The sequence below is a fragment of the Sutcliffiella horikoshii genome (genome assembly GCF_008180725.1).
In the GTDB taxonomy this organism is placed as follows: Bacteria; Bacillota; Bacilli; order Bacillales; family Bacillaceae_I; genus Sutcliffiella_A; species Sutcliffiella_A horikoshii_B.
In genome coordinates this window covers 287,096-344,766 of record NZ_VTEV01000004.1, presented here as the reverse complement: position 1 = coordinate 344,766, position 57,671 = coordinate 287,096, and the positions used below count along the sequence as shown (strand labels likewise).

The 57,671-nt window shown below is 39.8% G+C and carries 61 protein-coding genes, 1 pseudogene and 2 riboswitches (1 of these 64 cut by a window edge); of the genes and pseudogenes, 5 read left to right on the top strand and 57 right to left on the bottom strand.

The features are described 5' to 3' along the window. Positions 1–34: 34 nt before the first annotated feature. From mtrB to FZC76_RS11670, 11 genes are all read right to left on the bottom strand, one after another. Entirely contained in the window at positions 35–256 is a 222-nt protein-coding gene (gene mtrB, locus FZC76_RS11720; RefSeq protein WP_010193648.1) for a trp RNA-binding attenuation protein MtrB, read from the bottom strand. Between the two features lie 31 nt (positions 257–287). Next, on the bottom strand, positions 288–854 hold the full coding sequence (gene folE / locus FZC76_RS11715) for a GTP cyclohydrolase I FolE (protein ID WP_060663968.1): 567 nt from the start codon (positions 852–854) through the stop codon (positions 288–290). A gap of 137 nt (positions 855–991) precedes the next feature. Further along, a complete protein-coding gene (hbs, locus tag FZC76_RS11710) occupies positions 992–1,264 on the bottom strand; it encodes a non-specific DNA-binding protein Hbs (protein WP_010193643.1) in 273 nt (90 codons plus the stop codon). 560 nt (positions 1,265–1,824) lie between these two features. Next, positions 1,825–3,303: a stage IV sporulation protein A gene (gene spoIVA, locus FZC76_RS11705; protein ID WP_148988355.1), complete on the bottom strand. Its 1,479-nt coding sequence runs from the start codon at positions 3,301–3,303 to the stop codon at positions 1,825–1,827. A gap of 247 nt (positions 3,304–3,550) precedes the next feature. After that, positions 3,551–4,282 carry a hypothetical protein gene (locus FZC76_RS11700; protein WP_148988354.1) on the bottom strand — a complete coding sequence of 244 codons (732 nt, stop codon included), beginning with the start codon at positions 4,280–4,282 and terminating at the stop codon, positions 3,551–3,553. Positions 4,283–4,303: 21 nt separating this feature from the next. Next, positions 4,304–4,510 carry a DUF2768 domain-containing protein gene (locus FZC76_RS11695; RefSeq protein ID WP_148988353.1) on the bottom strand — a complete coding sequence of 69 codons (207 nt, stop codon included), beginning with the start codon at positions 4,508–4,510 and terminating at the stop codon, positions 4,304–4,306. Positions 4,511–5,306: 796 nt separating this feature from the next. Beyond that, positions 5,307–6,344 (bottom strand): NAD(P)H-dependent glycerol-3-phosphate dehydrogenase, encoded by a 1,038-nt coding sequence (locus FZC76_RS11690; RefSeq protein WP_148988352.1) that lies wholly within the window; start codon positions 6,342–6,344, stop codon positions 5,307–5,309. A 17-nt stretch (positions 6,345–6,361) separates the two neighbouring features. Beyond that, on the bottom strand, positions 6,362–7,672 hold the full coding sequence (gene der / locus FZC76_RS11685; RefSeq protein WP_148988351.1) for a ribosome biogenesis GTPase Der: 1,311 nt from the start codon (positions 7,670–7,672) through the stop codon (positions 6,362–6,364). A 205-nt stretch (positions 7,673–7,877) separates the two neighbouring features. Beyond that, positions 7,878–8,063: a capping complex subunit for YIEGIA gene (locus FZC76_RS11680; protein ID WP_148988350.1), complete on the bottom strand. Its 186-nt coding sequence runs from the start codon at positions 8,061–8,063 to the stop codon at positions 7,878–7,880. Between the two features lies 1 nt (position 8,064). Then, positions 8,065–8,952 (bottom strand): YIEGIA family protein, encoded by an 888-nt coding sequence (locus FZC76_RS11675; RefSeq protein WP_148988349.1) that lies wholly within the window; start codon positions 8,950–8,952, stop codon positions 8,065–8,067. Then, positions 8,949–9,554, bottom strand: coding sequence for a YphA family membrane protein (locus tag FZC76_RS11670; RefSeq protein WP_148988348.1), 606 nt, complete (start codon positions 9,552–9,554; stop codon positions 8,949–8,951). Before FZC76_RS11670 ends, FZC76_RS11675 begins: the two co-directional genes overlap by 4 nt. A gap of 124 nt (positions 9,555–9,678) precedes the next feature. Here FZC76_RS11670 and FZC76_RS11665 point away from each other — a divergent pair, with 124 nt between their 5' ends. Beyond that, complete coding sequence (locus FZC76_RS11665; RefSeq protein WP_148988347.1) at positions 9,679–9,810, top strand: YpzI family protein; 132 nt, start codon at positions 9,679–9,681, stop codon at positions 9,808–9,810. Positions 9,811–10,245: 435 nt separating this feature from the next. Here the strand turns inward: FZC76_RS11665 and fni are convergent, their stop codons facing one another. From fni to prsW, 9 genes are all read right to left on the bottom strand, one after another. Next, on the bottom strand, positions 10,246–11,307 hold the full coding sequence (fni, locus tag FZC76_RS11660) for a type 2 isopentenyl-diphosphate Delta-isomerase (RefSeq protein WP_148988346.1): 1,062 nt from the start codon (positions 11,305–11,307) through the stop codon (positions 10,246–10,248). A 38-nt stretch (positions 11,308–11,345) separates the two neighbouring features. Beyond that, positions 11,346–12,488: a 30S ribosomal protein S1 gene (gene rpsA, locus FZC76_RS11655; protein ID WP_148988483.1), complete on the bottom strand. Its 1,143-nt coding sequence runs from the start codon at positions 12,486–12,488 to the stop codon at positions 11,346–11,348. Positions 12,489–12,782: 294 nt separating this feature from the next. Then, positions 12,783–13,364, bottom strand: a complete 582-nt coding sequence (locus tag FZC76_RS11650; protein WP_148988345.1) for a lysophospholipid acyltransferase family protein — start codon at positions 13,362–13,364, stop codon at positions 12,783–12,785. Positions 13,365–13,366: 2 nt separating this feature from the next. Next, entirely contained in the window at positions 13,367–14,050 is a 684-nt protein-coding gene (gene cmk / locus FZC76_RS11645; RefSeq protein ID WP_148988344.1) for a (d)CMP kinase, read from the bottom strand. Between the two features lie 97 nt (positions 14,051–14,147). After that, positions 14,148–14,330, bottom strand: a complete 183-nt coding sequence (locus FZC76_RS11640; protein ID WP_148988343.1) for a YpfB family protein — start codon at positions 14,328–14,330, stop codon at positions 14,148–14,150. Positions 14,331–14,397: 67 nt separating this feature from the next. Continuing rightward, a complete protein-coding gene (locus FZC76_RS11635; protein ID WP_148988342.1) occupies positions 14,398–15,060 on the bottom strand; it encodes a flagellar brake protein in 663 nt (220 codons plus the stop codon). A gap of 97 nt (positions 15,061–15,157) precedes the next feature. Further along, on the bottom strand, positions 15,158–16,498 hold the full coding sequence (gene ypeB / locus FZC76_RS11630; protein WP_148988341.1) for a germination protein YpeB: 1,341 nt from the start codon (positions 16,496–16,498) through the stop codon (positions 15,158–15,160). 18 nt (positions 16,499–16,516) lie between these two features. Next, positions 16,517–17,545 carry a cell wall hydrolase gene (locus FZC76_RS11625; protein ID WP_262372573.1) on the bottom strand — a complete coding sequence of 343 codons (1,029 nt, stop codon included), beginning with the start codon at positions 17,543–17,545 and terminating at the stop codon, positions 16,517–16,519. 195 nt (positions 17,546–17,740) lie between these two features. Next, entirely contained in the window at positions 17,741–18,391 is a 651-nt protein-coding gene (gene prsW / locus FZC76_RS11620; protein ID WP_148988339.1) for a glutamic-type intramembrane protease PrsW, read from the bottom strand. 148 nt (positions 18,392–18,539) lie between these two features. Here prsW and FZC76_RS11615 point away from each other — a divergent pair, with 148 nt between their 5' ends. Further along, positions 18,540–19,514: an asparaginase gene (locus FZC76_RS11615; RefSeq protein ID WP_148988338.1), complete on the top strand. Its 975-nt coding sequence runs from the start codon at positions 18,540–18,542 to the stop codon at positions 19,512–19,514. Between the two features lie 328 nt (positions 19,515–19,842). Here FZC76_RS11615 and FZC76_RS11610 read toward each other — a convergent pair whose 3' ends face one another. From FZC76_RS11610 to FZC76_RS11560, 10 genes are all read right to left on the bottom strand, one after another. Next, on the bottom strand, positions 19,843–20,820 hold the full coding sequence (locus FZC76_RS11610) for a YpdA family putative bacillithiol disulfide reductase (RefSeq protein WP_148988337.1): 978 nt from the start codon (positions 20,818–20,820) through the stop codon (positions 19,843–19,845). A 286-nt stretch (positions 20,821–21,106) separates the two neighbouring features. Then, positions 21,107–22,387: a Glu/Leu/Phe/Val family dehydrogenase gene (locus tag FZC76_RS11600; protein ID WP_148988335.1), complete on the bottom strand. Its 1,281-nt coding sequence runs from the start codon at positions 22,385–22,387 to the stop codon at positions 21,107–21,109. A gap of 201 nt (positions 22,388–22,588) precedes the next feature. Continuing rightward, the gene (locus tag FZC76_RS11595; RefSeq protein ID WP_148988334.1) at positions 22,589–23,179 is read right to left on the bottom strand and encodes a genetic competence negative regulator; all 591 of its coding nucleotides are present in this window, start codon (positions 23,177–23,179) and stop codon (positions 22,589–22,591) included. Between the two features lie 99 nt (positions 23,180–23,278). Continuing rightward, positions 23,279–24,193 carry a MerR family transcriptional regulator gene (locus FZC76_RS11590; protein WP_148988333.1) on the bottom strand — a complete coding sequence of 305 codons (915 nt, stop codon included), beginning with the start codon at positions 24,191–24,193 and terminating at the stop codon, positions 23,279–23,281. A 117-nt stretch (positions 24,194–24,310) separates the two neighbouring features. Further along, positions 24,311–25,087, bottom strand: a complete 777-nt coding sequence (locus tag FZC76_RS11585) for a metallophosphoesterase (RefSeq protein WP_148988332.1) — start codon at positions 25,085–25,087, stop codon at positions 24,311–24,313. Between the two features lie 68 nt (positions 25,088–25,155). Then, a complete protein-coding gene (locus FZC76_RS11580) occupies positions 25,156–25,611 on the bottom strand; it encodes a DUF2663 family protein (protein WP_187442047.1) in 456 nt (151 codons plus the stop codon). 579 nt (positions 25,612–26,190) lie between these two features. Continuing rightward, on the bottom strand, positions 26,191–26,892 hold the full coding sequence (locus FZC76_RS11575) for a LysM peptidoglycan-binding domain-containing protein (protein ID WP_148988330.1): 702 nt from the start codon (positions 26,890–26,892) through the stop codon (positions 26,191–26,193). Beyond that, on the bottom strand, positions 26,882–27,502 hold the full coding sequence (locus FZC76_RS11570; RefSeq protein WP_148988329.1) for a CPBP family intramembrane glutamic endopeptidase: 621 nt from the start codon (positions 27,500–27,502) through the stop codon (positions 26,882–26,884). Before FZC76_RS11570 ends, FZC76_RS11575 begins: the two co-directional genes overlap by 11 nt. Next, positions 27,499–29,031, bottom strand: a complete 1,533-nt coding sequence (locus FZC76_RS11565) for a RecQ family ATP-dependent DNA helicase (protein ID WP_148988328.1) — start codon at positions 29,029–29,031, stop codon at positions 27,499–27,501. Before FZC76_RS11565 ends, FZC76_RS11570 begins: the two co-directional genes overlap by 4 nt. Further along, on the bottom strand, positions 29,003–30,094 hold the full coding sequence (locus tag FZC76_RS11560) for a helix-turn-helix domain-containing protein (protein WP_187442046.1): 1,092 nt from the start codon (positions 30,092–30,094) through the stop codon (positions 29,003–29,005). The genes FZC76_RS11565 and FZC76_RS11560 overlap by 29 nt, the downstream gene beginning before the upstream one ends. Positions 30,095–30,345: 251 nt before the next feature. Between FZC76_RS11560 and FZC76_RS11555 the strand changes: the two genes are divergently transcribed. After that, positions 30,346–30,594, top strand: coding sequence for a ferredoxin (locus FZC76_RS11555; protein WP_010194489.1), 249 nt, complete (start codon positions 30,346–30,348; stop codon positions 30,592–30,594). 59 nt (positions 30,595–30,653) lie between these two features. Here the strand turns inward: FZC76_RS11555 and FZC76_RS11550 are convergent, their stop codons facing one another. Then, entirely contained in the window at positions 30,654–31,238 is a 585-nt protein-coding gene (locus FZC76_RS11550) for an ECF transporter S component (protein WP_148988326.1), read from the bottom strand. 178 nt (positions 31,239–31,416) lie between these two features. Continuing rightward, positions 31,417–31,552, bottom strand: a riboswitch (FMN riboswitch). 196 nt (positions 31,553–31,748) lie between these two features. On the opposite strand from FZC76_RS11550, the gene serA reads away from it, so the two are divergent. Further along, the gene (gene serA, locus FZC76_RS11545) at positions 31,749–33,323 is read left to right on the top strand and encodes a phosphoglycerate dehydrogenase (RefSeq protein ID WP_148988325.1); all 1,575 of its coding nucleotides are present in this window, start codon (positions 31,749–31,751) and stop codon (positions 33,321–33,323) included. A 61-nt stretch (positions 33,324–33,384) separates the two neighbouring features. On the opposite strand, the gene FZC76_RS11540 is transcribed toward serA, so the two are convergent. The 21 genes and pseudogenes from FZC76_RS11540 to FZC76_RS11445 all read right to left on the bottom strand — a co-directional run bounded on the left by FZC76_RS11540 (position 33,385) and on the right by FZC76_RS11445 (position 52,792). Next, positions 33,385–34,197 carry a histidinol-phosphatase gene (locus FZC76_RS11540; protein ID WP_148988324.1) on the bottom strand — a complete coding sequence of 271 codons (813 nt, stop codon included), beginning with the start codon at positions 34,195–34,197 and terminating at the stop codon, positions 33,385–33,387. 96 nt (positions 34,198–34,293) lie between these two features. After that, complete coding sequence (locus FZC76_RS23035) at positions 34,294–34,461, bottom strand: hypothetical protein (protein WP_187442045.1); 168 nt, start codon at positions 34,459–34,461, stop codon at positions 34,294–34,296. A gap of 17 nt (positions 34,462–34,478) precedes the next feature. Continuing rightward, positions 34,479–35,093: pseudogene (locus tag FZC76_RS11535) on the bottom strand (3-hydroxybutyrate dehydrogenase); the annotation flags it as partial. Between the two features lie 99 nt (positions 35,094–35,192). After that, on the bottom strand, positions 35,193–36,458 hold the full coding sequence (locus FZC76_RS11530) for a hypothetical protein (RefSeq protein ID WP_148988322.1): 1,266 nt from the start codon (positions 36,456–36,458) through the stop codon (positions 35,193–35,195). Continuing rightward, the gene (gene sigX, locus FZC76_RS11525; RefSeq protein ID WP_148988321.1) at positions 36,448–36,984 is read right to left on the bottom strand and encodes an RNA polymerase sigma factor SigX; all 537 of its coding nucleotides are present in this window, start codon (positions 36,982–36,984) and stop codon (positions 36,448–36,450) included. The genes FZC76_RS11530 and sigX overlap by 11 nt, the downstream gene beginning before the upstream one ends. A 309-nt stretch (positions 36,985–37,293) precedes the next feature. After that, positions 37,294–37,848: an ECF transporter S component gene (locus FZC76_RS11520; protein WP_262372556.1), complete on the bottom strand. Its 555-nt coding sequence runs from the start codon at positions 37,846–37,848 to the stop codon at positions 37,294–37,296. Continuing rightward, positions 37,848–38,270 (bottom strand): DUF4430 domain-containing protein, encoded by a 423-nt coding sequence (locus FZC76_RS11515; protein WP_148988320.1) that lies wholly within the window; start codon positions 38,268–38,270, stop codon positions 37,848–37,850. The genes FZC76_RS11520 and FZC76_RS11515 overlap by 1 nt, the downstream gene beginning before the upstream one ends. A 218-nt stretch (positions 38,271–38,488) precedes the next feature. Next, positions 38,489–38,689, bottom strand: a riboswitch (cobalamin riboswitch). A gap of 78 nt (positions 38,690–38,767) precedes the next feature. Continuing rightward, a complete protein-coding gene (locus FZC76_RS11510; RefSeq protein ID WP_148988319.1) occupies positions 38,768–40,552 on the bottom strand; it encodes an ATP-binding protein in 1,785 nt (594 codons plus the stop codon). Beyond that, entirely contained in the window at positions 40,549–41,268 is a 720-nt protein-coding gene (locus tag FZC76_RS11505) for a response regulator transcription factor (RefSeq protein ID WP_148988318.1), read from the bottom strand. The genes FZC76_RS11510 and FZC76_RS11505 overlap by 4 nt, the downstream gene beginning before the upstream one ends. A 69-nt stretch (positions 41,269–41,337) precedes the next feature. Continuing rightward, on the bottom strand, positions 41,338–42,501 hold the full coding sequence (gene ccsB / locus FZC76_RS11500) for a c-type cytochrome biogenesis protein CcsB (RefSeq protein ID WP_148988317.1): 1,164 nt from the start codon (positions 42,499–42,501) through the stop codon (positions 41,338–41,340). Between the two features lie 2 nt (positions 42,502–42,503). Beyond that, positions 42,504–44,165: a cytochrome c biogenesis protein ResB gene (gene resB / locus FZC76_RS11495; protein ID WP_148988316.1), complete on the bottom strand. Its 1,662-nt coding sequence runs from the start codon at positions 44,163–44,165 to the stop codon at positions 42,504–42,506. A gap of 15 nt (positions 44,166–44,180) precedes the next feature. Then, on the bottom strand, positions 44,181–44,708 hold the full coding sequence (gene resA, locus FZC76_RS11490) for a thiol-disulfide oxidoreductase ResA (protein ID WP_148988315.1): 528 nt from the start codon (positions 44,706–44,708) through the stop codon (positions 44,181–44,183). A gap of 186 nt (positions 44,709–44,894) precedes the next feature. Beyond that, positions 44,895–45,623 carry a pseudouridine synthase gene (locus FZC76_RS11485; protein ID WP_060667008.1) on the bottom strand — a complete coding sequence of 243 codons (729 nt, stop codon included), beginning with the start codon at positions 45,621–45,623 and terminating at the stop codon, positions 44,895–44,897. 535 nt (positions 45,624–46,158) lie between these two features. Next, complete coding sequence (locus FZC76_RS11480; protein WP_148988314.1) at positions 46,159–46,692, bottom strand: spore maturation protein; 534 nt, start codon at positions 46,690–46,692, stop codon at positions 46,159–46,161. A 3-nt stretch (positions 46,693–46,695) separates the two neighbouring features. Further along, entirely contained in the window at positions 46,696–47,286 is a 591-nt protein-coding gene (locus FZC76_RS11475) for a nucleoside recognition domain-containing protein (protein ID WP_148988313.1), read from the bottom strand. Beyond that, positions 47,280–48,434: a D-alanyl-D-alanine carboxypeptidase family protein gene (locus FZC76_RS11470; RefSeq protein WP_148988312.1), complete on the bottom strand. Its 1,155-nt coding sequence runs from the start codon at positions 48,432–48,434 to the stop codon at positions 47,280–47,282. Before FZC76_RS11470 ends, FZC76_RS11475 begins: the two co-directional genes overlap by 7 nt. A gap of 872 nt (positions 48,435–49,306) precedes the next feature. After that, positions 49,307–50,197: a superoxide dismutase gene (locus FZC76_RS11465; protein ID WP_148988311.1), complete on the bottom strand. Its 891-nt coding sequence runs from the start codon at positions 50,195–50,197 to the stop codon at positions 49,307–49,309. A 119-nt stretch (positions 50,198–50,316) separates the two neighbouring features. Then, positions 50,317–50,805 carry a YpuI family protein gene (locus tag FZC76_RS11460; RefSeq protein WP_148988310.1) on the bottom strand — a complete coding sequence of 163 codons (489 nt, stop codon included), beginning with the start codon at positions 50,803–50,805 and terminating at the stop codon, positions 50,317–50,319. 116 nt (positions 50,806–50,921) lie between these two features. Beyond that, a complete protein-coding gene (locus FZC76_RS11455; RefSeq protein WP_148988309.1) occupies positions 50,922–51,353 on the bottom strand; it encodes a hypothetical protein in 432 nt (143 codons plus the stop codon). Positions 51,354–51,444: 91 nt separating this feature from the next. Continuing rightward, positions 51,445–52,023: an SMC-Scp complex subunit ScpB gene (scpB, locus tag FZC76_RS11450; protein WP_148988308.1), complete on the bottom strand. Its 579-nt coding sequence runs from the start codon at positions 52,021–52,023 to the stop codon at positions 51,445–51,447. Further along, on the bottom strand, positions 52,010–52,792 hold the full coding sequence (locus tag FZC76_RS11445) for a segregation/condensation protein A (RefSeq protein ID WP_148988307.1): 783 nt from the start codon (positions 52,790–52,792) through the stop codon (positions 52,010–52,012). The genes scpB and FZC76_RS11445 overlap by 14 nt, the downstream gene beginning before the upstream one ends. A 119-nt stretch (positions 52,793–52,911) precedes the next feature. Here FZC76_RS11445 and FZC76_RS11440 point away from each other — a divergent pair, with 119 nt between their 5' ends. Further along, a complete protein-coding gene (locus tag FZC76_RS11440; protein WP_148988306.1) occupies positions 52,912–53,430 on the top strand; it encodes a DUF309 domain-containing protein in 519 nt (172 codons plus the stop codon). A gap of 280 nt (positions 53,431–53,710) precedes the next feature. On the opposite strand, the gene FZC76_RS11435 is transcribed toward FZC76_RS11440, so the two are convergent. From FZC76_RS11435 to ribD, 5 genes are all read right to left on the bottom strand, one after another. Then, positions 53,711–54,073 (bottom strand): GNAT family N-acetyltransferase, encoded by a 363-nt coding sequence (locus FZC76_RS11435; protein WP_148988305.1) that lies wholly within the window; start codon positions 54,071–54,073, stop codon positions 53,711–53,713. A gap of 156 nt (positions 54,074–54,229) precedes the next feature. Beyond that, positions 54,230–54,694, bottom strand: a complete 465-nt coding sequence (ribH, locus tag FZC76_RS11430) for a 6,7-dimethyl-8-ribityllumazine synthase (RefSeq protein WP_060667020.1) — start codon at positions 54,692–54,694, stop codon at positions 54,230–54,232. Positions 54,695–54,727: 33 nt separating this feature from the next. Next, positions 54,728–55,930, bottom strand: a complete 1,203-nt coding sequence (locus FZC76_RS11425; protein ID WP_148988304.1) for a bifunctional 3,4-dihydroxy-2-butanone-4-phosphate synthase/GTP cyclohydrolase II — start codon at positions 55,928–55,930, stop codon at positions 54,728–54,730. A gap of 14 nt (positions 55,931–55,944) precedes the next feature. Further along, entirely contained in the window at positions 55,945–56,598 is a 654-nt protein-coding gene (gene ribE, locus FZC76_RS11420) for a riboflavin synthase (protein WP_148988303.1), read from the bottom strand. Positions 56,599–56,602: 4 nt separating this feature from the next. Beyond that, positions 56,603–57,671: the 3' portion of a bifunctional diaminohydroxyphosphoribosylaminopyrimidine deaminase/5-amino-6-(5-phosphoribosylamino)uracil reductase RibD gene (gene ribD, locus FZC76_RS11415; RefSeq protein ID WP_187442043.1), read on the bottom strand. The gene runs 35 nt beyond the window's last position; only the last 1,069 of its 1,104 coding nucleotides appear in the window; its start codon lies off the right edge, out of view; the stop codon is at positions 56,603–56,605.

Here is a 57,671-nt window from a genome sequence, read left to right as displayed (position 1 = left end):
TTCTTACTCAGGATATATGATATTTATTTTTGCGTCAGTCTGTTTCCATTTCTCCATGTGAAGATTGGATGAGCGCTTTGCCTCTTATCTTGATCGCGGAGGTGTGCTCTGTAAACTGAGCTATCATCACTTCTCCTCTGTCAAGCTTTTCCGAATGATGAAAGCGAGTGTCTGTACCACGTGTAAGTCCAATGACACTTACGCCATCTTCCTTCGCTTTAATAACAATAAAGTCATTCGTGTTAGATTGACTCATGACAATCCTCCTTCTAGTTTACAATATTGGATTACCCTTTTATTAAAGATAAAACTTCCGCTCTTGCTGCAGGATCATTTTCCAGCACACCACGGACAGCAGAAGTAATAGTTAATGCTCCCGGCTTCTTAACACCGCGCATCGTCATGCACATGTGCTCAGCTTCCACCACTACCATTACACCATGTGGATCAAGAGATTCTACAATGGATTCTGCTATGGTAGAAGTAATTCTTTCTTGAAGTTGTGGTCTTTTTGCAACCGCCTCCACCGCACGGGCAAGTTTACTTAGCCCCGTAACTTTTCCACCTTTAGGTATGTATGCTACATGAGCTTTCCCAAAGAAAGGTACCAAATGATGTTCACACATAGAAAAGAACGAGATATCTTTGACAAGCACCAATTCTTCATGTGCTTCCCCAAACACTGTCTTAAAATGTTCTTTAGGATCTTCATTTAAACCAGCAAATACTTCTGTGTACATTTTAGCTACACGTTTTGGAGTATCGAGTAGTCCTTCTCGATTAGGATCTTCTCCGATTGCTTCCAAAATCATTCTTACCGCTTCTTCTATCTGAGCCTTATTAACTTCTGTCATTTATTTATCCTCCTACATTACCGTTAAAAATAGCTGTAATGTGATTCTAGCATAAGTTTTTTTATAAAAGCAAAAATAAAGAGGCGCAAACTATGCGCCTCTTTAAGATGACATTCATTTGACTATGTAGCTGTCAATTATTTCACAGCATCCTTAAGTGCTTTACCAGGTTTGAAAGCTGGTACTTTGCTTGCAGCGATTTCGATCTCTTCCCCAGTTTGTGGGTTACGACCTTTACGCGCAGCACGTTCACGTACTTCAAAGTTACCAAAACCGATTAATTGTACTTTGTCACCGTTTTTAAGTGCGTCAAGAATTGTATCGAAAACAGCATCAACTGCTTTAGTAGCATCTTTTTTAGAAAGTTCACTAGCTTCAGCAACTGCATTGATTAAATCTGTCTTGTTCATGCCATTCACCTCCTCCCAAAGGAGTTATCGCTATTCTAAACCAAAATAGTATTTTAGTCTAGCAAAAGCCTTTAGTACTAACATTTGTTCACAATTTTGATTGATTCTATACATGGTAGAATCGCTTAATCTTGCAACTAGGCTTATATTAACCCATTAAACACTAGATTTCAACAAATTTCTCACAAAAAAGTGCTTCTAGAGGAATATTTCGCCAATTAAGAGAAGATTTTCTGTTTGTAGATTATCATAAGAACGCCTATATATCAAGCATTTCTCTGTATTAATACACAAAAAAGAACTTCCCATCTGTGTTATTTCCACAGTCGGGAAGCTCTTAAACATATTCGACAGATTATTTTAATCTCCGCTGTTGATTTCCGCAAATGGCTTCGCTTTCCTAGGGGCTGGCGAGAGCCTCCTTGGCAAGCCTGCAGGGTCTCCATCTAGCGCTATCTCCCTCAGGACAAGGAAGGCTTCGACAGTGAAACATCGCACGAAGAAAATGCGTAGCATTTTCGAGGAGTCTTCGCCTTTTCTCCAATTAACAGCTAGAAGTTTTATAGAATTATCGCGATTAGGCCGCCGGAGCCTTCGTTGATGATTCGCTCTAGCGTTTCTTTTAGCTTGTATCTGGCGTTTTCAGGCATTAGTGATATTTTGGCATGAATTCCTTCTCTAACGATGGAACTCAAGGAGCGTCCGAAGATATCGGAATTCCAGATAGATAGTGGATCATCCTCAAAGTCTTGCATCAAGTAGCGGACAAGCTCCTCGCTTTGTTTTTCTGTACCAATAATCGGTGCGAACTCACTTTCCACATCTACTTTGATCATATGAATGGATGGTGCCACTGCCTTTAATCTGACCCCGAAGCGCGATCCTTGACGGATAATCTCTGGTTCTTCTAGACTCATATCTGTCAGAGCAGGAGAAGCAATTCCATATCCTGTCTGTTTCACCATTTTTAACGCGTCGGAGACTTGGTCGTACTCAGCTTTTGCATAAGCAAAATCTTGCATTAATTGCAGCAAGTGGTCCTTGCCTCTAATCTCTACTCCTACTACTTCTTTCAAAATGTGATCATAAAGATCATCTGGAGCATATAAGTCAATTTCCGCAATCCCTTGCCCCATTTCTATTCCCGCAAGTCCAGCCCTGTCAATGAATTCGTACTCGCTGAACTGACCTACCACACGGTCCACGTCACGAAGGCGCTTAATATCCTTCACAGTGTCCTTTACAGCTTCCTGGTAGCTTTCACGCAGCCAGTGGTTATCTTTGAGAACCATTACCCAGCTTGGAAGATTAACATTCACTTCTAGTACCGGGAATTCAAATAGTGCTTCTCTTAATACATTGTAGACATCAGATTCTCTCATGCTTTCTACACTCATCGCAATAACTGGGATATCATATTTCTCACATAACTCTCTCTTTAACGACTCGGTTTCCGGGTGATGTGGCTGTACAGTGTTGATTACCATGATGAATGGTTTCCCAACTTCTTTTAATTCCTCCACAACCCTTTCCTCTGCTTCAATGTAATCTCTGCGAGGAATTTCACCAATGGAGCCATCTGTTGCTATGACTACGCCAATGGTAGAATGTTCTTGAATAACTTTCCTTGTACCAATCTCCGCTGCCTCATGGAATGGTATTGGCTCTTCGTACCAAGGAGTATTGATCATTCTAGGACCATTTTCATCCTCATACCCTTTGGCGCCAGGAACCGTATAACCCACACAGTCTACAAGACGGATATTTACATCAAGGCCCTCATCCACTTTAACCTTAACTGCCTGGTTAGGAACAAATTTAGGCTCTGTTGTCATAATCGTTTTTCCAGCCGCACTTTGCGGCAACTCATCTTGAGCACGCGCTTTATCAGACTCGTTTCCGATATTCGGCAGAACCACTAACTCCATGAACCTTTTGATGAAAGTTGATTTCCCTGTACGAACAGCTCCTACGACCCCTAAATATATATCGCCGCCCGTACGTTCAGCGATATCTTTGAAAATATCTACTTTTTCCAAGTGATTCCCTCCCGACATTTATCTTGGGATTTTCATTTTCTAGTAAGGATATAATCTATGACACTATATGTGTATGATGTTGTCCTAATTAAATATGACTACTTTAATAGAAAATTCATCCCGTTTCCCTATTTATTTTTATATATGGTTAATAGCAAGAATTAGTGGGGCATTATGTTTCATAGAAATAAAACAAAAAACCCTTCTTTAGAATGTATTCTCTAAAAAAGGGTTCATGACAACTATTCTATTCTTTATTTAAAAAGACCGGTTCATTGTTCTCATCTATCGTGTAGGCAAGGGAAAATGCAGGTACAAACACGGAATGTTCCACAATAATGTCACGGATGTCATCCCCTGGTTTGTAATTATGTTCATGTTCTTGAAGAAAATCGTACAAGTCAATGGAATAATCCAATTGAGCTTGTCCTTCATTATTCAAAACAAATGGCAGGTTTTTACCGGATATTGGACTCTCTGCGAATGGTTCTGATTCATAGCCAAGTTTTTCCCAATCCAATTTGAATGCCTGATCATTAATCACTTCTTTAATCGGGGCATATCCGTTATTCGCGCGCTTGTACATATCAATTCTAATATTAATATCGCGAATTTGTTCAGCAACACGAAGATCAATTAACTTCACTTTAGGGTCTTCTTCCACATCCACTAACACATAAAGATAGACTCCTCCACTTTCATATGCCGTCCCAGGAGGTTCTTGTATGTATCGAGGGGATAATTTATTAAAATCGATTGGGTACTTTTGATAGATCGGTGTCTCCATATCCCTATCTTTTATGGGTAACAATCCCCCAGTTGCCTCACGGTATTGATCCACAGATGACTGTACGGCTTCTAATTGATCTAAATAAGGAACTTGATTTTCCTTTAAACGATCTTGAGGGTATAAACAACCCGATAGGACGCTGCTTAACATCATTATTCCTACAAGTAGGAAGAACCTATTTAATTTCATAAATTATTCCTTCCTTCTTCATTATTGCTCCGGTACAGGACCACTGAAAACTACATAAAAAATGATTAGGCCGGCAAGTAAAATCAATAAAAAAGCAACCGTATTCAAAATGCCTCTGATAATATTGTTTCTCACCTTAAATCTAGTAAAATAAACCGTTAAAACGGATATAATCATGAACCCCATCGCTACAAACGAAATCCACATCTTCATTAATGCAGGTGACATCCTCATCTCTCCTTTTCCGTGAAACATTATAGCATAAGATATACACTAAATGAAACAACAAAAAAGCTGAAGTAAAAGGGGCCATTTTTACTTCAGCATAAAAAGAAAGACTAAATAATCCAATCCCACAGCTCAACCAGTGATATCCTCATACACATCTTATGCGGCAATTTACATACATGCATCGCCAAATGCCTATTTATCGCAAAAAAGCTTGTAAAAATTATGGATTTCTTTCCTGAGCACCCTCCTATGGTTTCTTCTTTATAAGTTATGCACTTGAATAGGATGGGTGTTTGTTTATTTTATGTATTGATTTCATTAAGGAAAACCGGACAAAAAGTTTTTTTAGACATTAGTTTTTGGTTAATTGCCGCTGTTCCTTTCCGCAAATGGCTTCGCTTTCCGCGGGACGGTGCCTTGAGCCTCACTGCGCTGTGGGGTCTCAACCTACCGTTATTCCCCCGCAGGAGTCTGCGCCATTTGCTCCAATCCACAGCTGAAAATTACATAAACGAAAAGTTAATGCTTATTCAATTAACACAGTTAGATTGCTTTTCATAAACTCTTAGTGAATGAAGCCACCTAGTAGATTGATGTGAAAGGCGCGGAGACGCCCGCGGGAGGAAGGGACAGGTGAGACCCTGGAAGGCGAAGCCTGATGAGAGTTCACGGACCGCCCGGAGGCAAGCGAAGCGCCTGGAACGGAAATCAACCGAATAATATACTTCCTTATACTTTTAAAAAACCTTTTAACTAATAAACGCCCCTTCTATAAACGAAGGGGCATTGACGTTTATTGGACTCTGTCACCTAGAAGTTGCGCAAGGTCGTCCAATTCTGTTGTTTTGGAACGGCTCATCAGTTCATCTACTGCATCCTTTGGGTCCACTCCGTCAAATAATACATGATAAAGGGCAGATGTCAGTGGCATCTTCACTTGGAGTTTTTGTGATAGCTGATATGCGGCCTTGGTGGTACGTACACCTTCAACGACCATCCCCATACTATCCAATACCTCTTCAAGCTTCTTCCCTTTACCTAACATGTTACCCGCCCTCCAGTTTCTACTGTGAACGCTTGTACATGTTACGATCAGGTCGCCCATTCCTGTCAAACCTAGGAATGTAAGCGGATTGGCACCAAGACAGCTTCCTAGACGAGCGATTTCGGCTAACCCTCTTGTAATTAAAGCCGCTTTGGCGTTATCGCCATATCCTAGGCCATCCGTAATACCTGCAGCCAACGCAATGATATTCTTTAAAGATCCACCAATTTCTACACCAACAACATCAGTATTCGTATAAACACGGAAATGCTGGTTGATAAATAGATCTTGTACCTTTTCAGCAGCAGCAATATTCAAAGACGCTGCTGTAACAGTGGTAGGTTGTCTCATACTTACTTCTTCTGCATGACTTGGCCCGGAAAGAACTACAACCGCTTTACGAATGGATTCTGGTAGTTCATCTTCAATCACTTCAGAAACCCTTAAATGTGTATCAGGTTCTATCCCTTTACTCACGTGAACAAATAAAGCAGGTTCCTTCAAAAAGCCTTTTAATTGTTGGCACACTTCCCTCATGGCTTTTGTAGGGACTGCAAGCACAATCGCTTCTGCAGATTCTACCGCCTCTTCCATAGAAGTAATTCCTACAATTTTATCGGATAACTTAATATTTTTTAAGTATTTTTCATTCGTGTGACGTTGATTTATTTCATCGATTTGAGCTTGCTTATGTCCCCAAAGACGTACTTCATGATTATTATCGGCAAGCACCATTGCCAGGGCAGTGCCCCAGCTTCCCGCTCCCAATACAGCAACCTTTTTCACTGACTCACTCCTCCCTTTTACTTTCGTGGACGTGCGATTAGTTTAATAGGTGTTCCTTCAAACCCAAATGCATCTCTGATACGATTTTCCAAGAAACGTTTGTATGAGAAGTGCAGAAGCTCTGGGTCATTAACGAAAATAACAAAGGTAGGCGGTTTAACTGCAACCTGGGTCGCATAATAAATTTTCAATCGCTGCCCTTTATCGGTAGGCGTCGGGTTCATTGCAACAGCATCCATAATCACATCATTCAATACAGTCGTTACCACACGCATAGAGTGATTTTCACTTGCCATTTCAATTTTAGGAATGAGTGTATGAATCCGCTTCTTTGTCATAGCAGATAAGAACACGATTGGTGCATAATCTAAGAACAAGAAGTGATCCCTAATTTTTTGCTCAAATTCCTTCATTGTCTTTTCATCTTTTTCCACGGCATCCCACTTGTTTACTACAATGACAATGGCTCTTCCCGCTTCATGCGCATATCCTGCGATTTTTTTGTCTTGTTCAATAATTCCTTCTTCTCCATTGATTACAACTAATACAACGTCGGAGCGTTCAATGGCACGCAAGGCACGTAGTACACTGTACTTTTCTGTCGTCTCGTATACTTTCCCTTTTTTACGCATACCTGCTGTATCAATTATCACGTAATCTTTACCGTCAAATGTGTAAGGAGTATCAATTGCATCTCTTGTTGTTCCTGCGATGTCACTTACAATAACACGATCTTCACCTAGCAACGCGTTTACTAGGGAGGACTTTCCAACGTTTGGACGGCCAATTAATGAAAATTTGATGATATCCTCATCATATTCCTCATCTTCGTCTTTAGGGAAGTTCTCAATTACAAAATCAAGCAAGTCTCCAAGTCCCAAGCCATGTGAACCTGAGATTGGAATCGGTTCACCAAAGCCAAGTGCATAAAAATCATATAATGTATCTCTCATATCTGGGTTGTCCACTTTATTTACGGCAACCACTACAGGTTTTTTAGATCGGTATAGTATCTTCGCTACCTCTTCATCAGCTGTTGTTAACCCTTCACGTCCGTTGGTCATGAATATTATTACATCCGCCTCATCGATAGCAATTTCCGCCTGTTCACGAATTTGTGTCATGAACGGCGCATCACTTATTTCAATTCCACCTGTATCAATGATATTAAAATATTGGTTTAACCATTCACCGGAGCTATAAATTCTATCTCTAGTAACCCCTGGCACATCTTCCACAATGGAAATTCTCTCTCCAACAATTCTGTTAAATATTGTGGATTTACCCACGTTTGGTCTTCCAACAATCGCTACGGTTGGTTTTGGCATGGTGACCACCCTCCCATTTTTCTATAATTTATGTACTATTTCTTTCATACTTATTAATCGATTATCTTAGTCTTTACAAAAGGCTGTTTTAGGATACTCTATGGTATCTTCTAATAAAAGAAACCCTCCTGCATAGGAAGGTCTAACTTGAATAGTTTAACATTATTCCCCGCAATAAGGAAGTCTGACTTTTTCTAAGATCTCATTAATGTTTTACGATTACATATAAATCATTACCCAACCCGTGTGCAATTCCATCTAGTATTGCCTCAAGGTTTGCTGCAATAAACTCCATTTCCTCTTTCGTTTCACAAGTGAAAATAGGCGCCCCTCCAGCTACTTTTGTGGTATTGGTCGTAATGACAGCAAGTATATATTTTTCCATTTCCATCCTACTTGTTCACCTTTTCCTTCAAGTTTTTCGTAGGCATTCTAATGGCATTTTCTAGCGTTGGTACCCTTTCAAGGATTGCCATCCCTATTTTCAAGTCCTGTTCTTGTGGAAGGAGGAACACTCCAACCCGCCCATCATCCAGATCCCTTTTTGCCAATGGGACAAGTGCAGGCGTACCGGAATCCCGGTAGACTCCAAGTGCAGTAGACATGTCATGAAGAATTGCCTGCCTTTGGCCCAGGTTTGCTATTGTCGTTCTCGCATTAAAGTTTTTGGGCTTTAAAATAAATCCCATACCATATTGCAATACTTCCTTTTGACGCTCTGGCAATCCGATGTTCATGATATAAATATTATCTACATATAGACCTGCCCCATCAAAATGAGGCTTTACATACTCAATATCCACTATATCTTTCAATTGACCGCCAGTCATAAGTTTATGAGATATTAGAGCAGCCGAAATTCCGACGAGTAACCCTACCCATATATTTGCAGCCAAATATGCGAGCGTAGCTAAAAACGCGGTAATCATGACTAGATAGTTTCTTCCTTCAAAAGCAATAGCGATTCCCTCTATATATGTACTTCCTCTCGGCACCAATTCAAATGCATCCAGTTCAGCAAGTGTGTTTCTTTCCATATTTCTAACATCTCGAAATTGAGAAGCTGCCAATGCCAAAAACGTGATTGCTGCAAACTCCTCTTCCATGATCGCCGGGACTGCAATGGTGCCTAACCCCGAAGCAATGAAGGCGAGTGATAAATGTATGATTTTCCCATGCAAATAGGTAGGATATTGACGATAATCTGTAACAAGCATGTATAGCCTGGTGGCTAATCCTATCAATACCCCAAAAATAATGGGCAATGTATACTCATTCATCCTTGTCTCTCCCTTACGCGCTTTTGTATTATTGAATCTAACTGTATTGTCAATGTTTCAAACATCATCCATGTCGCCATTCCTGCTGAGGATAAAGCAAGAACTGCCAAAAACTCGAACGTCCCAATAACCGAGTAAGAAAAGATGCGGTCCATTACTATACTGCGCAAGACCTCACCAAATAAGACTCCAGTGAGCATAAATACGAACCTTTCCCTCTTAGTTTTAAAAAGGAGCAAAGATAAGTATAAAATAATGACAGACAGCAACCAGGTTCTATCTAAAAAAATCCAGACTGGATCATATATTTCAAATAAGATAAAACAAACATACGCCAACGCTATAGTGCAGATAGATAAATAATGTAAAATGTATCTCTGTTTCAATGATTTTACTAAAAGAATAAAAGCAATAACCGCCAATACAAGAAAGGAAGCAGTCACAGTGAATCCAAACATTTGCACAGTAGTAGTTGAACCTGCTATCACCACTAGAATTAAAATAGACATAAATGTTCTGACTACAGATTTAGGGAAGAAAAACGTAACGATTATCCAACCTATCCAACCTATAAAATAAAAGTATTGTCCTGTTATTTCCATTTTTCTCCCCTCCTCTCACCAAATCATTATGCCTAAAAAGAGATGATACTAATCATTAAACACAGTATGTTTTTATCGATTAGGCAAATAATATGAAACAGATTCTTAGAAAAGAGGTGATCATATGGGAAAAGATAGACAAGAAAAAAAATTGAAAGCCCAAAAGAGAACAGAATCAGATCGCGATCAATCTCTAAAGTATCCTGGAGCAACAACTATGGAAGGTCCTGAAGGAGCTAGAGAGCGAAATAAATAAGGTAAAACAAGGGTGAAAGGCCTGTTTTTTTAGGTGATTGGTAAAAAGCCGCTGTTGATTTCCGCAAACGGCTTCGCTTTCCTAGGGGCGCTGTTGGAGCCTCCTCGGAAAACGAAGCGCCTGGAATGGAATTCTACAGGGTTTTACTGAGAGTACGATTATTAAAGCCTCTAATTACTAATGGCCCTGTTGGAAAAGTCTTTATACCGCATTTTAAGACCGCTAATCTCTACCGTCATTGTTGTAGATGTCTTTATACCCCTTGTAAAGACCTCTAATCGCTACCACCCCTGTTGGAGAAGTCTTTATGCCGCTTGTAAAGACCCCTAAGAGCTACCGTCCCTGTTAGAGAAGTCTTTATACCTCTCTTGCGTACTTTCATATATAAAAAACGCCTTCTTTCGATTGTTCAGAAAGAAGGCGTTAATATTTATTCTAGTTTTGTATTGTTCTATTGCTGTAAGCTGAGCAGTCTACTCTACGCTGAGTCAGCCAATGATACGTTTCTCCATGTATCACGACGGCAGCTTGTTGCAATTGCTCAATAGTAGACGCCCCGAGAGCAGTCATCATCCATCTAAGTTCATCGTGAGTTTGATGAATTAATTGTATCAAAGCTTCTTGGCCTTCTTCCATAAACACTTTTAGGAAGTAACCTGCCATCCCAACCGCAGAAGCACCTAATGTTATTGCTTTGGCAATATCCAATGGTCTTTGAATCCCTCCAGAGCCGATAACCGACGCGCCAGGTAAAGCATGCTTCACTTCAGCAATAGAAGCAGCGGTAGGTATCCCCCAAGCATTGAAGAAATCTAACCTTTGTGTACGGCGTTCATTTTCTATTTTTGAGAAGTTAGTTCCACCAAAGCCACTAATATCAATGATGGACACTCCTACATCTACTAATTTCTTAGCGGTTTCACGGCTAATACCAAAACCTGTTTCTTTTACAATCACCGGCACTTCCAAGGAGCTTACTATTTTTTCGATTCTACCAAGGGCACCGGTAAAATCACGATCACCTTCGGGCATCACAAGTTCCTGTATGACGTTCAAGTGAATTTGAATAGCATTTGCTTCGAGCATGTCAACCGCCTTTTTGGCCTGATCAACAGTGGCCTCACTTCCTAAATTTGCAAAAATCAGACCACCCGGATTTGCTTTTCTAACTATTTCATACGTAGCTGCCTCATCTTGATCTTTAATTGCTGACATTTGAGATCCTACCGCTAAGCCAATATTACAGACTTTTGCCACTTCAGCTAGCGCTTTATTGATTTCCCATGTTTTTTTGCCGCCTCCACCTGTCATTGCATTGATAAAAATAGGCGAACTTAGTGTAAGTTCGCCTATTTTTGTATTCAATTGAATGTCAGTGGTGGAGAGATTAGGCAAGCTTTGATGAACAAACATTACATCGTCAAAACCAGTCTGTCTTACTTGTCCTGTTGTTAATGCATGCTGAATATGGTCCATTTTCCTTTGCGCTCTACTCACCAGTAATCACCTTGACATCTTTATTTGTATATAAATTATTATTTCTTAAGTTTGCTTAGTTTATCCCCAATCATTTCGCCCAATTGGAAGCCGCCAGTGTCTTCTGATTGATTATACTGACTGTAATCCTCTTCTTGTTCAGGCTCTTCCAATTCACGGATACTTAAGGAAATTCTTTGATCCGCTTCGTTTATTTCCAACACTTTAACTTGTACTTTATCGCCTTCTGTTAGTACTTCATGCGGAGTACCGATATGCTTGTTGGAGATTTGGGAGATATGAACTAATCCTTCTACACCTGGAAGTACTTCAACAAAAGCTCCGAAGGAAACTAGGCGTTTTACAACACCTTCTGTCACACTGCCTGTGGAAAGTTTTTCGGAAACTTGTGACCACGGCCCAGGTAAAGTTTCTTTAATGGATAAAGAAATTCTTTCATTGTCACGATCAACAGAAAGAACTTTAACATTTACCTTTTGACCTTCTGTTACCACATCTGAAGGTTTTCCTACATGTTCATATGACAATTGAGAGATATGAACCAATCCATCTACTCCACCGATATCTACGAATGCCCCAAAGTCAGTGATTCGTTGCACCGTACCCTCTATGACTTGACCTGTTTCAATGGTATCTAACAATTGATGTTTTTTATTTTGCATCTCTTCTTCTACTACAGCACGGTGAGAAAGGATCACGCGATTCTTCTCTTTTTCCAGTTCTACTACTTTGAATGTTAATGTTTTTCCTTTATAATCAGAGAAATCATCAACGAAGTAGTTTTCAACTAAGGAAGCAGGAACAAATCCTCTCACGCCAAGGTCAACCACAAGGCCACCTTTGACTACATCCTTAATTTCAGCCTCGAATACTTCTTTGGATTCGAATTTCTTTTGCAGATCCTCCCATGCCAAGTCAGCATCCACTGCTTTTTTGGATAACACCAGCAATTCTTCTTCTACTTTTGTTACTTTAAGTTGAAGCTCCTGGCCTTCTGAAACGACATCCGTCGCTTTTTCTACATGAAGGCTGGATAGTTCACTGATTGGGATGATACCATCTAGCTTGCTGCCCTCAATGGAAACAAGGACCTGTTTTTCTTCTACTTTTGTAACTGTTCCAGTTACTGTGTTGCCAACCTCTAAATTGTTAACTTCTACTTGATTCATGTCTTCCACCATCATTATTACCTCCTCCATACAAACCAGCTAATCCATTATTTATGTAAGTAACGGTAGACGTTACGTAAGCATGCCGGCATATGCCATTACATGCGAACTTAACAAAAGTTGCATCTGTTTCGTGTAATAATTCATAAATTAACGGATGTTAACTTACTTGATTGATCGGACAGATCAATTAGAACTGCCAGGTGCTAAATAAATATATATAACCTTAACAAGTTCCTACATAATTTAGCTTCCTTCTACTAACTTCTAATAAATAGGACATTTTGTCAAGTCAAAACTCTTAAACTATCTGTTTTTTTCGATAAGTTCCTTTATGGTATCCATTATTAATAAAGTGGCTTCTTCAGCTGAGATTTTCTCCAAACGATGTTGAGTGAAATCGATAGGCTCTCCATACACCACTTTTAAGGGTTGGAATTTTTTATAAGGTCCAATGATGGCACAAGGAACTACTGTTGCTTCAGAACGAAGGGCAAAAAAACCTGCGCCTGCCAACCCTTTTCCAAGTTCGCCCGTTTTACTTCTTGTACCCTCTGGAAAAAGTCCCAAAACCCTTCCCTCTTTCAGCACTTTTAAAGCATTTCTCAATGCTTCCCTATCACTCATTCCTCTTTTCACAGGAAATGCATGCAATTTTGGAAGAATAGTCTTCAGGATTGGAACATGGAAGATCTCTTCCTTTGCCATAAAATGAACAGTTCTTGGTGATGTAATTCCAACAACCGGAGGGTCCAAATTATCAATATGATTAGAACAGATTAACACGGAACCTTCTTTTGGTATATTCTCACTACCCACTACCTTAATAAGATAGAGCGGCTTTAGCACTACAGAAACGAGGAACTTGGCAAATGAGTAGAATGTCATGGTTATCTAGTCCCCTCATTTTGATGAACCAAATCCATTATCTTTTCCACTACTTGATTAATGTTCAAGGAAGTGGTATCAATTTCTTTCGCATCCTCCGCCTTTTGTAATGGGGCGATTTCGCGCTCGGAATCAAGTTTATCCCTTCTAGCGATTTCTTCTTTTAGTTTTTCAAGGTCAGAGTCAAAGCCCTTAGAAAGGTTTTCAGCATGTCTTCGTTGTGCTCTTTCGTCTACAGAAGCCAATAAGAATACTTTTATTTCCGCATCAGGAAGCACATGGGTCCCTATATCTCTTCCGTCCATGACCACTCCGCCTCTTTTAGCCAGCACCCTTTGTCTTGCAACCATATCTTCACGAACATGCTTATGCTTAGCAACTATCGATACATTGTTCGTTACTTCATGTGTTCGGATTTGCTCTGTTACGTCTTCATCATTTATGTAAACATGTTGCGTCTGGTTGTTTGCGATTCGAAGGTCGATATCCATCTTTTCTACTAGTTGCTGTAAGGAAACCTCGTCTTCAAGGTTAACATCCTCTCGAATTGCCTGAAATGTTACTGCTCTGTACATGGCTCCTGTATCTATGTATAAGTATCCTAGTTTGTCTGCTACAATCTTTGCCACTGTACTTTTACCTGCCGCTGCAGGACCATCAATTGCTATAGATAATTGTTGTTTCATAGTTCCTCCTGAATGTACCTTTAATCATTTTTTACATGAAAAAAGCAGGTCGCCCTGCATATCTTCTTTGACTTATTGCATGTATATTTTATCATACTCATCTACTTTGGTCGAATGTTTCTATATGTTCAATTATCTTCATGCCGCCTACTCCCTCATATTGAATGACTTTGCTTAGAAAAGGGGCAGATTCGGTATATAACAATAGTCCTTGCGCACAAATTAGACAGATTAATTGTATGACTATCAGTTTAAGGATAATACGTTCCACTCTTTTCATATGATTCTCCTTCTATTTCACCGATCTCTTTTACTATTATTAATAGTATGGATGGAATTGGAAGGAATTATGCTAAGGAATGCGTTTTTCTTAATAACAGCTGCTGTTCGAAACAGTATTTCATTAATACTTGCCTTTGAAATTCATTAATGGGATCGAATTGCAATGATGCTTTCCACCTATTCTTTGACGTTTCCTCCACTAGTCTGATTATCTTACTTTTAAGTTTTAAATAGTGCGTCTCCCCATTATTTAGATGAATAACAAATGTGGTGAAAACGTGCCCCTCTTCAGGAAAACTAACGTGTTCAGGCAAAATAAGTGCAGCCCCTCCAGCACTTATATCTTGTGTAAGTGTAATAAAGGGAATGAAATGATGAGATAGTGGATGGACCGATACATCGATATTACTTTCAACCCTCACATACTGTCTCCTTTGCACTTTAAGTACCTGATGGTAACCCGGGAAAGACAATTGGACCATTGGTATTGCTTGCTTTATTCGTCCAAGAACTTCACTTTCAAATGTATATGCAACACCTTCATCTGACACATAAGTAATTAGTAATTGCGTCCCGTTCAATATGTATGTTGTTTTTCCATTCACAATATGTGCTGGATAGTCCACATAAAATTCTTTCTCTTTTACTTCCTGGACCTTACATCTATATTTTTCAACTTTATCATCGTTTTTCACTTGTAGTGTTAATACAACCCCTGGCTTTAACAAGAAACTGCCTCCCTTAACAAACCCGTTCTCTCTATATTCTTATTAAACCATTTAACGAAAAAAAGGAAAAGCCAATTTTGACTTTTCCTCCATAAAATTACAAATCATACAAAAGTTCCGGGTTTTTCAGTTTCTCTACTTTTTCTTCTCGTCCATCATTGGCATTGATGAAAATCTGGTAGGTATCATTTTCAATCGTCCCCAAAAACTCATAACACAGTACTTCTTCCCCGAGGTCATTATTAATGATCGCCAGGGAATCTTCCATGATCATCACTTTATCATTAATTCTATCCGTCGCTTCTTCAAGCGAGATGCCCGGTTTAGGTATCTCTCTTAAATGGTGGGACATTAAGTAATCTTTTGCAGAAAAGCCCACAATCTCACCAGTTTCCAGGCTTACTTTCATCTTGATAGAATCTGGATATATCTTTACTCCATCTACATTTGATACAAATGTGAAAATCCCAAGTTTGTTGTATTCTACACTTTCATATAGATCCAATGTGTCAAATTTGTTTTGTTTCAAAAAGTTTCTCGCTTTTTCAGTTGCATCGTTTAAACTGATGTTTTTCTTTTTTGATTCCTTATTTTGGACCAAGTAAATAGGTATGCCACCTTTTTTGGCAATATCCATGAATGTGTCCTGTTGATTTTTATCTACAATTTTTAAACTGTAGAAACCAAACTTCGAACCTTCCCCATTTTCAGTGATGGTGATTTTTTCATTTCCTTCAAGTTCTAAGTATTTATCGGCAATCTTTTTTGCCTCTTCTTCTGTGATGGTTTTTCCTTGAAGCTGGCTGAAATTTTTGTCTTCCTGATTCATTGAAGTAAAGGTAGGTCCGAAGTCAGCTTCATCATAACCTTCCACGTTTTTTTCCACCGTTTTAAAACCATCAATGATTGTATTATCTTGCGGCTGGTCTTTAGCAGAAAGAGCTAATTCCACATCCATCCAGCGCAAGTTGTTGCTCATAACCATGCTTTGAACTCTTCTCAGCTCTTGCTTTATTTCATCCGATTTTTGATAAAGTGCTTGAAGTGTACTATATTCTTCTTCAGATAAAGGATTTTTGTCCAAGTCTCGAACTGCAACTTGATACGTATAGTCTCCCGTTTTCGTCAAGAATTCTTCCGTTTTGTTAAAAGGTAAAAGTGTCAGAGGCAACTGACCTACGTCGTTTTGTGCTTCTGATGTGATTCTCCACACCTCGGCAAAGGACGGGGAGAGTTGTTCTCTTGAACTCATTGCCAAGGTCGTTCCTATTTTGTCATGTAACAAATCTACATGGTAGACAAGGTCATGAAAAGCACGCTGATAATTGTTCTCCGCATTAATGAGGACTGCGTTTTTATCTTGATGCTCTTGATAACCCCAATAGCCTGTTCCTGCTACTGCAATTGCTAAAACAGCGATGATAACAAGTCTCAACATAATTCTTCACCCTCTTTTTTAGTCACAGAAAATGTGCTTTCCAATGCGCTTAATTTGCGGACGTCCCCAAATCCAACCACTTGTTGCCGTATCAGGATTAAAATAATACGTTGCTCCTTCTGATGGATCCATTCCGTTGATCGCGTCAACTACCGCTCTTTTTGCTGTTTCATTTGGTGTTAGCCAAATTTGCCCATCAGCGACTGCAGTAAACGCAAGCGGTTCAAAAATTACCCCTGATACTGTATTAGGAAACGTCGGTGAATTGATACGGTTAAGGATAACCGCAGCTACAGCAATTTGACCTTCATACGGTTCACCGCGCGCTTCCCCATAAACCGCATTTGCCATCAATTGGATATCATTTTCCGAGAACCCACCAGGCATATTGGTTGCACTTTGTGCTTCTCCTTCATCTTCTGCAGGTTGATCTTCAGGAGCTGGCTGCTCTTCTGGTGCCGGCGTTTGTTCTTGTGGCGCAGGTTGTTGTTGCTCCGGTGCTGGTTGTTGTTGCTCTGGTGCTGGTTGCTCTTGTTGCTGGTCCGGAGCTGGCTGTTGTTGATCAGGGGCTGGTTTCCCTTGATCTTTTTGCGGGGCAGGAGCTTGTTTTTGATATTGCGTTTTTTGCTTTGCCCACTGGTTTGTCGCTCCTTGCTTTGCTTTTTCAACAGTCGCCTGTGATGGCTCTACTTGATACTTTAGTTCCATACCGCCGTAATGGGTAAATTTCTTACCTGAATTTATCTGTTGATGTACCCAATCTTTATAAAACTTTGTGGATTTATGAAGCATTTCTTTCGTTTTAGGCCCAACAAGCCCATCAACTTGGTCCAATCCGAATTCTTGCTGAAAGTTTTTTACCGCCCAATATGTGCTCCATCCGTATACACCATCAATCCTTGCATGGTAATATCCGTTATATTGGAGGCGTGCTTGCAATTCGACAACATCATTTCCCGTCGCACCTTTTTGAATGATTTGCTCAGAGAAGGCACTGACTGAGTTCTGATTTATCGTAAATAACATACATGTGCTAAAAAGAAACATACATGAAATTAACAGTAACCGTTTCACCTTACATTTCCTCCTTTGACTTCTTTAAACAATTGTTACAATGTATTTTCTGTAGAAATTGGCATTTTATACAGGTTCATTTGGAGAAAAGAGGTATTCCATAAAATGGATATTACCCAATAAAAAATAGTCCAACACGAACGTTATTGTATTTCACGTTTGTGTGGACTATATTTCTACCGTATTTGCGAGCTTGACTTTTCTTAAACCGAGCCACCATAGGAAAATCATAAATGGAACCATATATAATCCCCAATATTTCTGGGAGAGGATAATCATGTCATACATACCGTGTAAAAAAATCGGGGTGAATAATGACAATGTAAGGCATATCTTTTTATGTTTGATATTTGTGTTGAATTTCCCTTTTCCAAGATAGTATCCCATTATCACCCCAAATAAGGCATGACTTGAGACAGGAAGTATGGCTCTGCCCAAAGCGAGCTCCACTCCATTTGCAATCAAGAAAAGAATATTTTCAGCAGTAGCGAAGCCAAGAGATACAGCTACCCCGTAAACGATCCCATCGTAGTGCTCATCAAAATGCAGGTTTTGGTAGACAAGGTAAATGAGGATGAACCATTTGAAAAATTCCTCAAGTAGACCTGACAAAAGGAATGCTTTTAATAAATGCGATGTAACTCCAAGCTCGAGTTCAATAACATATTGCATGAACATGAGCGGAAACACAAGCAGTGCACCAAACATAAATATTTTAAATACATAAGTGATTGGTTCTTTTTCAAAAGTATCCTTTAAATAAAAATAAGACAACAATGCTAAGCCTGGAGCAATCCCGGCGGACACAACTGCCAGCATAAATAAGCCTCGTTTCAATCTGTTTTTTTTTATCGTATCATGTTATCGTAATTATTGAAATAAGATGTCTAAACTTTTGGAAATTGTTTGTAAAATAAAGGAAAAAAATAAAAGAAAGAAAGCCAAAATTAACGAGGTGCATACGACAATGAAAAAGAAAATCATGATTATACACACAGGAGGGACCATTTCAATGTCAGAGGACGAACGCACTGGCGCTGTTTCGCCAGGAGAAAGGAATCCTTTGACAACGATACCTTTGATTGTCGACTCTAATATTGATATAGAAAGTCATGAACTATTCAATCTTCCTTCCCCACACATCACATCAAAACACATGCTTATGCTTTCAAAATTTATTGATCAACAAGTCATGGAGCACAGCATCGAAGGTTTTGTAGTCACGCACGGAACGGATACTTTAGAAGAGACAGCCTTTTTCCTTGATTTAACGGTTCAGACACGAGTTCCAATAGTTCTGACTGGAGCAATGCGTTCAAGCAATGAAATTGGATCTGACGGACCTTACAATCTCCTTTCTTCTGTAAAGGTCGCAGCAAGTGAAGAAGCTAAAAATAAAGGGGTACTTGTTGTGTTGAATGATGAAGTTCATACAGCTAAAAACGTTACAAAGACGCATACCTCTAATATTGCAACCTTCCAAAGTCCACAGTATGGCCCAATAGGAATTGTGACAAAGCGAGGAGCATTCTTCCACCACTCGCCTGTTTCCGAAGACAAATACCAAGTGGATTCCGTTACGAAAAACGTCATGCTTTTGAAAGCATATGCAGGAATGGATTCAAGTATTTTTCATGCTCTAAAAGATATGCATGTGGACGGGGTGATCTTAGAAGCTTTGGGACAAGGTAATATTCCTCCAATGGCTGTGGAAGGAATCAAGTCCTTACGGGAGGCTGACGTTCCCGTTGTAATGGTATCACGTTGCTTCAACGGTATCGTCCAGGATATTTATGGCTATGAAGGTGGCGGCCGCCGCTTAAAGGAACTTGGGGTTATATTCTCTAACGGTCTTAACGGACAAAAAGCACGAATTAAACTGATGGTTGCACTAGAAAGCACAAATAACCCTGATAAACTGCAGGAGTTGTTTTTAAGGTAAGAAGCTGTTTGTTTGTTTGTTTTTGGGAGGATCTCTCGCCGATGAGCTCTCTGTTACCGTTTTTGGGATCTTGCATACGTTTTGGGCGTTGAGACGCCCTCTCTCTTACCGTTTTCGGAATCTGATAAGCGCTTTGGTCGTTGAGACGCCCTCTCTGTTACTGTTTTCGGAATCTAAGACGTGTTTCAGGCCTTGAGACGCGCTCTCTGTTTCCGTTTTCTGGATTAGACACTTTGTTCGGGCCTTGAGAACCCTTTCTATTACCGTTTAACAAACCTTGGTCGCTGTTTGGGGCTTTGATAGCCCCAAATCAAGCTCTCTAACAACATTACAAATCCCTACTATCGCCCTTAATACTTTCTGCTATCATCCCGCCATGAAAACGTCCGTTTTCAATAAAAATCTCGTTGGCATTATTACCTGCTGCAATGACACCTGCAATGAATATACCCGAAACGTTTGTTTCCATTGTTTCCTCGTTAAAAATTGGACGTCCTGTCTCTTCATCAATCCCTACACCCATCTTAGTTAAGAAAGAATGATCTGGATGATAACCAATCATAGCAAACACGTGATCATTATATAACGTTTGCTCCTCACCTGCTTTGTTAACAAATGAAATCTCTTTCTCCGTAATTCTTGTCACGTTTGACTCAAACTCCATGCGGATGGTGCCATTACGTACCAACGCGTCAAATTCCGGAAGGATCCAAGGTTTCACACTCGGTGAATACGTCTCTCCTCGATAGATGACGGTTACATGTGCATCAGCTTTCACTAATTCCAATGCAGCATCCACACTCGAGTTTTTGCCACCAATGACAGCGACATGTTTATCGAAATATGGGTGTCCTTCCTTAAAGTAATGCGACACTTTATTTAAATCAGCTCCAGGCACATCTAGTTTATTGTGATTATCATAATAGCCTGTAGCAATGATGACATACTTCGTGGAATAGGATTGTTTTGAGGTATGTATGATAAAAGAACCGTCCTCCACTTTTTCCACATGCTCCACCAATTCGAATGCATTCACTTCAATTTTTTTCCTCTTCACTACTTCCCGATAGTAAGTCAGTGCTTGTATCCTGACGGGTTTTCTATTTTCCGTAATAAATGGCACTTCTCCTATTTCCAACTTCTCGCTTGAGCTAAAAAAGGTTTGGTGCGTTGGGTAATTGTATATGGCATTTACAATGTTTCCTTTTTCTATGACAAGCGGGGATAGTCCTGCATCTTTAAGTGCAATGGCTGCTGCCAGTCCGCATGGACCACCGCCGACAATGATGGCATCTCTGTTTATCACCGTTGTTCAACTCCATATTCTTAAATTCAGGGGGTCTATTTTAACTTTGTTGATCTCCGTTGCAGGCTCTTCGCTTTCCGCGGGCGGTACGGGAGGCTCCTCGGCTTCGCCTGTGGGGTCTCCCCTGTCCCTTCCTCCCGCAGGACAAGGAATGCTTTGACAGCGATACATCGCACGAAGAAAATGCGATAGCATTTTCGAGGAGTCTTCGAGCCTTCATTTACTTACTCAATTAGAAAATCCCCCATCATTATATGATAGGGGAATGTGAAAGCTTAAGCAAATATTAAATCCAGCCTCTAAAGCGGGATGCTTCGGCCATTTTACGTGCACCGACCATATAAGCAGATAATCGCATGTCTACTCGGCGGCTTTGAGAAGTTTCGTACACATTATTGAATGATTTAACCATTACTTTTTCAAGCTTTTCTTCTACTTCTTCTTCTGTCCAGTAGTAGCCTTGGTTATTTTGTACCCATTCGAAGTAAGACACTGTCACTCCGCCAGCACTTGCAAGTACATCTGGAACTAGCAAGATGCCACGGTCCGTTAGTATTTGCGTACCTTCAATTGTTGTAGGGCCATTGGCTGCTTCTACAACGATTTTAGCACGGATATTGTGTGCGTTCTCTTCCGTAATTTGGTTTTCAATAGCTGCTGGAACTAAAATATCACATTCAAGCTCAAGCAATTCCTTGTTTGTAATAGTATTATTGAAAAGTTTTGTCACCGTTCCGAAACTGTCACGTCTATCTAATAAATAGTCTATATCCAGACCATTTGGATCATACAGCCCACCATAAGCATCAGAAATACCTACAACCTTCGCTCCTGCATCATGCATGAACTTGGAAAGATAACTACCTGCATTACCAAACCCTTGTACAACAACACGAGCACCTTCAATGTTAATTCCTTTTTTCTTCGCTGCTTCACGAATGCAGATGGTAACACCTTTTGCAGTAGCTGATTCACGACCATGGGAACCACCTAATACTAGAGGTTTTCCTGTGATGAATCCAGGTGAGTTGAATTCATCAATTCTGCTGTATTCATCCATCATCCAAGCCATAATTTGAGAATTCGTAAAAACATCTGGAGCAGGAATATCTTTTGTCGGTCCTACAATTTGACTGATTGCACGAACGTAGCCACGGCTTAATCTTTCTAGTTCTCTAAATGACATCTCACGGGGATCACAGACAATCCCGCCTTTACCTCCACCATAAGGAAGGTCCACAATACCACATTTCAAACTCATCCAGATGGATAGTGCTTTAACCTCTTTTTCAGAGACATTTGGATGGAAACGGATTCCACCTTTAGTTGGACCAACTGCATCATTATGTTGTGCGCGATATCCAGTAAAAATCTTCACTGATCCGTCATCCATACGAACAGGGATTTTTACCGTAAGCATACGCATTGGTTCTTTTAGTAATTCATAAACTTCTTCGGGATAGCCTAGCCTCTCTAACGCTTTATGTATAACAACTTGTGTCGATTTTAATACATCTAACTTATCTTCGTTAGTACTTTTTTTATCATTGCTTTTCTCGGCTACCATAAGTAAACCTCCTAGATTGTCTCACATAATAAGATTGAAAAAAGTCCATCTTCATGACATAGTATACACCTTACTTCAACTTATGCAAAGATAGAAAATAAACTTTTATTAAAAAAATGTAACCGATTACAAAACGTAAGAAATATCTGAAAATACTTACAGCCTACACTACAAATTTATATATGTAGAATAGGCTGTTTTCTAATTAAAATACGTGTTAATTTGCTTTATTGCGGAATGTTTCATTATTAGTTTTCCATATTCTTCAATTCGGTGTATTGTCATGGTCGATGGTGTGCCATATTCAGACAAAAGTGCGATTAAGGTGTCAATATTCAAATCAGTATCAACATCATCATCCATCAGCACAAGATAGAACATTTGCTCATGAGAATATATGGTACCGCCATTTATATTGAGGCCTCGCAGCCTTTTGGCTAAATCAATTAAGTGGTCGAATGATTGAAACACATAAAAAAGCTCTTGGCATTCATCTACTGTCACTTGCATCTCTATATAATCATCATGGAACTCTTCTTCTAATTCCTCATGTTCTGTTGATGTTACAATAACCACCATTCCCTGAGCTTGAAGAGCATATACTTCTACATTCAATGATCCGCTCACTTCAAAACCCAGCTCCGCACTAGCTTCATCAATCATGTCTCGAAACAGCTGATGAACCTTTTGCGAATCTTTCCATAAATCCTCTTTTGTTAACCCGCGGTCTTCCAAGTCATCAAATGTGAGGAATATCTTTATCTTGTTGTAGTTTAAACGTTCCAGCCGCATGAAAGACTCCTCCCAACCTTTAACACCATTGAACTTCTTACATTTTATGATAAAAGGTGTAAGTTGGTTCGTGAGTAATTGTTATTGTTAGGGATGAATTCAGTTCATTCTTACTCTCAGCCAATCTTCCCATTCTTTCATTGAATTTCCAATCAAATGTTCCTTGTATTGGCTTTTTTTATTTTCAGGCATTTTATCCACAGCTGTACCACCCAAACCAATTATCAGCTCCGGATATTGTTCTTTAAGTGATGTCACTAACTCTAATGTTTTTGGCAGATTGATGGATAGTGTACATGATAGGAATAGAAACTTAGGTTGTACTTCTTTTAGAACAACATGTATATCATCATCGGCAATACTTGTACCTAAATATATTGTTTCAAACCCTTTTCTACGTACAAACAATGTGTAGATTAGTAAACCAAGCTCATGCCATTCTCCTGGTCCGCACACTGATACGGTTTTAGGAAGGAACCCATTAACAGGTAATCCATGAAGAATCATTCCTATTCGAGAACGTAAAAATGCAGATGCAAAGTGTTCATGGGCACTAGATATTTCATCATTCTCCCACATGTCACCAACCTTCACGAGCAGCGTCCCCAAAATATCTATCAAAACTTTTTCTACAGAATATAAGCTAAATATTTTATCCATTAATTCGTGCGCTTGACCTTCATTAAACTCTAATAGAGCTTCTAGCAACTGGTTTAGCAAATCAGTAGATAAATCTTCTTGATCCGTATGATGTGGAGAATCTGATTCCAAAAGAGCCTGATTGTTTTTTTCAAATAGTGAAACGGCTTGACTGATGGTAAACCCTTTATTTACCCTCTGAATCAACCATTTTAGTATTTTAATATGCTCTTCGGTGTATAAACGGTGCCCAGATTCGTTCCTTACGGGCGCTATAATCTGATACCTTCTTTCCCATGCCCGTAATGTACCCGGTTGGATACCCAGCATTTTGGATGCTGCCTTAATATTATATTTACCTTCGTTATTTGCCATACAGATCCCTTTCTCTCTTTGCAAAATCATTACTTGCATTATATAGTACGAATGTTGTTGTGTAAACTTTGTATAGGTTTTGAATAGGCTGACACCAAAAAAAGCGGCACCTGGAAATCAGGCATCCGCTCTAGTGGTAATGGTTAATATATGTGTTTCAGGTGGAGCACCGAGTCTTAACGGCACCAAGGATGTTCCAAAGCCATTACTAATTAACTGTGTTGTATGATGCATTTGAGTCAGTCCTCCTCTTTCATGGGGACCGAAACCGAATATCCTAATTTGCCCACCGTGAGTATGCCCACTTAAAACCAGGCTAATTTTTTCCTTCTCTGTAAACTTATCAACTATCTCAGGTTCATGACTGACCAAGATTTTAAAACTGTCTCTCTTTGTTTCTTCTAGAGCGGTTTCAAGCTCGTCCCGTTCATGTACCATATCGTCCACACCCACTAACTCAAGCATATGTCCTTGTTCACTTTCAAATAAATAGCTCGAGTTATCCAGTATTTTCACTCCGTGGTGAAGAAGAAGGGAGTCTAATTCGTGATAATCGACCTCGTAATCATTATTTCCCCATACGAAAAAAACAATGCCCAGTTTCTTTAGTTGTTTGATATTTTCTGAAACTTGCTCTAAAGGTACCTTCTTTTCTGTTAAATCTCCACCTATAATGACCAAATCTATGTTGCTAATCTTATCAATGAATTCTGAATTAATTTTACGTTTGTGAATGTCGGAGATAAAAAAGATCCTTATTTTACCAAAACTTTCCGGAAAATCTGGAAAAGCCAGCGTTTGCTCCATAATATTTTCTTGTGTTGCTTGCTTGTTCATATAAAAAAGAAGTGATACTCCAAAAAGAGCTACCACTCCAAGTAGAATCCAAATCATATTGAAGTTCCCCTTTTGCACATGTTTGTTAATTAACTATATCATAATCCTTGGAAATTGCATTACACTCACTTGGTTTCATGATATAAATTAATATCAAACTCTTTTTTCATGAGATCAAAGACGTGGTGTCTTTGCTTCCAATCAGCCGGTTTCGACCAATAGTCGTCACTGCGTTTTACCATTTCTTTTCTAAGGTCATGATATTCCTTTTCTGCTTTATCTTTTTTATATAGTAGGTATTTAATCATCCCAATTTGATAAGTAATAAACATGACAATCCAAAAGTGAATGGAACGATCAAAGAAATAGGAAATGCTTGCTGAAGAAGAAGAAAACTGTTTAAAAATAAAAAAATAAATGTAAGTTAAAAAAAGGCCTAAAGTAATGCAACAGGAGATTCTCCATCTCCACTCCCGCTTCTTAAATGTATCTTGTTTACGCTTTTTGTCTACTAAGAGTTGTAGTGTTTGTTTTGTAGCTTCGTCTGTATGGTGATTTAGCGTCTTTATTACATGTTCCAATGTGATCCCCTCTTTCCAACCTGTCCTACTAGAAAACTATGCAAGACACACCCACTCTATGATTTACTAATGAAGAGAATTAGGGCATTAGAAAAGACCGAGCAGAAAATCACTCGGTCTTTAAAAGCGAAAATTTTTAGTTATTGGTTAATCACCGCTGTTCCTTTTCGCAAATAGCTATGCTTTCCACGGGGGGCGACCTCGAGCCTCCTCGGCAAGCCTGCGGGGTCTCAACATTGCCGCTACTACCCCGTAGGCGCAGGCAAGGCCACTGAAAAACTGATAACGTAAATTTTTTTATAATTCATAGCTGTTGCTTGTAGCAAAAGGCGGAAACTCCTGAGGGAGATAGCGCTAGGTGGAGACCCCACAGGCGTAGCCGAGGAGGCTCCAGCAGCGCCCCTAGGAAAGCGAAGCCATTTGCGGAAATCAACAGCGGAGTCTAAACAACATAAAAAATATAAGACTTTTTCAGTGGCCTCGGCGCACGGCGAGGAGGTTCACGGACCGCCCCCAGGCAAGCGAAGCGCATGGAACGGAAATCACCGACACCCTGTCTTCCTTCTCATTAGATCAATGTTATCTATTTATAGGAATGAGAAGCTTTTGACCGACATTAACTTGATCGTTTACAAGGTTATTGTGGTCACTTATGATTCTTTCTCCTTCTCTGCTGCTGAAGTATTTCATGGAAATGCGATAAAGTGTTTCACTTTCTTGGACAATATGCTCTACATAGGTCACATTTGATGGTTCTTCTTCCACTTCCTCTTCCGTTACATCATTTTCTTCGGTTTCCGGTTGTGATACAGGCGTTGAATCTGTTTGATTAGTAGAACTTTGATTCTCTTTATTATCTGCAGTTTTTCCAGTGCCCTCTGCATCATTTCCTTGATTTGTACTTTCATTTGATTCTTTTTCTTCAGTAGACATCTTTTCAGCATCTACTGGGTCTTTCTCCTCTTCCTTATCAGCTGGATCTACAGTACTTGCAGAAACATTCGTAGGGATGGAGATTTGCTCTACGTTTTTAACTGCAGGTGTAAACATCTTGTCTAAGAAATTAGTTTCCTGATTATTAAAATGAATGGCCATAATACTGATTGGAATCAACAAAAACAATACACCTATTAGTCTGACGAACGGAAAGTTCACTTTCCACTTTGTTTTCTTGCTTCGTTTTTGTGCGTGAAGTTCACTTCTAGATGGAAGTTTGTTTGCTTCTTTTTGTACTTCTTCCCGTAAGCCGTCTGCTTGGTCTAAACCACTTTTATTCTCCATCTCTCTCCACTCCCATCTTCCACTTATTTTTATTTTTTATATAGTCTGCTCTTATCTTGTAGGCGAGCAACATATCAATTAGAAAATGGGCCCAAATTGTAACCCATAAACTTCCTGTGACTTCGTAGGTGTATCCCAATATAAAGCTGATAATGACGACCGAGATGAACAATACCCATTTATGTAAATACCTGATATGAAGTACTGCAAACAAAATACTAGCAACCCATATGCCAAAATGAGTTTGAATTACTCCTCGAAAAAGGAATTCCTCTGCAAAGGCTATAATGAATGCCAAAAAGATAATGTGCGGCAATGACCTTGTCTGAAACATTTTCTCATTAATACCGCCGTCATCTAAAAGCCTTTTAGGTACCAACTTCATGAGTACAAGATCAACGCCTACCACAATAAGTGCGACGACTGTCCCAATGACAAAGATGTTTATGGGCTGCCATGCAAATATTTCTCTAACGGATTGCATACTGGTAAACAAAAAATAGGCTAATACTATTCCAATAACGAAAAAAGCAATCTGAGAAAGATAAAGATGATATAAAAGCTCTCTCGCATTCATATGTTTAATAATTTCTGCTTGTCTGTTCTTCAATTCTCATCTTCCTGCCAAAATATTTTTTTCAAAACCTTTTCCCAGCTTACAGGTTCATCAAAATTACTAGTTGGTGTGTTTTTTAATTTTTTACTATAAATGTCCAAAATCAATCCACAGTTATCACAACATTGTTCGATACGATTGGACATGTTTTCATCGAAATATAAAAGCAATTCTTTTCTCCTGCAAAGAGATGTAGTAGTCCATTTATTAAATTCCTCAAGCTTGGAACGTTTCATGGAGGTTCGCTTTTCAATCCTGCTTTGTATCTCAAATATGCATTGTTCAAGGGAGGTGATATTGAGTTTTCCGTGTCTTTCTAAGAACTCATTTAGTTGAAAAAAGAGGTACCTCCAATGGGACTCTTGCTCTGGGTATTCTTCTATCCATACTTTCATTTGTTGCTTTGATAAAGATTCAATTTCAACATACTTCTTCACCAGGTTTTGTAGGATAAATGACACCCACTGCAGGTCAGGTAACTCATTACCAATAATAAACTCTGGTAACATCGCATCTTCCTTACTTTTCAGCAAGAGCGCAATACTTTGGTTTCCCCCTCTTCCTGCACGACCAATTTCCTGCACATAAGACTCCATCTGAGTTGGCTGGTGGTAGTGAAGAACATATCGAACATTACTTTTATTGATGCCCATTCCAAAAGCACTTGTACAGCAGATTATATCTATCTGATCCATCAAAAACTGTTGTTGAATCAAAATCCGTTGTTCTTGTGTTAATCCAGCATGATAAAACGCGATCTTATTTATTCCATTTTCTGTAAGATACGCGTATAACTCTTCCGTTTTTGTTCTGCTTGAAAAATAAATAATACCTGGGGGTTGCAGATCAGTAACCAATTCCAAAAGTCTTTCCTTCTTTTGTTGAATATTGATGACTTCTTCCACTTTTAAAGCTATGTTTGGCCTGTCCAGTGAATTGATATGAAAAACAGGGTCTGACATGCATAAAAATGTTTGAATATCTTTAATGACGGCTTTAGTTGCTGTAGCAGTCAGAGCCAAAGTTGGTGGCTCCCCAAGCAATTTCTTAACCGTTCCCAATTTTAGATAGTCTGTCCGAAAATCATGCCCCCACTGGGATACACAATGCGCTTCGTCCACTACAAACATATCAATACGTACTGATTGAAGTTTCTTAATCCATTTATCTACCTGAAGCATTTCTGGTGAAATAAAAAGGTATTTATAAGAATTCAGGTCGATGGACAACAGCTTTTCCTTTTCAGAGTAAGTTAAAAACGAATTTAATGCGACGACACTCTTTTCTCCACTTGATCTCAGTTGTTGTACCTGGTCTTCCATTAGCGATAATAGAGGGGAAACTATGACGACAGTGCCACGAAGAGCGTAGCCTGGCAGTTGATAGCATAGAGATTTACCCCCTCCTGTAGGAAGTAACGCAATGACATCTTTTTTGAATAGGACATCCTGAATAATTTCCTTTTGTCCCGGTCTAAAAGAAGAAAAGCCTGTTTTAACTTCCAGCAGGTTGTCTAGATTCATCGCTATCCCCCATCCTCGTTAACACTAACCTTATTTGAAAATAACTAATATCCTGGTTGTTTAACTTCTCTTTTATTTTTCGAAGTTGGTGTGTTTGCAAATCATCTATAACAGCTTTGATTGCTTGAACGTCGGCCTCTTTTAGATAAGGAGTTATCGAAAAATCTTGAATCTGCATGGCAATCTCTACAATGTGATCTTCAATGGTACTTTCCTTCAATCTCCGAATATTGGCGATTTCCCCTAGAGTGAGTCCTTGGTGAAGCAGCTTCAAACTTTTTTGTGTCGTTCCGGTAAGCAGTGGTCTCTCCAGCAAATCGCGACAAATTAAAAAGAGATGTTTGTATGTTGACGCAGCATCTTTTTCCTCTAAGTGTTGAATAATATAGTGCAGAGCTGATTGAAACTCTACATGAATCCATGTAATGTCTTTTTTTAAGGTTCTGGCTATTTGTTCATCTGTATTTCCTGCATGACGATATCCAGATAGTTTGAGTGCAAAGACAGTTGCCTGATTAGTCGGCAATTGCGTCAGCAAACCTTTCGTTTCCATAAACAAATCATTTAACAACCGTATCTTGGAACTGCCTTTTTGACAAAACAAAAAATTTTTTACCCAACTCTGGACATGATCCTCATACTGAATAGGGATAAAAGTGCTTTCTTTTCCTGCCAGATTAGACAAAGTTTGAACCAGCAGTGAATATCTCTTCCAAAATGTCAAACTTTTATCTTTATATGCATATCCATTTAAATAGGGAGCTAAATAAAAAAGTTTTTGGCCTTTTGATAACTGCATTTTCCCTTTGTGCGTAAGTTCAAAATGCTCGCTATGTATTTCACGTATCAGTTGTTCAGCCTGTAGTAAATGTATTGATTGTTGAAGGAAATTTCTGTTTAAATCGGGTAAAAGTCCATAAACATTCACCAAAGCGAAGATATTGGCATCCTGTATAGTTTGAGAAGATTTCTTACCTCTAAACAAATGGTATATCGCTGAAATGCTTCTTTCTCCTCTAAATGATTGAAGACATTTCAGACACAAATATTCGAATGATTTCATCAAAATTCTACACCTTTCTTCCCCTACAGACATTTTATCAAAATTTTGTAAAGGATGACATGTTTATCACATCTTTTCGTCGGGTAATCTAACAATATGTTTCAAAACCCTTGTGTGATAAGCATTCTCATTGAGTTTTCTATTGAAAAGTTGGGTAAACAGTTTTACAATATATAATATGAGGAATTGGTTTCCATCTAAATATTGGAAATCATTTAATTGACTAGTTACTATTTGGGAGGTTTATTTTCATGGCAAAATACACGATTGTTGACAAAGATACTTGTATCGCTTGTGGAGCGTGCGGTGCTGCAGCTCCAGACATCTATGATTACGATGATGAAGGTATTGCATTCGTAACACTTGATGACAACCAAGGAATTGTAGAAATTCCAGACGTACTTGAAGAAGATATGATGGACGCGTTTGAAGGCTGTCCAACTGATTCAATTAAAATTGCTGATGAGCCATTCGATGGCGATGCTTTAAAATTTGAATAGTAAATAACAAGAAGCCCCAATCCATTTCAGGATTGGGGCTTCTTTTAATGAGTATTTATTTATATATTCTTTGTTTCTAACTGACGGTCAAGCCAAATTGCAAGCTTCTTATATAACAATAAGAACAAGAAAGTAACAATCAGCCCTTTAATTATATTAAATGGAAGGATCCCCTTCACAATTCCTTCAATCATCTGAGCAGAAGACCCGGATGGTACATTGAGGAAATATGTGAATGCGGGTAGGAAGATATAGTAGTTGAGCACACTCATGATTAATGCCATGGAAACTGTACCAGCAACCAAACCTAACCCTAATCCTTTCGTTGTACGGATCTTATTAAAGATGAAATAAGTCGGCAATATAAACAAGATACCTGCTGTAAAATTAGCCAATTGTCCAACAGGAACTCCTGTCATGCTTCCTTGTACGATATAATGCAGGATATTTTTTATTGCTTCGACTGTGATTCCTGCAACAGGTCCAAAGATAATGGCTGCCAGTAATGCTGGGACGTCACTGAAGTCCACCGATAAAAATGGGGGCAACAATGGCAGTGGAAAGCTTAGCCACATAAGCAGGTACGAAATACCACTCAACATCCCTACTGTAACCATTTTTTTGACGCGTTTTGATTGATTCATTTTTCTTCTCTCCTTTTCAAATGGAGATCCACCTCGTACGAAAAGAGAGAATTCAAAGATGTATGTTTACTTCTTGATGCCCAGCCACGCAAATAACCGCTTGTCAAAAGAACAAACGGGAGTACGAAGGCATCAGGAAATAAGCATCGAAAGTGAAGAGTTTTCGACAACTTTGAACCTCCATCTTCTCCCATCCAGACTATACTGTCGGCTTTGGAATCGCACCAAATCCTGCCCCAACATCAGGCTCGCGGGCTTAGAGAATACCTCTCATCACCGCCGATCGGGAATTTCACCCTGCCCCGAAGATAGATCATATTATTAACTTACGATTTTATTATACTCAAAAAATAGTAAAAAGGGAAGAGAAATGAACTGTTATTCATTTTTATAGGGAAATTGAAACAATAAGCGCTTACATAGGTTCGACCTGTTGTAAAGTTATTGACAGTCCCTCTGATAGATGATAAATTATCAGAAATTTTATATATTTTTGGAGGGATTGCATTTATGTTTCATGTGCTCGTTGCAGATTCTATAAGTTCAGATGGACTGACTCCGCTCTTAGAAGCGGAAAATATTAAAGTATATCGGAAAGATCGTGAAGGAGATAACTACAATCCAGATGAAATCGATGCGCTACTCGTACGAAGTGCTACCCAGGTGGATGATGCCCTTCTCTCTTCCCTTCCCAATCTCAAAGTAGTCGCCAGAGCAGGAGTGGGCGTAGACAATATTGATATAACCGCTGCAACAAAAAGAGGCATAGTCGTGATAAATGCACCCGACGGTAATACGATATCCACTGCAGAGCATACTTTTGCCATGATTTCTTCATTAGTTCGCCATATTCCTCAAGCAAATATGAATGTGAAAGGCTCCCAATGGAGCAGAAAAAAGTTTATTGGCACTGAGCTATTTGGAAAGACCCTTGGAATTGTGGGATTTGGCCGTATTGGCGGTGAAATTGCCAAGCGTGCAAAAGCTTTTCAAATGAAAGTAGTAGTTTATGATCCGTTTTTAACAGACACTCGGGCTGAGAAATTAAGTGTCACCTCCTTATCTTTAGATGAGGTGATGAAGCAAGCAGATATTATTACTGTACATACCCCTCTTACGAAAGAAACGAAAGGTTTATTTAATAAAGAAAATATCCCTCAATTAAAGAAAGGTGTTTATCTTGTTAACTGTGCCCGTGGTGGAATCATTGATGAAGAAGCATTACTTCACCATTTAAACACAGGTCATGTTGCTGGTGCCGCTCTTGATGTTTTTGAAGTGGAACCTCCAACCAATTATGATCTTGTCCAGCATGAGCATGTAATTGTTACGCCGCATCTTGGGGCTTCCACCAAAGAAGCACAATACAACGTAGCTTATCAAGTTTCAAAAGATGTGCTGGCCTATTTAAATGGCCAATCTGTTAATACAAGCATCAACCTGCCTACCATCCCAAAGGAAATTTACAAAAAGATTCAACCGTTTTATCAACTTGGAAAAACGTTGGGGTCTATCCTTTCACAATCAGCGAAAACACCAATTGAAGAAATTACTGCAACCTACGCCGGAGTAATAACAGAATGGGAAACATCCATTTTGACTAAAAGTATTATAGCAGGATTCTTGAGAAATCGTGTCGATACGACTGTCAATGAAGTGAATGCTGCTACCATTGCGAAAGAACGTGGCATCAGTTATGGTGAAAAACATCAAACAGATAGTTATGGATACTCCAATATCATTCAAGTCGAGGCACGGGGAAAAGATGTAAACTTAGTAGTAAGGGCGACTTTCATTGAAGGTTTTGGTGCAAGGATTGTTCATATGAATGGATTCGATATTGACTTTGCACCTAGTGGGCATTTGCTATATGTACAGCATACGGATCGTCCCGGTGTAATCGGGCAACTCGGTCTCATTTTCGGTAAACATGAAACTAATATTGCGACGATGCATGTGGGCCGGATGCTCCAAGGCGGTAAAGCCATTATGATGCTTTCTTTTGACCAACCGCTTGAAAAAGTGCTTGTAGATGAAATCCTTCTCATACCGGATATCTCCTCTGCCATTATTTTAGAGCTATAGCCCGAAAAATGATCCCCTTACATAGGTAAGGGGATTACTTGTTGTCATAGAGGAAGAATGATTAACCCAATTCCATTTCTGTCCGTTCGCCTCTGTTAAAGGTCATAACTGTTTTGTAACCTATCTCTTTGGCAAGTTCAATCGCTTGGTCATAATCTGCACCTACATGTTCAGGTATATGAGCATCCGAGGAAAGCACAATCGGCACCCCTTTTTCATGACACATCTTCAATAACCGTTTATCAGGGTATAGTTCCCCAACAGGCTTCCTGAGTCCAGCTGTACTGATTTCCACACATGTTTTTGAGTTGGCAAGTGCAGAGGCTGCTCGATCATATTGCTCCAATAGAAACTCCTCATCTTTTGGAACATATTTAAAAATTTTTACCAAATCGAGGTGTCCAATAATATCAAACATATCTGACTGGGCTAAGGTGACAACTTGATCAAAATATTTGGTGTATACCTCATTGGTATCGCGGCGATCCCATTCTTTACGAAACTCAGCCAAGTCAATCCCAAAGTCTTCTACCCAATGTATGGAACCGATCACATAATCAAAAGGATATGTATCAATAAATTTTTTCATCTCCTCGTGCTTGCCAGGTGTATAATCCATCTCTATGGACATTTTCACATTGATTCCTTCATTCCACGCCTGCTGAAAAAGTTGATAATAATCTGCCATATCATAGTATCTCCGTTCTTCCACCCACGGATTACTGAGGATATCTTTGGTTTGATAGAAATGATAGGCATGTTCTGAGATGCCAAATTCGTGAATGCCTTTTTGTTGAGCTACTGTCGTAAATTGTTTCAAATAATCTAACGTTAATGTTCCTCTCTCCAGATGGTTATGATAATCAGTCAGCATAGTAATATATCCCCTCGCTTCTTTTTTGCTAATTATACTATTTATCCAGAGAATGTTGGTACATATTTTCAAAAAATTCACAAAGAAAAAAGATGCTTAATCAGCACCTTTTTCCTCATCATTTAATAGCGGAGTACTATCTCCCAAATTGTATAAGCTGCCGTCCTCATGATCTGAGTCATGATAGAATTGCTGCTCAAGTTTCATGTTTGTAGCCGTGATTTCTTCCTGCGCCCTCAGCTTCTCTTTGGATTCCTTTTTCATTCCCTCACCTCTCCATTCTATTGTGCGGTGTACCCACCATCCATGACAACCGCTTGGCCAGTAACACCCTTCGCCTTATCACCTGCTAAAAACAATGCATAGTCCGCAATCTCATCTACCGATAATAAACGTTTCTGTGGAACAAGCGGATAGATAACCAATTCTAACGCTTTTTCTAATGGAATATTAACTGATTTCTCCACATAACCAGGGCATAATGCATTCACTGTAATGCCATGCTCCGCCCCTTCTAATGCGGCTACTTTCGTTAAGCCGACTACTTCATGTTTCGCACTGTTATACCCCGCTTTACCGGCAAAACCAATCAATCCATTAATGGATGCCATGTTTAGTATTCTTCCAAATCCGTTCTTTTTCATTAATGGAAAGACATGTTTTTTAGCCATAAATGGAGCAATGAGCATTATTTTTAGCAGCAGCTCATATTTTTCTGTAGAGAACTCTTCAATCGGCCCAACGTGCTGCATCCCTGCATTATTTATTAAGATATCTACGGATCCAAAATGTTCATAAGTTTGGTCCAAAGCGCTCTTTATTTCTTCTTCGTTTGTTACATCACATTTTACTCCGAATACTTGATGTCCTTTGTCCTTCAATTGCTTAACTGCTTTTTCTATTCCTTCTTACCGTTTTTGATTTTCTGGCGGAGTTTCGGGCTGTGATATCCCAAAAAAAGTAAAAAAGCGTGCTCATCTGCACGCTTTTTCAACTTACTCAGTATATGGAATTGGATTAGGCGAGTAAGGAACACTTACTTCTTGATTAAGTGTAATAGTCCCAATCGTCACATTTTGAGAGGACTCAAAAACCACACCCCTTAATCCAAATTCTTTTGCTACCATCATCATCGCCTCAAGAGCAAAGATGGTTTCGTCATTATTTTCAAGTACGCTGCTATCTGCTAGCTTAATGCGGACTACAGCACGATCACTTTCCAACGACAATTTTTCCACTTTTACAGTATCTGGAATGGATGGCTCTAGCTTACTGGTATCAGCTTGCTTTGGTGTAACGGTCATCGCCGTAAGAGCATCTCCAATTGAAAAATACCGATCATGTCCAGCTACAAGTAAAGGCAGGCTACCTGTGTAATATTTGAAATAAGCTCTCTTGTTTTTAGTCGGTAATTCTACTGGTCCATCATATACACGATTGCCGATTTCTACCCCATTAGTTGATCCATTGTCACTAAACAATATATGAGTATAGTTAGTACTAAAAGTATCACTAAGTTCTTTTGGAAACAGCCTGTTTTGATGGGATGTTAAACCTTTAGCCATATCAGTTACAACTAGTATTGGCATAGGACTAGCTAACCCTATGTCCCCTTCTGATATTTTTACATTGTCATTGATAGTCGGAGCAATAGTCCCATAATCCTCATAAGGAATTGCCCCTCGGATCTTATTCAGAGCATCGACATATGTGTCATTTTCACCACGAGGAACAATCACTGTCAATGGGGTTGTAGACCCTCCATGTTCAAGGTTATCCGCCTCCATCAAGGACACCCCTATGGTAACGGCGTATTCTGACCCTTCATTATAAGAAGATGTAACAAAACTCTTTCCTTCAGCTGTATGGATCTCCGCTGCAGCAAAATCATTTGTTTCCTCTTCCCCCTCCAACTTTAATGAAGATTCTTCCTCTAGCGCTTCCCTACTGGTGTCTGCCGCTGAATCATCTGACGCTTCATCCTCATTCATTGTTGCCATATCCATACTTTCTTCTGAACTACTATCAGAACCGCTTAAGCTCATGTCAAATTGCATGTTATTTATGAACATCGGTGCCACCATAGCGAAAAGGACTAAAGCCGCAACCAATGCAAATGCGGGTACTATTTTTGACCGACGTGGGGAATTTTCTAGTTTCGGTTGTATTTCTCTATATATTTGTTTCGGATCACGATCATCTTTAATTTTTGGCATTTGCCTTAATAGCTTTTCCATTTGGTCTTCATCATTATGACGCATTGCTGTTTCCTCCTTTCTCTTGAAGTTCTTCCATATATGCCTTCAAGACCTTTAAGGCTCTATGTTGAGTTGTTTTCACCTTACTTTCCGTCCAGCCAAGAATATGGGCTGTTTCTTGAATAGAAAGGGCTTGTATGTACCGCAGGACAAGGACTAGTCGGTGATCGACTTTACATTTATCCAAGCACCGGTACATTTGTTGAACTTGTTCATTTTGCACGGCTATCTCTTCAGGGAGAGGAGCATGATCTCTGACCTGTTGTTTATTCCAATCGAAAGTTTCAAGTAGTTTGTTTTTCCATCCTTTTTGTTTGCGAAAGGAATCAATGGCAACATGCTTGGCAATAGAAAACAGCCATGTCTTTTCGCTGCTTTTCCCTTCAAAACGGTCATAGGAACGCAAAACTTTTATATAAACTTCTTGAACGAGGTCTTCCGCTTGCTCCTTGTTGTTCACCATGTAATATAAGAACTGATAAACATCCTGGTGATATTTTTCATAGAGCTCTTGAAAAACGGTATTCATAGTTTCCCTCCGTTCATTTCATTAGTCGTTTATTATAGTAAGAAAGTTACATTACAAATATATTAAAAAAATTACAATTTGACTAGGGTAATATGGTAATTATTTCTTCTGATTTATTGTTTGTAATATAAGTATACGGGATGTCCATCTAGGATTGTAGGGATTTTTGTAGGCTTTTCCAAAGAGGTTTCATACATATTTCGACCTATTTTCATATTTTGAGGTGTATGGTTACACCGCTGTTGATTTCCGCAGGGAACTTCCCCAAAAAAGTAAAAGCGCCAATCTGATTGAATTGGCGCCTCCATATCATTTCTTATGCGAACTGCTCATTTGGTATTCAGCTATACTCTCTTTTCTTTTTATCATAAAGGATGCTCGTTCATTTAAGAGTTTGGAAAGAATCGGATAGAGAATGATAAAGAATACGACATTTCCTATTGCATGGTTGATATCAAATGGAAGCCCGGCCAGATAATAAGGCAGAAAAGGAAATCCACCAACTATCATGTTTTGAATGGAAAAAACTAAACCGAAAAAAAGCCCGCAAAGTCCAGCATAGATAGAAAGAATGAATATAGGAATTCTTTTAAACCAGATCCCAATTGCTCCACTTAACAACCCAATAACAGACCACGCAAATATTTGTGTAAATGTCCACATACCAGTGCCCAGAACAAGATTCGTTGCAAAGGTTGTGCCAACTGCAAGGATTACACCAGAAACTGGCCCCATCCAGAAAGCACATATTATGATGATCGCTGTGACTGGCTGTATGTTAGGTACGGAAGCGAAAACAATTCTTCCAACCACACATAATGCTATTAGAACGGCTAGCAAAGCTATTTTTCTGGTTCCCATCATTATTCCACCTTTTGGTAATCAAAATGAACTTCGTCGTTCTCCTCTAGCACGTAATCACTTGCCCCAACCATTAGGCTTTCACCGTTAACGGAGATATTCCAATAATAATCAGATTTTTCTTCGGACCCTAGGCCGTCAATACCAACGATGAAGTCACCTCCAAATCCAGTAGTAAGATCAAAGTTTCTGTCCATAACATCCATTAAGGACTCCCCTTCTTCAAACTCAACTGTTTCCTCACTAATTACTTCATCACCTTGATTAGTCAATTTAATGGTAGTGGATAATTGGCTTTCTTGTTGTTCTTGATTTTCTGCAGGTGTTTGATTATTAGTTTTTTGATTAGTTTCATTACTGGCATTAGCGCACCCTGTAATTGCAAGAGTTAATGTGAGTAATAGTGTAAGTAAAAGTTTTTTCATTTGTTTTTACCCCTTATGTAAGATATTTTGTTATGCAAGTAGAATCGTGAAATGAAACCTTCTCCCCCTACCTTTACTCCTGGAAGTCTCAATCAATGTGTGCTGAGCAAAAACAAAAAACCTCACCCAATTCAGGATGAGGTAAAAAACGGCAATGTCATAATACGATAAAAAAGACGGATTTCTGCCGTTTCTCCTACTCAACCCCCGAAGTATTGAAACTGGTATCATAATTGGCAGGTCTACTGACTTATGCTTCTTCCTACTTTGAGCCTTCCCATATGGGGACCTAGTTCTTAAGCCCGTTCATACAGTGGTCATCTCATTTCGTCCACATTTACAGTTGCGGGGACAGTTTTGGCATCGCACCAAATTCCCTATTAAGTCACAGTCGTGACACCAACTATTTCATATCGCTATTCAATTCGCTATGATTCATATTACAAGATATGTCTAGTCTTGACAAGAAAATGTTTCATAGAAAACAAGATTTTTCGCTACATGTCTCCATTTTGAGAGTGTTTTTGCGGAATATACATGGAAAATGTCGTTCCCTCGTTCTCTTTTGAATGAACAGAAATGGTACCACGGTGCGCTTCTATGATGTTTTTTACAATAGCTAGACCCAGACCAGTCCCAGCACGGCCTCTTGTCCGAGCCTTATCAGCTTTGTAGAAACGTTCAAAAACAAAAGGCAGGTCTTCTTCTGGAATTCCGTGGCCTGAATCTTTTACATCTATTTTGACACCGTTGTTTATTAATTTTGCATGGATGGTAATGGTCCCGCCATCGGCTGTATGGCGAATCGCATTGTCCACTAAGTTCGTCATGACCTGTTCCATGCGGTCCACATCCATTTGGATTGCGCCATCCCCATCTACATGAGACTGCAGCACAATCGACTTTTCTTTTGCAAGGCCTTGAAATTTTCTGGTTATTTTTTCGACAAACGAGACAATATTGGCATTCTCATAGTTCAATGAGATATGTCCTGCTTCCATTCTTGCCAGATCAAGTAAGTCATTTACGAGGCGGCCCATCCTGAGTGATTCATCATAAATAACAGAAGCTAATTCTTTTTTCTCTTCATCGGTTCCGGCAATATCATCCACAATCGCTTCGCTGTAGCCTTGGAGCATGGAAATTGGGGTTCGCAATTCGTGGGACACATTGGCAATAAAGTCTTTACGCAGTTTGTCTAGCCTTCTCTCTTCGGTCATATCTCGGATTACGGCAACTGCACCGCGAATATGGGTTTGGGTATATAATGGACTCATAACAATCACCCATGTACGGCCCTGGTAGGTTAATTCAATAGTTTGTTCTTTTTCAACAGATATGGCTCGTTGGAACATTTCTTTCACTTCTCCAGGCAGGTCTTCCCCGCTGGCATTGCCTTCTTGGTAGAACCATGCTTGTAAAAACTTCTCCGCAGGGGGGTTCGTTACAAGAATGGTGCCATCTCGGTTTAAGGTGATTACCCCGTCCGCCATACTACTGAGAATGTTGGCCAAATGCTCCTTCTCTTGATTCAATGCATTAATATTGAATTTGAGTTGTCGTCCCATTTGATTAAAGGCCATTCCAAGTTCTCCAATTTCATCCGAAGTTAATATTGGAACCTTTGTATCAAACTTCCCTCTCGCCACTTCAAACGCAGCCTCTCGCATATTACGCAGCGGAGCTGTAATTCTTGTAGATAAGAAGAAGGCGAAAATAGTCGTTAAGAAGATCGCAAAACCTGCCGCAAGCAAAATGAGTTTCGTTGTCTGCTTAGTAGTCTCTTTAATTGCAAGCAGTGACTGATAAACAAAAACAGCTCCATCTTTATCCTCATTGATATGCAAGGGAATGCCGACGATCATTACTTCGCCTTGCATTTCATCTGTAATTTGAAAATCAGGCAGGTATGTTTTTTTCGTCACGATAGGCTGATCTTCAAATACAAGGGAAAGATCCGGGTCATTTAGGAAGAATTCAGCGGGTAAATGGTCAAATTGAGATGTCGGGGAATGCGAATATTCCCCTTTATCTGTAAAAATGACCACTCGAGACACTTCATCTACAAGTTCCCATGCTATTGCTTTGGATTGCTCCATGTCTTCATGTTGTTCAAGAATCAACGATATCTTGCTTGCTGCCTGCGTCAAATCCTTCTCTGCTTCCTGTACATGATAATTCTCAAAGAATTCTAGTAAGAGAATGGTTAAAACAAATAATACAAATGAAACTAGGAGTAACACGGTAAGCCAAAGCTTACCAACTACACTTCTCCAAATCATGATTCATTGCCAACCTCAAATTTATAGCCTACGCCCCATACTGTTACAATCATTTTGGAGGCTGGTTCGGACACTTTATTCAGCTTCTCGCGGAGACGTTTTACATGCGTGTCGACTGTACGTAAATCTCCAAAAAATTCGTATTGCCATACTTCTTTTAACAGCTGCTCGCGGTCAAAAACTTTGTCCGGAGATTTTGCAAGGAAGTATAGTAGCTCATATTCTTTAGGAGTAAGATTTATTTCTTTCCCTTCTGATGTAACCCTGTGTGCATCATTATCGATGGTCAGATGAGGGAAGACAATGACATCCTTTGTTGTTGTTTCCGTATTCAGGAAGGTGGTGCTTGAAGACCGACGTAATAACGCTTTCACTCTAAGCACTACTTCTCGCGGGCTGAACGGTTTTACAATATAATCATCAGTTCCCATTTCAAAACCTTGTACTCTGTTTGTCTCTTCCCCTTTGGCTGTCAGCATAATGATCGGTGTAGCCTTTTTTTCCCTGATTTCTTTACACACTTCCATACCATCCATTCCTGGCATCATAACATCCAACAGAATGACATCGTATTCTTTTTCAAGTGCCAGCTCTAGCGCTGTGTTTCCATTATCAGCTTCTTCAATGACGTAATTTTCTCTTTCAAGATACATTTTCAGCAATCTTCTAATACGGTCCTCATCGTCCACTACAAGAATTCTCACTTCTTTTTCCATTTTCCTTAAACCCCCTTTGGATATCTGTAAGAAAAGCCCTCACAATAATGTGAAGGCAGGTTATTTGTTTTACATTGCATAGGAATGAAGACCAGCAATGATTAAGTTAACGCCGATTAAGTTGAACAGGATGATGGCAAAACCGACAAGCGTGAGCCATGCGGATTTTTCACCTTCCCACCCTTTAGATAGACGTAAATGTAGATATCCTGCATAGAATAACCATGTTATGAACGCCCATACTTCTTTAGGATCCCAAGCCCAGAATCGTGACCAAGCTATTTGAGCCCAAATGGCGGCAAAGATAAGTCCACCAAGCGTGAAAACAGGGAAACCAATTGTTACTGCCCGGTACCCGATTTCATCTACCACATCAAGATTCACCTTAGTAACTGCAGGCTTTAATGCTTTTCCAATTGGTTTTCTAAGGACGACTCTTAATAATAGGTACAGTAATGCTCCTCCAAGAAGAGACCATATCACTGTGTTTAATTTTACTGTATTAATCCATGGGGAAAGATTAACAATGGAATCCATTCTGTTTTCCGTCAGTAATTCCCCATCATTTGGCCCAACTATTGGGTATAAGTTATATGTTACCTGTTCTTGTGCCCCGTCTTTATTGATATAAGAGAACTGCGCCTCATAATCGATTGCACCAAAACCAATGGAGATAAGAATAAATCCTAGGAAAGAAATTAGTACATATAGGGTAAATTCAACCCAGAAAGGCTTTTGCCCCTTTTTACTATAATCTACCACTTTCACCAAATATATTAAACCTGCAGCAAAACTGACAGACAGAATAGCAATTCCTAGTGCTACCGTTGACACGTGAATGGCAAGCCAATGACTTTGTAATGCTGGTATCAATGGAGAGATATCACTTGGAAACATAGCTGCATAAGCAATCAATAGCAATGCTATTGGCAGAGTGAAAACTCCCAGTGTACTAGTTTTATATATGAAATAAATGACGATAAAAGCCAACACCATCATCATTCCAAAGAATGTTGTAAATTCGAATAGATTACTTACAGGTGCATGTCCTCCAGCAATCCAACGGGTAATAAAATAGCCTAGTTGAGCTATAAAACCTAGGATTGTAATAAAAATCCCTATTTTCGCGGCTTTATTTCCTTTTTTCCCACGGATGGCCCCACCGAAGAAGGCTGTACCAATCAGATAAAGTATAAATGCAGTGTAAAGCAAATTACCACTTAGCTGAGCCATAATTATGCCTCCTCTTTCTTTTCTATCTTCTGTTCAAGCGCTTTTTCCGCTTCGACTTGATCAACCGGAATGGAAATAGAAGTATTTTCTAACGCTTTATTAATTTCATTTTTTAATCCGAACCAGTTCTTGTTCGTATGACCTGCTAACATAATTTCATTACCGTTCCTTCTAATCCAAACACGGCGGTGATTCCAATACATTCCTTGAATGACACCTATCATAAAGATGGCTCCACCTGTGCCAAGTATCCATAAAGTCAGGTCTTTTCGAACAGTCAATCCAGATACATTGCGGGTTTCTACTCCAGCAAATGTCATCTTATTCTGGTTTGTCCCATTAGGTTCAATGTTTTGTCGTATTGCTACAAGTGCAATTTCCCCTTCAGGTGTCTCAGGTGTTATCATTCTGAAAACAAATGCAGGATTATTTGGTACCCGAGTTTTCGTTGCTGGTTCTCCACCCTCTAAAGTGAAATCTGGAAAGTAGTTTACCAATTCCACAGACATGCCTTCACCAAGGTCGTATGTTTCTTGAGGATTTAGCAAGTCCACTGTTATTGGACCAAAACTTTCACCAGACTCCTTGTTTTCAAGGTTGAATGACATGCTCTTAAATTCGTTTAACTTATAGTCTACTTGATAGAGCGCATAGTTATCATGTTTCAAAGGCTGATTTACTTGAACAGCATGCTCTTTTACTTTTTCAAGTTCGGGTTCAGCCCCGACAATATATTCTCCTTTGCGCTCATATAATACGGCGTTCGTTTGGAAGTTACTCGCAATGGCATCTTCACCAGCTCTAGAGATGGCAGAATTAAATATTTCATCAGATGATTCACTATTATATGTTTCAAAAATAAATCCTTCATTTTTTAAATAATATTGACCACCGGTTCCTGGGATAAGCTCTGTCTCCCCTTCACGCACCCAGACTGTTTCATCTACATACATACCTGGGAAAAACCGAAGCATAGCACCAATAAGGAAGATGATGATCCCGATATGGTTCACATAGGGACCCCATCTGGAGAATCGATTTTTCTCTGCTAAAATATTTCCATCTTCTTCTCTTACGTTAAACTTACGCTTAAGTAAACCTTGCTTAGCTTTTTCAATATCCTCACTTGAATCTCCGTCTACTACAGTTATCCCATATACACGCTGGCGTTTCATGAAGCTCTCATGTCTAGTCACCTTTTGTGTTTTCAGCGATTTATGTAAAGGGATAAATCGGTCTAAACTAGCGATAACTAAGGAAATTCCTAAGGCTGCAATCAAAAGCATATACCACCATGATCCGTATAAATCATGGAAACCTAACGTATAATACAACTTTCCTGCAAACCCGTATTCCTGCTCATAGTACATTTCAGCTGGGATTGCCTGATTGATATAATCTTTTTGCGGAAAAATGGTTCCGATGGAAGAGGCAACTAGAATGATAAAAATAATCCAGATACCAACTTTTACAGATGAAAAGAAATTCCATACTTTATCTATAATTGTTTTGTTATAGGTTTGTGAACGTCTAGCACTACCCTCATAGCGCATATCCAATAGTTTTTCTTTACTTTGATCATTTTCCGTCGGTTTTCCGCACGCTTCACAAAGTATAGTACCTTCTGGATTGATGTGTCCACATTCACATTTTATTTCATTCATTCGTAAAACTCCCTATTATTCAGGTTTAATCATTTCCATGAATTCTTTAACTTCTTCCTCTGTTAAATCACCTGAATGCTTTTTCACGATTTTGCCGTTCTCATCCAGTAGAATAGTAGTCGGTAATGGTAAAATTCCATAGGCCTGTCTTACTTGGTCACGCTTATCCATCGGGATAGGAAAGGTTAGTCCATGACGATCTCTGAATTTCTCAACTGCCAGGTTCGTTTCTCTAATATTTACAGCAATTACTTCTACGCCCTGGTCTTTAAATGCTTGATATTGATTTTCCATATATGGCATTTCTCTTTCACAAGGCTTACACCATGTTCCCCAGAAATTAAGGAATACACCTTTTCCACGGTAATCCGAAAGCATCACTTCATTACCTTCAAGATTGGTAAGTACAAAATTTGGTGCCTCATCTCCCACATCCACTATTTCTTTAGATTGGAAGAAGTTTGTATACATGGTATAACCAATTGCGACTAAAAGAAGCAATAGTATGCTTGTCCGCATCAGTAAGCGTTTCTTTTTATTCATATACATACTCTCCTAAAACTGAGACATTTCATCCTTGTTATTATAACATTTACTACTTTTTACATAGATAAAAGAATATGAAGGTTTTGTGACTGAAAAACATAGGTTCCTTGACACCTAGTGCGGGACACAAACAAAAGCGGAAGCTGCCTTATAAGCTTCCTCCGCTTTCACTACTATTTACTACTATTTTTTCGGTTTTGTCGCCATCACACGAAGTTGCTTCACTTCATGCGGAGTCAACTCTCTTGCTTCGCCCGCAGACAGTCCATGCAAGTTAAGGAAGCCATAACGCTCCCTTTTCAGTTTCATGACCGGATGGCCGATCGCTTCAAACATACGACGAACCTGTCTATTACGGCCTTCATGAATGCTAATTTCAAAAATAGACGTGTTCTTCGTTCTCTCCATGGAAAGCAGCTTAATTCGAGCTGGTGCCGTCTTGCCGTCCTCTAGCTTGATACCCTTTTCCAAACTTTTTATAGCTTCTCTAGTAGGAATTCCTTTTAGCTTTGCGACATAGACCTTTTCAACTTCTGAAGCGGGATGCATTAGTGCATTTGCAAATTCGCCGTCATTGGTCATGAGCAATAACCCGGAAGTATCATAATCTAGTCTCCCAACAGGATAAATACGCTCCTCAATGTATGGAAAGAAATCAGTCGCTACTTTTCTCCCTTTGTCGTCACTCACACTGGAAATAACGCCTCTTGGTTTATATAGTAAGAAGTAAACTGGTTCCTCGCGTTCAACTGGAATTCCTTCTACTTCAATTTTGTCATTTGGGTTAACTTTTACGCCTAGTTCTTTTACCACTTTATCATTAACTTTGACTTTACCTTCTTTTATCATTTCTTCTGCTTTTCTTCTGGACGCAATTCCTGCATGTGCAATTACTTTTTGTAACCGTTCCATATCTTTCACCTCATTCAACATCTTACCCGACTTTCACAATAAAAGCCAAGATTTCTCTACTTCTATGATTCCCAATGTTTGCAAACTCTAATTATACCTGTTGTTGTTTGTAAAAAGAAAGAGGAAATAATAGATAAGCGTATTAAGCTTTTTACTTTAAGTAAAAACCGAGCACGGTCCATTTTAGTTGCTTGCTTATGCACCGCTGTTCCTTTCCGCAAATGACTTCGCTTTCCGCGGGACGGTGCTTGAGCCTCCCTCACTTCGTTGCGGGGTCTCAATCTACCGTTATCCCCCCGCAGGAGTCTCCGCCATTTGCTCCAATCCACAGCTAGAAATTACGTTAAGAATGTTAATGCTTTTTTCAAAAAACTCGATAAGATGCTATTTACCCTAAGTTGAATGAAGGCATCTTGTTAATTGTAGTGGAAGGCGCGTAAACGCCCGCAGGCAAGCGAAGCGTCTAGAACGGAAATCAACGGGTAATATAGTCTTTAAACAATAAAAACGCCGAGATTTTTCTCGACGTTAACAGTCACATGGCAAAGAAAATGGTAACGACCAAAATAGATACGACTATTCCCACTACATCCGCCAGCAAACCTACTTTCAAAGCATCTCCCATCTTCTTGATACCAACTGCCCCAAAATAAACCGTTATGACATACAGCGTAGTATCGGTACTTCCTTGGAGTACTGAAGCTAACCTGCCCATAAATGAATCTGGTCCGTAGGTTGCTATCATATCTGTCGTCATTCCAAGGGCTGCTGTACCTGAAATGGGCCGAATGATGGAAAGTGGAACTATTTCAGCAGGAACGCCAATTGCCTGCATAGCCGGTCTGACAAACTCTACTAGAAAGTCTAATGCGCCGGAAGCTCTGAAGATGGAGATGGAAACTAACATCCCAACTAAGAATGGAATGATAGATATCGCTATCTTGATTCCTTCTTTCCCTCCTTCAACGAAGGTTTCGTAAGTAGGAACTTTTTTAAACGTAGCATACAAAAGAATGAACCCAATAATCAGAGGGATCATCCATAAGGATATGAGCGAAATGAGTTGCATGGCCTACCTCCTTTTTGCCATTCGCCTGTAATAGAATAAGCGGTCGATGGTTATCGCTGCGATAGTGGAGCAAAGTGTAGCAACAAGGGTGGGGCCGACTATTTCTGTAGGAGAAGCAGATCCATAATTCATTCTGATGGCAATGACCGTGGTAGGAATCAAGGTAAGACTTGATGTATTTATCGCTAAAAATGTAATCATAGAACGGCTTGCTTCTATTTTCCCACCGTTCAGTTCCCTAAGTTGTTCCATCGCTTTTATACCCATTGGGGTGGCAGCATTTCCAAGGCCGAACATATTAGCAATCATATTCGAAAGCATATAGCCCATTGCAGGATGATCAGGTGGTACTTCTGGAAAAATTCTTCGAACGACTGGTTTAAAAAGAGATGCTAATTTTTCAAGGAGACCCGCTTCCTGAGCAATTCTCATTAGTCCAAGCCAAAAAACTAGTATACTGATAAAACCGATGCAAATCGTTACGGCTTCTTTTGCACCTGTAAATATTGCCTCGTTCACTTTATCCATCGTTCCATTAATCATCGCAAACAAGATTCCGATAATGGTCATGGCCACCCAAATAATGTTTACCATGGGGTTTTTCCTGCCATAATGAGAAAGATATTCTTGAAGATGCTCCAGAAACCGCCTTCCTTTTCTAGTTTTTGTTCGAAATAGATCGGCGTTTCCACAACAGCCTCATCATGGATAATTAATGTATACTCCCCTACCACTCCCGGTACATTTCTCTCATCTTTCCACTCTTTTTTTGGTTTTTCTAACGTAACCTTAATTCTTACATTTTCTCTTTCCTTTTTCGTCATAGGATATTTCACATCACGGGAGAGGGAGACTTTCCCTTTATAGAAATCATCTTTCACATTGTCGAGTTCTCCCTTTTCTGCAATATCATACAATTTATAGTCTGTAAAAGCCCGGTTAAACATATAAATATGATCTTTCCAATCATCCGGCCCATTCAATGTCACGGCAATAACATCTAATCCATCTTTTGAGGCGGTCGTAATAAGGGTCCGCTTAGCCCGTTTTGTATATCCCGTTTTTCCACCGGTTGCATAGTCGTACATACCTGTTACTAGACGGTGTTTATTGGTCCAACTCCTGTCCCATGATTCACCTGGAGCAGCAGGTGCTCTGTAAACTTTAGTGCCTGCAACTTCTTTGAATTTATCATTTTCCATAGCATATCTAGTTAATAGAGCCATGTCGAATGCAGTAGAGTAATGGTTCTCATGGTCATCTAAACCATGTGGATTTGCAAATTCTGTGTTGGTCATACCAAGCTCTGCTGCCTTTTCGTTCATCATGAATACAAAGCCTTCCAAACTTCCTCCAACATGTTCGGCTATCGCAACAGCAGAGTCATTTCCAGAGCGGAGCATCAGACCATAAACGAGATGTTCCAGTTTAATTTTTTCTCCTGGTTTCAAGTACAGGGAGGACCCTTCTGCACGAACAGCCTTATCACTGACCTTCACTATTTCATCCATTTTTCCGGATTCGATTGCCAGGATAGCTGTCATGACCTTGGTGATGCTGGCAATTCTCTGTTTGTCATGTGCATCTTTTTCGTAAATAACCCTGCCGCTTTCCTGCTCAATCAAGACTGCATTTCTTGCACTGACCCCTACTTGTTCTGCAGACACATTTTTGGGAATGCATATGGAGAAAATCAGCAGCGAAATAAACGCAATGCTGAACATTTTTCTTTTGAGAGACATCCAATCCCATCCCTTATCTATTTTTGTACAAGTTTATGCACAACCTGTCCTAGATTATGAGTGGTTTTTATGTCGATTGGATAGAAAAGACATTTGAGGACCTCTGTCTATCTATTTCCGTGCCACTCAGGTCTTCATTGTGAACTGATGAGGACCTCTCTCTACTTATTTCCGCGCCACTCAGGTCTTCATTACCCTGATGAGGACCTCTCTCTACCTATTTCCGCGCCACTCAGGTCTTCATTACCCTGATGAGGACCTCTCTCTACCTATTTCCGCGCCACTCAGGTCTTCATTGCCTTGATGAGGACCTCTCTCCACTTATTTTTACGTCAATGAGGTCTTCATTACCCTGATGAGGACCTCTCTCTACCTATTTCCGCGCCACTCAGGTCTTCATTACTCTGATGAGGACCTCTCTCTACCTATTTCCGCGCCACTCAGGTCTTCATTGCCTTGATGAAGTCTCTCCACTTCTTTTTCCGCAACTCAGGTCTTCTACATTACCCTAGATGAGGACCTCTCTCTACCTATTTTCGCGTCACTCAGGTCTTCATTGCCTTAATGAAGACCTCTCTCCACCTATTCCCGCGCCAATCAGGTCTTCATCCTCTTAATGAAGACCTCTCTCCACCTATTCCCGCGCCAATCAGGTCTTCATTACCTTGATGAGGACCTCTCTCTACCTATTTCCGCGACACTCAGGTCTTCATTGCCTTGATGAAGACTTCTCTTCACTTATTTTTCCGCAACTCAAGTCTTCATTACCCTGATGAGTACCTCTCTCTACTTATTTCCGCGCCACTCAGGTCTTCATGCGCACGTTATCTCCCCCTAAACAAAAAAGAGGAGCACAACGCCCCCCTGAGTAATCAATACGGTTTCCATTTCAATTTTGACGCTTCTTGGTAGCGTTTTTCAACGTCTTTCCAATTTACAAGATTCCACCACTTATCGATATAATCTTTTCGGTTATTTTTATATTGAAGATAATAAGCATGTTCCCATACATCTAACCCAAGAAGCGGGATGGTGTCCCATTGTGTAAATAGTTGTTGCTTTTCCGTTTGCAATATTTCTAATCGGTGTGCTCGTGGAGACCAAACAAGTAAAGCCCATCCAACCCCCTCCACTTTGTCAGCAGCTTCTGAAAAATGCCTTTTAAATTTTTCATAACTACCAAAATCTTGAACTATCTGCTGCATTAATCTTCCGCTAGGCTGGCCCCCACCATTTGGTGACATGTTATCCCAGAACATGGTGTGCAAATAATGGCCGGATCCATGAAACGCCGCTTCCCGTTCCCAGTGTTTGATAAGATCATAATTGCCAGTTTCACGTGCCTCTAGCATCTTCATTTCCGCTTTATTCAGCCCATCCACGTAGCTTTTATGATGTTTCTGGTGATGCAGTTCCATTATCTCTCTTGAAATGTATGGTTCTAGTGCATTATATGGATATGGAAGTGGTGGTAGGGAATGTTGCCCTATTGGCACTCTTCCATTATTAGTACGTCTGCCTGAAACATTACGCATCTCTTCTGAAGTCTCTTCCACACACTTTTTTATCTCCAGGATATCAGTCTCAAAAATATACTGTTGTTCTTGTGTATGTTGAACCCTCTTTAATAACCCTCTTACCTCGGGTAACCAACAATTACGTATATCCTCTTTGCTGCCTTGATTAGAGGTCAATATTTCCAAACACCAATCTTCCACATCGATTAAGTACTGTTTAAAAACAAGCTGATTTTGTTTGATCATCCTCACCCTCCCATGCACTCATCGTTTTATTGTATGCAGCATCTGGGCGATATGGAACAAGAGTGCAGTGGTAGAAAAACAAAAAACACCAACCCACAAAATAGGGCTGGTGTTATAAATCAATTGCTTTGCATCATTTTTGTCCGGTAGTCCGTTTCATAATATTCAAGTTCTTCACGAACTGCTTGAAAATCACTCTCCAAGCCTCTAATTACTAATTTCAATGATTCTGGTGGCGCCTCATGGAACTGAATAGAGTTTTTCCCGGTGTATGCAGAACGGCTGTCCTCATACCAAGCATCGTTTCTCGGAGCAAAAAACTCTTCAATACATTGATGATAAATGTTATATAAGACTTTCTCAGCAGCTGACTTTCTGAACGGTTCACTTTTCAGGATAACTTGACAAGCATTCAACCCTTCGTCACAGAATACAGCAAGTCGACGAGTATTCAATAAAAGAAGTTCTACATATCCCTGGTTCGTTGATGACTCTTCCATCAACGTAGAAAGCGTAGCTTCATTCAAGAACGTGTTCAATTGATGTACCGTATTTCCTAAAAAGCTCTCAACCTGTTCTGTTTGTGATTTTACAATTGTATTTGCCATTGAAAAATGACCCTCCAAGTATTAGTTTTTTCTAATTGTCGGTTTCTACTACGTTACGTACCTTAACATAAAAGTATTACAAGCTATGCTAGAATGTACTTCTAGCTTGGCCTACTTCAAGATGAAGGTTGTGCTAAAAAGTGCAGTGGAGAGGTAAGTTTATAGTCACCTTGATGGTGAATGCCTTCAAAGATTTCTCTTACTTTAGGAATATTCACTCCTTCAAAATAAGAAGCAAGCTCTTCTTGTGTATTGATATAGATGCGTTTTCTTTGACGAAAACTTGGGTTTTTTATTAAACAAACAATGGCTACCAAATCTTTAAACGTAATTTGTTTTTCACCAATCTCGAAAATAGGATCTGCTTCTCCACTCATTGTGGGGATGGACTCACCAAAGGTTTCGTCATAGTACCGAATGTACAGTACATGTAAGGTCTTTTCTTCTCCATCATCTTCGAAAGTCACTTCAGAGCGGTTAAAAAAATCCTCAGAAGTGTTGGGTTGTGCCTTTTCTAATTCATACCCTCTACATTTTATTATACGCATACGGTCACTCCCACCTGCTAATCTGTCATAGGGGCTTTTTTAATTTATAGCCTCCCATACTACTATTTTACCATAATAGGATTAAATAATCTTAAGATTCAAACGTTTCTTGAAACTTTTCAAAAAACAAATCAGCTTCTTCGTCCATTTCCTCCATATTTACAGATAGAGGCGGTAATTCTTTTATATCTTTTAACCCAAAATAATCGAGGAATTCCTTGGTCGTACCATATAAAATAGCTCTTCCTGTTCCTTCCGCTCTACCGACTTCTTTTACAAGCGCTTTTGCTGCCAATGTTTGCAGCGGTCTTTCACTTTTCACACCGCGAATGCTCTCCACTTCTGTCCGTGTAATCGGCTGCTTATATGCAACAATGGCCAGTGTTTCAAGAGCTGCTTGTGAAAGGGTTTGGGAAGAAGGAGATTCCACCAGCTTTTTCAGATAGACAGAATGCTCTTTTTTGGTCGTCAATTGATACGTACCTGCAAGCTCTATGAGGGTGATCCCCCTCTCTTTCTTTTGATAACCTTTTTTCAACTCTTCTAAAATATCCCTTGCAACATGTTCCTCCACTTCAAGAACAGTTGTGAGTTCTTTAAGCGTGAGCCCTTCGTCTCCTGCAGCAAAAAGAAGGCTTTCCACAATCGCTTTCCAGTTAATAATAGCCACTTTCCTCGTTTCCTCCTTCCTTATAAGACACATATATATCCGAGAAATTATTATCTTGTTCCAATAGAATGCTATTCTTTTTTAGTAGTTCAAGTATCGCTAAAAATGTCACGACAATATACTCTTTACTTGATTCTGGGAATAGCTCATAAAAATGCTTGCGACCCTTGAACTGACGCAAATCCCGGATCAGTTCTTCCATTCGCTTCTCAATCGGGATTTCCTGGCGTGTAATCCTCGTTTGCATCGGTTTCTGTATTTTTTTCCTTCGCATTAGTTTCTGCAAGGCACCTAGCATGTCATATAAAGAAACATCCAGTTTTACTTCTTCTGGTTTTACTTCTTTCATCAGACCGCTCAAATCACTTGGAGGCTTCGTAAAAAGATGGCTGCGTTCCTCTTCCATCTCTTTGAGGTCATCTGCTGCCTCTTTATATTTTCGATACTCTATTAGTCGGTTCATTAATTCCTCACGAGGATCCTCTTCATAATCGGATAAATCATCTTCCTCGTCCAGGATTTCATCATCATGTTTTGGGAGCAGCATTTTGCTCTTGATTTCAATAAGGGTTGCTGCCATGACAAGGTACTCACTTGCAACATCTAATTGCAGTTCTTTCATAGTATGTATGTATAATAAGTATTGCTCGGTAATTTGAGCAACCGGAATATCATATATATCAATTTCCAACCTGTTAATTAAATGTAATAATAAATCCAACGGGCCTTCAAAGGCCTCTACTTTCACATTGTATTCCTGCACAATCATTCATCCACCTAACATAAACATCAAACTATACAATAGTATAGAGTATTGTAGCAAGATTTTATAGAGTTTTCATGATTATGTTAAAATATTATTAGATTTGTATTAAGGAGGAAATCCTTTTGTATCCTAAAGCTTACCTCGATTATTTATATCATTTTCATTGTGATAGAGACTATTTTGAATGCCACGAAGTTTTAGAAGAATACTGGAAGGAAAAAGACGCGAGTGAACGGGAAGTTCATTGGGTCGGTCTTATCCAAATTGCGGTGGGTCTCTACCATCAGCGACGGGGAAATTATAACGGCGCTTTGCGGATGCTTCAAAATGCGTCTCGGATTATCGGCAACGAGTCGGCAGCGATTAATGCATTGGGGCTTGATAGCGGGCGATTGGTCGGATTGCTTAATGAGCGGTTGGAAGATGTGAAGAAACAAGAACCTTATATGAGTATGAATTTGCCGATAGTAGATCCTGATCTGCAACTGTCTTGTGATGCTATGGCGACAAGTGGGGGGAAAGTTTGGGGAGCAGCCAGCGATTTGCTTGACGGATCTTTGGTGAACAGGCATACTCTTCGTGACCGTTCGGATGTGATAGCAGAAAGGCAGAGGCAGCTTGAATTGCGGAAGAAAGGGTAGATTAAGGGTTGAACATGAGACGGGAGGAATTTGTCAGACTTTGACTAATGTTGTCGAACGGCATGTATTTGATGCATTTCGGCTTGTATTTTCGTTTTTCTGACCGTATTTGCTCTGATTTCGCTCGTATTTTTATTTTTCGGACCGTATTTGCTCTGGTTCCGCTCGTATTTTTATTTCCGGGCCAATTTCAAAGGCTATCCAACAAAGAATATCCAATCTACAACACAAAAACGACGCGCTTTCAGAAAGAAGGCCGTCGTTTTTATCATATATGCAGTTAATCGCTGCATTCATCTTCATTTAAATCACATTTTTCAATAAACGCAGTAGTATATTGTGTTGTTTTGACTGCTTTGTTTGGATAGGTTTGTGTGAGCGCGACAACCATTTTTTTCCCAAATCCTTGCCCGCGGTGGGACGGGATCACACTGATGTGTTGAATGGTAAAGCTATCCTCTTCCAACTCAATACCAATCAACCCAATGATATCGTCTTCCTTCCAAAGGAAAAGCTGCCAGTTTTCTTTCTCTTCGTAGTCTCTCATCGATTGCTGTAATTTCTTCAGCTCTTTTTCAGTTGGCATAAAGGACATAAGACCCATAGCAATTTTCTCAAAGCTCTTCTTATAACGAATTAACATAAATTACCCCTCATTATCGAAAAAACTTTCATAAAGTATAACTACAAGTAGTATAGGAAAATGGATGAAAAATGTTCCTATCTGAAAGATTTTCTTACTCTTAAGTATACATTCTATCCAAACAAAGCTTTAAAGTACACCTTTTTAAAATAAAACTTAAAATTCGCGTAATAAATTTGCCATTTCAATGGCAGCTGCAGCTGCTTCCCAACCTTTGTTTCCAGCTTTCGTTCCAGCTCTTTCAATTGCCTGTTCAATGGTTTCTGTTGTAAGCACGCCAAAAATCACCGGAATGCCTGATTGCATAGAAGCTTGGGATACTCCTTTAGCCGCTTCGTTACATACATAGTCAAAATGAGGAGTGGATCCGCGAATTACGGTCCCAAGGGTAATCACCGCATCATATTTACCTGAGTCAGCCATTCTTTTGGCTACCAATGGAATTTCAAATGCACCAGGTACCCATGCCACGTCTACTTGGTCCTCTTCTACACCGTGTCGTTTAAGTGCGTCTTGTGCTCCGCCGAGAAGTTTGCTTGTAATAAATTCATTGAATCTGCCCACTACGATTCCTACTTTAAGACCTGTTCCTACTAAATTACCTTCAAATACTTTTGCCATGTTTAGTTCCTCCTAGTTTCTTTTTCACTATTATTAGAAATGCAACATATGTCCTAATTTTGAATGCTTGGTTTTTAGATAACTTTCATTAGCTTCTTTGGTAGGCATTTGAAGTGGGACGCGGTCCACAACTTCCAGTTCATAGCCCTTTAACCCTGCAATTTTTCGAGGATTGTTTGTCAGAAGCTTCATTTTGGATACACCAAGGTCTCTTAAGATTTGTGCCCCAATACCGTAATCGCGCAAATCTGCACCAAAGCCCAGTTTCTCATTGGCTTCTACCGTGTCGTACCCTTCTTCCTGTAACTTATAGGCGCGCATCTTATTAAGTAAGCCAATGCCCCGCCCTTCTTGTCTCATATATAGAAGCACTCCATTGCCTTCCTTTTCAATCTGAGCCAGTGCAGCATGAAGTTGCGGGCCACAATCACATCTATTAGATCCGAACACATCTCCTGTTAAGCATTCAGAGTGAACACGTACAAGGGTTGAAGAAGCAGAGTCGATATCTCCTTTTACTAATGCTACATGTTCTTTTCCATCCACCACATTTGAGTAACCGATAGCTCGGAAATCACCGAATTCAGTCGGGAGCTTTATTTCTACTTCCCGTTGAACGAGTTTATCTTTTCGATTACGATACTGAATCATATCTTTGATGGTAATCATCTTCAAATCAAATTTGTCGGCAATTTTTCTTAGCTCTGGCACACGTGCCATGGAGCCGTCTTCATTCATAATTTCACAAATGACACCAGCTGGATAAGAGCCGCTCATTAAAGCTAAATCCACCGCTGCCTCTGTATGACCTGCTCTTCTTAACACCCCGCCTTTTTTAGCTACAAGCGGAAAAATATGTCCTGGACGTTTGAAGTCTCCTGCTTTTGATGCCGGAGATAAAAGCTCCAAAATGGTCGTAGAACGCTCAAATGCAGAAATGCCAGTCGTTGTGGATTTATGGTCGATGCTGACAGTAAAAGCAGTGCCATGTGAATCTGTATTATGATTGACCATTGGCACGAGATCCAGTTTCTCAGCCAACTCTTCTTGAACAGGAACACAAATTAATCCACGACCATGTGTGGCCATAAAATTCACAACAGCGGGAGTTGTCTTTTCAGCAAGAGCCACAAAATCTCCCTCGTTCTCTCTATCTTCATCATCACAAACAATGATAACTTTGCCCTGTTGCAAATCTTCCAATGCTTCTTCTATTGTATTAAATACTTCACTCATCGTTCTCACCCACCTTATTTAAATCCATGCTCTTCTAAAAATGATGCCGACATACTAGATTTATGGGAAGGAGTTCCGTTCTGTTGTTTTAACAGATGCTCCATATATTTTGCCAACATGTCCACTTCAATATTGACGGTATCACCTTTACCTTTTCCACCAAGAATTGTTTCATTCAAGGTGTGGGGAATAAGAGAGATAGTAAAGCTATTATCTGTCACTCCAAATATAGTCAGGCTTGTACCATCTACGGTTACCGACCCCTTGAGCATTAAATAACGAGATAATTCATTTTCAACCGTGATAGTATAGTAGACCGCGTTGCCCATTCTCTTCTTATCTTGAATGGTCCCTGTTCCGTCAACATGACCGCTGACAAAGTGCCCTCCGAATCTGCCATTGGCAATCATCGCTCTTTCAAGGTTTACCCCGGAGCCGGCGTTTAATGTCTTTAACGAAGTTGCACGTATCGTTTCAGGCATAACATCTACTGTAAACCGGTTTTCAGTAAAACTTGTAACCGTTAGGCAGACACCATTCACTGCTATACTGTCTCCCAGCTTTACATCTTCTAACACTTTCTTGGCTTCTATCTCTAGAATAATTGCTTGATCGCCTCGAATGATTTGTTTAATTGTTCCTATTTCTTCAATGATCCCTGTAAACAAGTGCTCACCTCCGTTTATCTACTTTAGGTGTAGAAATAATTTTTAGGTCGGGGCCAATTCTGGTAACCTCTTTTATTTCAAGTTCCATCACTTCGTCCATTGTTGCAAAGCCTTCCCCGCCAATAACTGTAGGAGCATCTTTACCACCTATCAATTTAGGAGCGATATATGTTATTACTTGCTGAATGGCATTATTTTTCAAAAAACTGCCATTTACTGTCGCTCCCCCTTCTACGAATAAAGAGGTGATTCCTTCCTCCCCAAGCAACGAAAGAAGAGCGTGGACCTCTACCTTTTCCATCGGAAGTGAATAGACCCTCACTCCTTCTCGTCCCTCTAAGATAGCCATTTTCTCATTATCCGGTTTGGAGCCGGTAATGATCCAGGTAGGCGCCTTGCCATCTGTAACCACTTTAGAGTCCAAAGGAGTTCTAAGATGAGAATCCAGGATGACTCTTATCGGGTTTTTACCGCCATTTGGGAGTCTAGTGTCTAAACTTGGGTTATCTGCAAGCACCGTCCCCACTCCCACTAGGATCGCATCATGTTGATGACGATATTGATGTACATCCATGCGTGCATCAGGTCCAGTAACCCACTTACTCTCATTAGTGTGAGTGGCGGTTTTTCCATCTAGGCTGGCAGCCGTTTTCAATGTAATAAATGGTTTCCCTGTTTTTATATGATGGAAGAAAACTTGATTCAAGGCCAGAGCTTCATCCGCACATACACCAACTTCCACTTCTATCCCTGCCTTGCGAAGCTTTGCAATTCCTTTTCCTGCAACCAATGGGTTTGGATCTGTTGATGCTATAACTACCCTACTAACCTGTGATTGAATGAGCAGATCTGAGCAGGGAGGCGTTTTCCCAAAATGACTGCAAGGTTCTAGTGTTACATAAACCGTTGACTCTCTTGTTTTTTCTTCTCCTGCCATTTGAATGGCATTGACTTCTGCATGAGCCTCTCCTGCTCGCAAGTGTGCCCCAAAGCCTACAATTTCTCCTTCTTTCACTACCACACAACCTACCACCGGGTTTGGAGAGGTTTGACCTGTTGCACGCTTGGCTAGA

Excerpts from the sequence above, each read along its gene's own strand:
- FZC76_RS11515 (WP_148988320.1), bottom strand. The coding sequence starts at position 38,270 with ATGAAAAAACTTTTACTTACACTATTACTCACATTAACTCTTGCAATT.
- ccsB (WP_148988317.1), bottom strand. The coding sequence starts at position 42,501 with ATGGCTCAGCTAAGTGGTAATTTGCTTTACACTGCATTTATACTTTAT.
- resB (WP_148988316.1), bottom strand. The coding sequence starts at position 44,165 with ATGAATGAAATAAAATGTGAATGTGGACACATCAATCCAGAAGGTACT.
- sigX (WP_148988321.1), bottom strand. The coding sequence starts at position 36,984 with ATGAATACCGTTTTTCAAGAGCTCTATGAAAAATATCACCAGGATGTT.
- FZC76_RS23035 (WP_187442045.1), bottom strand. The coding sequence starts at position 34,461 with ATGAAAAAGGAATCCAAAGAGAAGCTGAGGGCGCAGGAAGAAATCACG.
- FZC76_RS11625 (WP_262372573.1), bottom strand. The coding sequence starts at position 17,545 with ATGTTTCTTTTTAGCACATGTATGTTATTTACGATAAATCAGAACTCA.
- ribH (WP_060667020.1), bottom strand. The coding sequence starts at position 54,694 with ATGGCAAAAGTATTTGAAGGTAATTTAGTAGGAACAGGTCTTAAAGTA.
- der (WP_148988351.1), bottom strand. The coding sequence starts at position 7,672 with ATGCCAAAACCAACCGTAGCGATTGTTGGAAGACCAAACGTGGGTAAA.
- FZC76_RS11540 (WP_148988324.1), bottom strand. The coding sequence starts at position 34,197 with ATGCTGACTGATTATCATAACCATCTGGAGAGAGGAACATTAACGTTA.
- FZC76_RS11670 (WP_148988348.1), bottom strand. The coding sequence starts at position 9,554 with ATGGAAATAACAGGACAATACTTTTATTTTATAGGTTGGATAGGTTGG.
- FZC76_RS11575 (WP_148988330.1), bottom strand. The coding sequence starts at position 26,892 with ATGGAGAATAAAAGTGGTTTAGACCAAGCAGACGGCTTACGGGAAGAA.
- FZC76_RS11650 (WP_148988345.1), bottom strand. The coding sequence starts at position 13,364 with ATGACATTCTACTCATTTGCCAAGTTCCTCGTTTCTGTAGTGCTAAAG.
- FZC76_RS11505 (WP_148988318.1), bottom strand. The coding sequence starts at position 41,268 with ATGGAAAAAGAAGTGAGAATTCTTGTAGTGGACGATGAGGACCGTATT.
- FZC76_RS11615 (WP_148988338.1), top strand. The coding sequence starts at position 18,540 with ATGAAAAAGAAAATCATGATTATACACACAGGAGGGACCATTTCAATG.
- FZC76_RS11425 (WP_148988304.1), bottom strand. The coding sequence starts at position 55,930 with ATGAGTGAAGTATTTAATACAATAGAAGAAGCATTGGAAGATTTGCAA.
- FZC76_RS11700 (WP_148988354.1), bottom strand. The coding sequence starts at position 4,282 with ATGAAATTAAATAGGTTCTTCCTACTTGTAGGAATAATGATGTTAAGC.
- FZC76_RS11485 (WP_060667008.1), bottom strand. The coding sequence starts at position 45,623 with ATGGAACGGTTACAAAAAGTAATTGCACATGCAGGAATTGCGTCCAGA.
- ypeB (WP_148988341.1), bottom strand. The coding sequence starts at position 16,498 with ATGTTGAGACTTGTTATCATCGCTGTTTTAGCAATTGCAGTAGCAGGA.
- FZC76_RS11560 (WP_187442046.1), bottom strand. The coding sequence starts at position 30,094 with ATGAAATCATTCGAATATTTGTGTCTGAAATGTCTTCAATCATTTAGA.
- FZC76_RS11460 (WP_148988310.1), bottom strand. The coding sequence starts at position 50,805 with ATGGCAAATACAATTGTAAAATCACAAACAGAACAGGTTGAGAGCTTT.
- FZC76_RS11595 (WP_148988334.1), bottom strand. The coding sequence starts at position 23,179 with ATGCGGCTGGAACGTTTAAACTACAACAAGATAAAGATATTCCTCACA.
- folE (WP_060663968.1), bottom strand. The coding sequence starts at position 854 with ATGACAGAAGTTAATAAGGCTCAGATAGAAGAAGCGGTAAGAATGATT.
- FZC76_RS11445 (WP_148988307.1), bottom strand. The coding sequence starts at position 52,792 with ATGATTGTGCAGGAATACAATGTGAAAGTAGAGGCCTTTGAAGGCCCG.
- FZC76_RS11640 (WP_148988343.1), bottom strand. The coding sequence starts at position 14,330 with ATGAAAAGAGTGGAACGTATTATCCTTAAACTGATAGTCATACAATTA.
- mtrB (WP_010193648.1), bottom strand. The coding sequence starts at position 256 with ATGAGTCAATCTAACACGAATGACTTTATTGTTATTAAAGCGAAGGAA.
- FZC76_RS11665 (WP_148988347.1), top strand. The coding sequence starts at position 9,679 with ATGGGAAAAGATAGACAAGAAAAAAAATTGAAAGCCCAAAAGAGAACA.
- rpsA (WP_148988483.1), bottom strand. The coding sequence starts at position 12,488 with ATGGTGGAAGACATGAATCAAGTAGAAGTTAACAATTTAGAGGTTGGC.
- FZC76_RS11465 (WP_148988311.1), bottom strand. The coding sequence starts at position 50,197 with ATGATCAAACAAAATCAGCTTGTTTTTAAACAGTACTTAATCGATGTG.
- FZC76_RS11695 (WP_148988353.1), bottom strand. The coding sequence starts at position 4,510 with ATGTCACCTGCATTAATGAAGATGTGGATTTCGTTTGTAGCGATGGGG.
- resA (WP_148988315.1), bottom strand. The coding sequence starts at position 44,708 with ATGAATAAAAAGAAACGCTTACTGATGCGGACAAGCATACTATTGCTT.
- FZC76_RS11530 (WP_148988322.1), bottom strand. The coding sequence starts at position 36,458 with ATGCGTCATAATGATGAAGACCAAATGGAAAAGCTATTAAGGCAAATG.
- FZC76_RS11455 (WP_148988309.1), bottom strand. The coding sequence starts at position 51,353 with ATGCGTATAATAAAATGTAGAGGGTATGAATTAGAAAAGGCACAACCC.
- FZC76_RS11480 (WP_148988314.1), bottom strand. The coding sequence starts at position 46,692 with ATGCAACTCATTTCGCTCATATCCTTATGGATGATCCCTCTGATTATT.
- FZC76_RS11520 (WP_262372556.1), bottom strand. The coding sequence starts at position 37,848 with ATGATGGGAACCAGAAAAATAGCTTTGCTAGCCGTTCTAATAGCATTA.
- FZC76_RS11565 (WP_148988328.1), bottom strand. The coding sequence starts at position 29,031 with ATGAATCTAGACAACCTGCTGGAAGTTAAAACAGGCTTTTCTTCTTTT.
- FZC76_RS11470 (WP_148988312.1), bottom strand. The coding sequence starts at position 48,434 with ATGTCTCTCAAAAGAAAAATGTTCAGCATTGCGTTTATTTCGCTGCTG.
- FZC76_RS11590 (WP_148988333.1), bottom strand. The coding sequence starts at position 24,193 with ATGGCAAATAACGAAGGTAAATATAATATTAAGGCAGCATCCAAAATG.
- FZC76_RS11510 (WP_148988319.1), bottom strand. The coding sequence starts at position 40,552 with ATGATTTGGAGAAGTGTAGTTGGTAAGCTTTGGCTTACCGTGTTACTC.
- FZC76_RS11675 (WP_148988349.1), bottom strand. The coding sequence starts at position 8,952 with ATGAATGAGTATACATTGCCCATTATTTTTGGGGTATTGATAGGATTA.
- FZC76_RS11600 (WP_148988335.1), bottom strand. The coding sequence starts at position 22,387 with ATGGTAGCCGAGAAAAGCAATGATAAAAAAAGTACTAACGAAGATAAG.
- FZC76_RS11555 (WP_010194489.1), top strand. The coding sequence starts at position 30,346 with ATGGCAAAATACACGATTGTTGACAAAGATACTTGTATCGCTTGTGGA.
- serA (WP_148988325.1), top strand. The coding sequence starts at position 31,749 with ATGTTTCATGTGCTCGTTGCAGATTCTATAAGTTCAGATGGACTGACT.
- FZC76_RS11680 (WP_148988350.1), bottom strand. The coding sequence starts at position 8,063 with ATGGAAATGGAAAAATATATACTTGCTGTCATTACGACCAATACCACA.
- FZC76_RS11585 (WP_148988332.1), bottom strand. The coding sequence starts at position 25,087 with ATGATTTGGATTCTACTTGGAGTGGTAGCTCTTTTTGGAGTATCACTT.
- FZC76_RS11435 (WP_148988305.1), bottom strand. The coding sequence starts at position 54,073 with ATGTTAATTCGTTATAAGAAGAGCTTTGAGAAAATTGCTATGGGTCTT.
- FZC76_RS11550 (WP_148988326.1), bottom strand. The coding sequence starts at position 31,238 with ATGAATCAATCAAAACGCGTCAAAAAAATGGTTACAGTAGGGATGTTG.
- hbs (WP_010193643.1), bottom strand. The coding sequence starts at position 1,264 with ATGAACAAGACAGATTTAATCAATGCAGTTGCTGAAGCTAGTGAACTT.
- prsW (WP_148988339.1), bottom strand. The coding sequence starts at position 18,391 with ATGCTGGCAGTTGTGTCCGCCGGGATTGCTCCAGGCTTAGCATTGTTG.
- FZC76_RS11475 (WP_148988313.1), bottom strand. The coding sequence starts at position 47,286 with ATGGTAAACATTATTTGGGTGGCCATGACCATTATCGGAATCTTGTTT.
- cmk (WP_148988344.1), bottom strand. The coding sequence starts at position 14,050 with ATGAAACAACAATTATCTATAGCAATTGATGGTCCTGCAGCGGCAGGT.